The organism is Kribbella steppae (assembly GCF_004342025.1).
In the GTDB taxonomy this organism is placed as follows: domain Bacteria; phylum Actinomycetota; class Actinomycetes; order Propionibacteriales; family Kribbellaceae; genus Kribbella; species Kribbella steppae.
The window spans coordinates 1-55,421 of the sequence record NZ_SLWN01000016.1 but is presented as its reverse complement, the minus strand read 5'-3'; the positions used below and the strand labels follow the sequence as shown (position 1 = coordinate 55,421).

The window sequence follows — 55,421 nt, the reverse complement described above, 5'->3', positions numbered from 1 at the left end:
GCACGTCGTCGAAGTGGGGTTCGTACCTGGACTCCACCCTCGACCGGCTCGGCGACGGCGCGGTCTTCGGCGGCCTGGTGCTCTACTACGCCAACTCGAACGCCGGCGACTCCACCCTGATGGCCGCGGTCACGCTGTGGGCGCTGGTGATGGGTGCGACCACGTCGTACGCCCGGGCGAAGGCTGAGAGCCTCGGTCTGCAGGCGAGCGGCGGCCTGGCCGAGCGTGCGGACCGGCTGGTCGCGGTACTCGTGATCGGCTTCTTCTCCGACGTGCTCAACCTGCCGATCCTGCTCCAGATCGTGCTCTGGGCGCTCGCGATCGCGAGCACCATCACCGTGATCCAGCGCTCGCTCTCGGTCCGCAAGCAGGTGCTTGCCGACCCGGCGAACGCCGGCCTGGACACGCCGCCCGCGCCCACGGAGCCTCCGGCCGAACCGGACACGAAGAACACAACTGAGTGATGGACGGCCTTCGCCAGCGGGTGGTCGATCTGGCGTTCGCGCTGGCCTGGACCCTGGTACGACGCCTGCCGGAACGGACCGTCACCTGGCTGTTCCAGCGGGCCGCGGATCAGGTCGTACGACGGAACGGCCGGGGCGTACGGCGGTTGCGCGGCAACCTGGCCGTGGTCCGTCCGGATGCGGACCTCGACGCGCTGACCCACGCCGGAATGCGGTCGTACCTGCGCTACTGGCAGGAGGCGTTCCGGCTGCCCGAGTGGACCGACGAGGAGATCGTCGGCCGGGTCCGCACGGTCAACGAGAAGCTGCTCCGCGATGCGTACGCGGCCGGTCGCGGTGTGATCTGCGCGCTCCCGCATCTGGCGAACTACGACCACGCGGGAGCTTGGGCCGGCCGGACGGGGATGCCCGTGTCGACCGTGGCGGAGCGGCTGCAGCCCGAGTCGTTGTTCGACCGCTTCATTGCCTACCGCAAGAAGCTCGGCATGGAAGTGCTTCCGCTCACCGGCAGCGACCGGGACGTCACCCGCGTACTGCTGGAACGGCTGCGAGCCGGTGGCTTCGTCTGCCTCGTGGCCGACCGGGATCTGTCCGAGCGTGGCGTTCCGGTGACGTTCTTCGGCCGCCCGTCGCGGATGCCGGCGGGACCGGCTGCGCTGAGTCTGAGGACCGGTGCGCCGCTGATCCCCGCAACCCTGCACTACGACGGGCCGCACCTGGTGATCACGTTCCACGACGCGATCGACACCGACGGTGGGGCCGCCGCGATGACGCAGCGCTGCGCCGACGCGTTCGCGCAGGGGATCGCCGCTCACCCTGAGGACTGGCACATGCTGCAGAGAATTTTCGTGGACGAGTAAGAATCGTTCCGTGAGGATCGGTGTGGTGTGCCCGTACTCGCTGGGCACGCCCGGCGGGGTGCAGAACCACGTCCGCGACCTCGCCGAGGCCTTGCTGGCCCTAGGCCACGAGGTCTCCGTCCTCGCCCCCGTCGACGACACCGACGCGGTCCCGCCGTACGTCGTTTCGTCCGGCCGTGCTGTCGGTGTCCCGTACAACGGGTCCGTCGCCCGCGTCACCTTCGGCCCGCGCACGGCCGCCCGGGTGAAGAGCTGGCTGGCCGAGGGCCACTTCGACGTCGTCCACGTGCACGAACCGACCACCCCGAGCGCGTCGATCATCGCGCTCTGGTCCGCCGACGGGCCGTTCGTCGCGACCTTCCACACCTGGCAGGTCCGGTCCCGTGCGATGAGCGCCGCGGCCGGGCTGCTCCGCCCGGCATTGGAGAAGATCGACGCCCGGATCGCCGTCTCGGAGAACGCGCGCTCGATGATGGTCCAGCACATCGGCGGCGAGGCAGTGGTGATCCCGAACGGCCTCTACACCGACCGTTTCCAGGGCACGCCGCGTCCGGAGTGGCAGGGTGACGACGGCACGATCAGCTTCCTCGGCCGGATGGACGAACCCCGCAAGGGTCTCGGCGTCCTGCTGAAGGCAGTTCCCGCCTTGGTTGCCGAACGCCCGCAGCTGCGGGTGCTTGTGGCCGGCACCGGTCAGGCGGATGAGGCACGACGGTCGTTGCCGGCGAGCTGTCGCGGCAACGTGCTCTTCCTCGGTGCCGTCGATGACCAGGCCCGGGCCGACATGCTCGCGGGTTCGGACCTGTACGTCGCCCCGCATCTCGGCGGTGAGAGCTTCGGCATCGTCCTGCTCGAGGCGATGGCCGCGGGTGCGCCGGTGCTGGCGAGTGACTTGGCCGCGTTCCGGCAGGTGCTCGACGGTGGCCGGCTGGGGGAGTTGTTCGAGCCAGGCGATTCCAACGAGCTCACCGCGCGCGCTCTCCGCCTCCTCAGTACGCCCGACGAACGTCTCAAGCTCCGCCTGGCCGGACTGAGCGCCGTACGGCGGTATGACTGGTCGGTGCTGCTGCCTGAACTGCTGTCCGTCTACGAGCTCGTTGCCCGGCGGTAGGCGTCGAGCAGCGCGTTGCGGGCGTCGCCGGGGAGTGAGTCGGCGGGCAGGTCGGTCAGGGCCTGTGTCGTCTGGCGCATCTGGTCGAGGTAGCGCTCGCAGCCGTCGCACAACGCCAGGTGGTCGATGAAGTCCTGCTCCGCCTGGGCGTCCAGGTCGCCCTCGAGGTACGACGTGACCCGCTCGACGAACTCACGGCAGTCAATGTCGCTCATGACACCTCACCTTCCCGCATGTAGTACTCCTCCAGTTTGCCGCGTAAGAACGCCCGCGCCCGGTGCAGCAGCACCCGTTGGTTCGCTGCCGAGATCCCGAGCAGCTCGCACACTTCGTCGTACGGGCGTCCCTCGACATCCCGCAGTACGACGACCAGCCGCTGGCGCTCGGGCAGCTCATCCAACGCCTCGGCCAGCCGCTCGCGGACCTCCCCGCTCAGCAGTCCCTGCTCCGGCGACGGCCAGGCCGGCGGGAAGTCCCACCAGTGGCCGGGGAACGGGACGCCGGCCGGGCGAAAGCGGCTTGGGTCGACGGTCGGGCCGGAGTCGTCCACGCTGCTCATCGGCACCACCTTGTGCTCGCGGGTGCCGCGCCGCTTGGCCGTGTTGGTGAGGATCCGGTAGACCCAGGTCTTCAACGACGACCGGCCCTCGAACCGTTCGATGCCCTCGATCACCGCGAGCCAGGTCTCCTGCACGACCTCCGCGGCCGACTCCTCGGTCGACACGAACGACCGCGCCACCCGCAGCATCCCGCCCGACCAGCCGTCCAGCAGCAGCGCGAACGCATCCTCGTCCCCGCTCCGCAACCGCTCGGCCAGTACGTCGTCCGCCGGCAACCCAACCACCGACTCAGCGTAGTGGAGCACGGTGCCGAACCCAGACGAGAGCAGCACCGGCCAGCGCGACCGCGCCGGTCAGCATCCACCCGGACACGTAGACGCCGAACTGTTTGCTCACGGCACCGAACACCAGCGCGAACGGTGTGAACACCAGCCACGACACCGCACCGATCCCGGACGCCACACCGGTGCGGATCGTCGACGGTACGGCGTCATGCATCAGCTGGCTGACGTGGATCCCGATCACCACGAGCAGGAAGGTGAGCGCGACCATCGCGACCGTCAACGCCGCGAGGTCCCGGCTGCTCGTCAGCGTCAGACAGGAGGCGAGCATGACCAGTACGACGATCGCCACCGGGACGGGCCGATCGAGGCGAAGCCGGCCGGCCAGCAACCCGCCGACACCGAGCGTCGCGACCAGCAGCGCCCAGAACGGTCCGTAGAACACGGCCGACGCCTCGAGCGTGAGCAGCCACAGCGGCCCGAACTCGAACATCGCCTGCAGGATCATCGCCGCCATGATCGACGCCGCCGCGATCGGGACGAGCCGTCCGCGATGGGTGATCGCTCGGTAGGTGACGGTGAGGTGCTCCCGCAACGAGGTCCGCTCACTGACCTGGTGCAGCCGAGGCTCACAGAACCGCCTCAACGCGATCAGGTAGAACACCACGAACGGCACGGTCAGGAAGTACGTCGCCCGGGTCGACAAGACCGAGGCGAGCCATCCGCCGGCCAATGCACTCAGCACCAGCGCCACGCTCTCGACGAACCGGACCCGGCCGATCTGCCGCTCGTACGCTTCGCCGTCCCCGGTCTCCTCGAGCACGACGTCGTACACGACTGCCTCGATCGTCCCGGACCACATTGCGAAGTACAGCCCAAAGAGCAGCGCGGCAACGATGTACGTCGGGACGTTCCAGCTCACCGCGCCGACGATCACGCTCAGCACCAGCGCGACACCCGCCAGCATCAGCACACCACGCCGCGACCACCGGTCCGCGAGGATTCCCGAGGCCACCTCGGCGAGTGGGATGAGTGCGGCGTACGCGGCGACCATCACGCCGATCGTCGCCGCGTCGAACCCGATCTCGCTCATGAACAACTTCTCGACCGGCACCCACAAGGCAAACCCTTGGAGAAAGGTCCCGACCCACAACGGCGCCAGCCGCCGCCTCAGCCCGTTCGCGGGGACGACGCACTGCTCGACAGGTGCTGTGGCGACAGCGTTCGACATGACTACCTCTGCAGGGCTCGGGGTTATCCGGTCAGCCCTGCAGTGTCATGAGGCGCGGAAGCGTTACACGAGCTTGGCGGCGCTCGCCTTGATCTCTTCCATGTCACCGGGAGTCGGGTGCCAGGGGAGCTGCAGCGGGTCGTCCTGGTAGCGGGGGATCACATGCAGATGGGTGTGGAACACGCTCTGCCACGCTGTGGCACCGATGCAGCTGAGCAGGTTGGCGCCATCCGCGTCCAGGCGCTCGATGACGCGGCTGACCAGAGACTGGGCGAGCAGGGTCGCCGCGGTCAGGTCCTCGGCGTCGGCCTCGCGGAGGTCGGTCGAGTGGACGCGCGGCACCACCAGCAGGTGGCCGGCGGTCGCCGGGTTGATGTCCATGAACGCGATCGCCCGGTCGGTCGACGCGACCTGCGTCGACGGAATGGTCCCGGCCACGATCGCGCAGAAAAGACAGTTCTCGGTCATCGGCCCAGGCTAGTGCCTCGGTCGCAGTACACTTCGCGGGCCGGACCCCGCCGCTTGAGGAGCCCCATGCCGGACGAACTGTTGCGCCCGACCATCGGCGCCGGTGTGGACATGAAGGTGCGTCCGTGGCGGCTGATGTCGCAGACGTACGTCGCCTTCTTCGGCGGTGTGATCGCCTCGACGGTGATCGCGTTTCTCAACGCCCGCCGGCTCGGCGTGGACGCGGCCAAGCGCCGCCTGGTCCTGCTCACCGGCGCGGCAGGCCTGGTCGGTGTGATCGCGGTCTTCGCTCTGCTGAACGCGGAAGCCGACGTCACCTCCGGGTTCCGGGTCGCGGTCCGGGTCGTCGCCGTTTTGTGCTGCCTCGTGCAGCTGCGGATCCAGCGGCCGATGGATCGCGCCTTCCAGCTCCGCGGCACCGACTATGGATCGCTCTGGGGCCCGGGCCTCGCGGTGACGATCGGCGGCGCGGTCGCGGAAGCATTCATCCTGGTCATCGTTGCGAGGGCACTGTGAACGAACCAACCGAGGCCCGCCTGCAGATGGCCGGCCACTGGCTGCGGATCGGCCACCCCGAACGCACCCTCGACGAACTCCGGGGCCTCTGGGGTGACGCCGCGGTCGACTACCGCGCGTACCTGTTCCGCGGCGCCGCTCTACACGCACTCGACCGCAACGCCGAGGCCGTCGACGTACTGAAGGACGGCCTGGCTCAGCACGGGCCGTTCCTCCCGATGCTGCACGTGCTCGGCTCCTCGCTGCGCGCCGAGGGTCGCCTGCCCGAGGCCGAGGCCGCGTTCCTGCAAGGCCTCAGCCTCGACCCGAACGACCCGGACCTGCTGATCGGGTACGCGCACGTCTGCCTCACCGCCGGACAGGCCGAGAAGGCGAGCGCCCTGGTCGAGCGTGCCGCCTCGTACGCACCCGAGAGCGCCGCGGTCTCGGCCGCCCGCGCCCAGGTCGCGTTCGCGCTCGGCAAGGACCGAGACATGCACCGCCACAGCACCGAGGCCCTCTCACATGACCCCGAGGACCCGGGTGCCCGAGCCCTGCACGGTACGTCGTCGATGCTCACCGGCGACTCGCGATCCGGGTACACGTCGTTCGCCTCCGCGGCCGCCTCGCAACCCGGCGACGCGGACCTGCGTGCGGCCGCCCGCGAGGCGAAGCTGATCAACCACCCGCTGATGCGCCCGCTCCGCCCGTTCCAGCGGTTCAACCCGCTGGTCGTTTGGATCGCCGCGGTCGCAGTCATCTACGGACTCCGAATCGCCGGCCTCGCACCGCTGGCGTTCATCTTCGCGATCGGCTGGTTCGGCTTCTGCATCTACTCCTGGGTCGCCCCGCCGCTGCTCCGACGCTGGATCAACCGGAGGTGGGGAGGAGCATGAGTAACGACCGGATCGCCGCGTTGCGGAAGGCGGTCGAGGCCAACCCGGACGACGTACTGCTCCGGCTTGTCCTGGCTGAGTCCCTCGTGGGCGCTGAGGACATCGAGTCGGCTCTCGATCAGTACGTCGTACTGCTCGATCAGCGGGGGTTGCCGGACGATCAGTTCGTGTCGGTCGGTGAGTTGGCGGCTGCCAACGGGCGGCTCGCGTTGCTGCGGAACCTGCTCGAGGCAGCCCGACAGCAAGGGGTCGTCGAGGGGACCGGGCGGCTGCAGCAGTTGGTCGACGAGATGATCGCCGAGCGTAGCGGGGTCAAGATCAAGGTCGGACCCGAGGCCGAGACGCCCTACGAGGTGGATACGCCGAAGGAGACGACCACCTTCGACCAGGTCGGCGGGATGGACGACATCAAGCGGGTCATCCACCGGATGGTGATCCTGCCGCTGAGCCGGCCCGAGCTGTACGAGAAGTACGGCCGGAAATCGGGCGGCGGCGTGATGCTCTACGGGCCGCCGGGCTGTGGGAAGACGCTGCTGGCCCGGGCGACCGCGGGGGAGTGCGGATTGCCGTTCGTCAACGTCCGGATCGAGGACGTGATGGATCCGTACCTGGGCGTCTCCGAGCGCAACCTGCACGCCGCCTTCGAGCGCGCCCGGGCGAACGCGCCGTGTGTGCTGTTCCTGGACGAGCTCGACGCGCTGGCCTTCGCGCGGCACAAGCACGGCGGATCCGAGGCGCGCAGGCTGGTCGACGTACTGCTGCAGGAACTGGACGCGATCGGCTCCGAGAACGGCGGCCTGCTCGTCCTCGCGGCGACCAACGCGCCCTGGGATGTGGACGAGGCGATGCTCCGGCCGGGCCGGTTCGACCGGGTCGTCTTCGTCCCGCCGCCGGACGAGCCCGCGCGGTCCGACATCCTGAACGTGCTGGTCAAGGACGTCCCGGCCGACGGGCTGGACCTGAAGGCGCTGGCCGGGCAGACGCCGATGTTCAGCGGCGCGGATCTGCGCGCGCTGATCGAGCGCGGCATCGACCGGGTGATCGACGAGGCCCTCAGCAGCGGTGGCGAACCGCCGCTGTCCATGCGTCACCTCACCGAGGTGCTGCCGACGGTCAAGCCGTCGACGCTCGACTGGCTGCACCGCGTCCGGTCGTACATCGAGTTCGCCAACCAGAGCGAGCGGTACGACGACGTCGCGGCGTACCTCCGTACCCGCGACGTCCGTCGCCGCCTCAGCTGACTACCCAGACTTCACCTTCGCCGCGGCCGAGTCGGGCATCGGTTCGTAGCGGGAGAACGAGCGCGTGAACGACGCGGCGCCGTGCGAGAGCGACCGCAGGTCGATGGCGTAGCGGGTGATCTCCACCTGCGGCACCTCGGCCTTCACCAGCGTGCGGTCTTCGCCGACCTTGTCCGTGCCGAGCAGCCGCCCGCGCCGGCCTGACAGGTCGCTCATCACCGGTCCGACCAGCTCGTCCGGCACCATCACCGAGACGAGGTCGACCGGCTCCAGGAGGCTCACCTTCGTCGCGGAGGCGGCCTCGCGTAGCGCCAGCCCGCCGGCCATCTGGAACGCCATGTCCGACGAGTCGACGCTGTGCGCCTTCCCGTCGAGCAGCGTGACCCGGATGTTGACCATCGGATAGCCGGCCGCGACACCCTTCTCCATCTGGGCCCGCACGCCCTTCTCCACACTCGGGATGAACTGCCGCGGCACCGCCCCGCCGACCACCTTGTCGACGAACTCGAAGTCGGAGCCCCCCGGCAGAGGCTCCACCTCGATGTCGCAGACGGCGTACTGGCCGTGGCCGCCGGACTGCTTCACATGCCGCCCGTGCCCCTTGGCCTTCCCGCCGAACGTCTCCCGCAGTGGCACCCGCAACTCCACGGTGTCGACGGTCACGCCGTACCGGTTCGCCAAGGCATCGAGTACGACGTCCGAGTGCGCCTCACCCATGCACCACAGCACGATCTGATGCGTCTCCGGGTTCTGCTCGATCCGCAAGGTCGGATCCTCGGCCGCCAGCCGCTGCAACCCGACACTCAGCTTGTCCTCGTCCGTCTTGGCATGTGCCTGGACGGCGATCGGCAGCAACGGCTCGGGCATCGTCCACGGCTTCAGCAGCAACGGCTCCGCCTTGTCGGACAGCGTGTCACCGGTCTCAGCCCGGGTCAGCCGCCCGATCGCGCACAGGTCGCCCGCGACCACCGCGGACGCCGGTCGCTGCACCTTGCCGAGTGGGAACGACAGCGTGCCGATCCGCTCGTCCTCGTCGTGGTCGGCGTGCGAGCTCTCACCGAAGAACGACGTGAAATGGCCCGACACGTGAACCGTCGTGTCGGGCCTGATGGTGCCGGAGAACACCCGGACCAGGCTGACCCTGCCGACGTACGGGTCCGACGTCGTCTTCACCACCTCGGCGAGCAGCGCTCCGCTCGGGTCGCAAGCCATCCCCGTGCGCGGTACGCCGTGCGGCGTGAACACCTCCGGCAGGGTGTGCTCGGGTGGTGACGGGAAGCCACTGGTCGCGACTTCGAGCAACTCCTGGGTGCCGACGCCGGTCCCGCTGCAGACCGCGATGACCGGGAAGAACGAGCCGCGGGCGACCGCGCGCTCGAGGTCCTCGATCAGCACCTTCTGGTCGATCTCCTCGCCGGCGAGGTAGCGGTCCATCAGCGACTCGTCCTCGGACTCCTCGATGATGCCCTCGATCAGCGAGCCGCGAAGCTCCTCGATCTGGTCCGCGTACGACGCGTCCGGCGCCGAGGTGGACCGTTTGCCGGCTGTGTACTCGTAGTACGACTGGGAGAGCAGCCCGATCAGCCCGTCACCAGCGGGCAGGTAGAGCGGCAGCACCTTGTCGCCGAACGCCGCCTGGGCGGCGGCGAGTGCGTTCTGATAGTTCGCCCGGGCATGGTCGAGTTTGGTGATCACGACGGCCCGCGGCAGGCCGACCTGGTCGCACTCGTGCCACAGCGCCTTGGTCGGCTCGTCGACACCCTCGTTCGCCGAGATGACGAACAGGGCGCAGTCGGCGGCCCGGAGTCCGGCTCGCAGTTCGCCGACGAAATCGGCGTACCCGGGGGTGTCGATCAGGTTGAGTTTGACACCGTCGTGCGGCAACGAGGCCAGTGAGAGCCCGACCGACCGCTGCTGGCGGATCTCGGCGTCGTCGAAGTCGCAGACCGTGGTGCCGTCCAGCACGGTGCCGGGTCTGGTCAGGACGCCGGAGGCCACCAGCAGGGCCTCGACGAGGGTGGTCTTGCCGGCTCCGGACGGGCCGACGAGCACCACGTTGCGAATGGCGGCCGGGCTGTCCACAGCGGGGGCGGCTCCGGTGCCCTGGGAAGTGTTCGTCTTGTCTGCCATGACGTTCCTCCTGGTCCACCCACGATTCCTCCAACGGCCACTCAGCACAAGAGCCATCGCATCGCGTTTTCCGCTGACACGTCAGCGTGGTCCCACCACCGACCCCGGCGGTCGGTACTGTCACCGCATGCGAAGGGCCCTCGTCACGGCGATCACCATCCTCATCACCGCACTGGCCTTGGCCGGTTTCGCGACACCCGCCTCAGCCGCTCCGGGTGACGAGGTGAAGAGCTTCCAGATCGACTACACCGTCACCCCGGACGGCGTACTCCAGGTGAAGGAGACGATCGCCTACAGCTTCGGCAGCACCGGCCGGCACGGTATCTACCGCGACCTGGTCATCCGCGAACCGTGGCTGGACGACGATTCGAAGGACCAGGAGTACCAGGTCTCGAACATCGCGGTGGACAGCCCGACCGGGGCAGCCGACGAGTTCAGCACCGAGACCACCAAGTCGAACCACGACCGCTACCAGACGCTGCGGATCAAGATCGGCTCCGAGGACGAAACGATCTCCGGGTACGACGCGACGTACGTGATCACGTACGACGTCCGCGGCGCGCTCCGGCACTTCGACGACCACAGCGAGCTGTACTGGGACGCGACCGGTTCCAGTTGGGAGGCCGTCCTCAACCAGGTCACGGTCAACGTCACCGTGCCCGATGGGGTGACGCAGGTCGAGTGCTTCACCGGTACGGCGGGATCGACGCAGGACTGCCCGCAGAAGACGGTGAGCGGCGGCAAGGGCATCTTCAGCGCGAGCGACCTGCCTCGAGGCGAACAGTTGACCATCGTCGCCGGGATCAAGGCCGGCGTGGTCAGCAACGACACTCCGATCCTGGTCGACCCGCCGAGCTGGTTGAAGCGGGAGGGCATTACCGTCCCGACGCTCATCACCTCCCTCGCGGCGACGGTGATCGCGATCGCGGGCGCGCTGCTCTACGCGAAGAAGGGCAGCCCGGATCAGCGGTTCGCCGGTATGCCGCCGGGGACGTTCCCGCCGGACGGGATGGTCGCGCAGCCGGTCAAGGACGAGCTGTCCGAGGACCAGATCCCGGTCGCGTTCGCGCCACCTCGCATACCGGTCGCCGAGGGTGGCCTGCTGATCGACGCGAAGGCGAACACCACGGAGACCGCCGCGACGCTGATCGACCTGGCGGTGCGGGGCGGCGTACGGATCGAGAACACCGGGAACTCGCAGAACGCCGTACTGGTGAATCCGGCGGCCGCGACGGCTCCGCATGAGCAGATGTTGCTGTCTGGGCTGTTCCCGTCGCTGCAGCCGGGGTCGTCGGTCGCGCTGCGCCGTGGTGCGGTCGGTGATCACACGATGCGGCGGGCGCACGACGGGATGATCGCGGCGCTGCGGGACCAGGTGAAACAGCGCGGGTGGTATCTGCGGATGCCGCGGCGGGGTGGCGGCGCGGTCTTCAAGAACGGCTTCGGCTGCGCCTGCATGGGGATGATCGGGATCTGGGTGTTCGGCGCCGGGCTGATGGGGACCATCGTCGGCGCGGCGACCGGGGGACTGGGCCGGGCGGTGGTGATCGGGCTGCCGGTGCTCGCGGTGATCGTTGCCATCGGCATCTGGATCGCCAAGCGGGCGCGCGGGCAGCGGAACCCGGCCGGCCGGGCGGTGACCGACCAGTTGATCGGGTTCCGGAAGTACCTGGCCACTGCGGAGGCGGAGCAGCTGCGCTTCGAGGAGGGCGAGGACATCTTCAGCAAGTACCTGCCCTGGGCGATCGCGTTCGGCCTGGCCGACCGCTGGCAGCGGGTCTGCGCCCAACTGGTGGCAGCTGGGCGGATCACCCCGGACCCGTACTGGTACGTCGGCCCGTCCTACTACAGCTCCGGCTGGACCGCTGGAGCCATCAGCAGCACTGTCGCCAGCACCTTCGACCCACCACCCACGCCATCCAGCAGCTCTGGAGGCGGCAGCTCCTCCGGATTCAGCGGCGGTTCCTCCGGCGGCGGAGGCGGTGGCGGTGGCGGCGGTTCCTGGTAAACCTCAGACCTTGCCACCGGCGATGGGGGGAGCCGTCGGGTCGTTGGCTCCGCCGTCGCCGGCGCCTTCGCGGGCGAGGAAGTCCTCGAGGTGGAACAGGTTGTCACCGGCGCGCTTCGCGACGTTGACCAGCGTGTTCATCGCGGCGACCTCCTCGACCTGCTCCTTGAGGAACCACTGCATGAACTGCTCGCCGATGTAGTCGCTCTCGTCCCTGGCGGTCCGGGCCAGCGTCTCGATCTGCTTGGTGACGGTGATCTCCTGCTGCAGTGCCAGCTCCAGCGGCTCCAGCGCGGACTTGAAGTCGAACACGACCTCGCCGGCGCCCGGGACGTGCGGCCGGACGTCCTTGTCCAGCAGGTACTGCACCATCATCATCGCGTGGTTGCGCTCTTCCAGGGCCTGCTTGTAGAAGTGCGAGGCCAGCTGCGGAAGATCCTGGTCGTCGTACCAGACAGCCACTGCCACATACTGCTGTGACGCCGTGAATTCGTTACGGATCTGTTCTTGCAGAAGTTTCTCGTACGTGCTCATTCCGCCAATCTAGTGGCCGCGGGTGGATTTCTCACCGTTGGCGAGGCTCGCCTAACCCGCTCGGTTCGGTCCCAGTTCGACCACCTCGTCACCGGCGCCGGGCAGGCTGATCCGGACGGTGGTGCCGTCGACCGCGATATTGATGCCTTCGGCAAGCGCTTCGGGCCGGAGCGCGTCCCGGGTCAGCAGTACGGCGCTCACCAGCACGAGCGGATCGCCGCCGTGCGGAGCCGTCAGGTACGGCGTCGCCGAGTGCGTACCGTAGGCGTTCGCACCCAGTCCACGGTGTACTCCGGCTTCGTCGTACCCGTGCAAACCGACCACCGCCGACAGCAGCCCGTCGTCGTTCCGCGCCGACACCCACCGATCCCCGGCAGTTGCCTCAGGCAAAGACTCGCCGGCGACCGCGAACCCACCGCTACGCACCATCGCACCCGCCGGTCCCTCGACCAGCGCGCACCGGATCTCCCAGCCACCGTGCACGACCGAGGTCGTGTCGATCCGCCACGGGCCGTCCGATCCCAGCCACGCCTTGTGCCACGACGACGCCGTACGCCCGCTGACCGAGATCCGCCGGATCCGCCCGCGCGAGCTCGACCGCCCGTCCGCGTCGACCAGCGAGATCAGGTTGTCGATCCGCGGCGCGTGGTCGGACAGCTCCGGACCCGCGTGGTTCGCGTACGCCAACCGGTTGTAGTGCGGATCGCCCTCCGGCTCCACACCCTCAGGCTCGGCCACCGGCGCGTGGTCGGCACCGTGGTTCACCAGCTGCACGACCTGGTCGTGCCGGCTCGCGTGCACGATCCACCCCGGCGCCGGCATCGCCCGTACCTGGTCTGCATCGTCCAGAGGCACCGAACCCTCCGGCTCGGTCCACACCGGATGCTCCGGCGGCAGCACCAGCCCGATGAACCCCTTCGACGCCCAGTACGGCGAGCCAGGTCCGGAGTACTGCTGTGTGGTCGGCAGGAAGGTGTCGTACCACCCCAACGTCAGCAGCCCGCGCTCATCCGGCACACCGTGCTGCACGAAGTGCCGGGCGATCCCGGAGCACAGCCGCCGCGTCTGCCCGGGCGCCAGGGGAGTGGCGTCCAGCAACGCGCCCATCCAGTACGGCGTAGCCGCAGCCATCCGATAGGTCAGTGACCGACCCTGGTACAGCGGTGCACCGTCGTTGCCGACCAGATGCACGGCGTCCTCCAGGAACAGCTGGAGCCTCTCGCGGTACAGCTTCAGCCGGTCCTCGTACGCCGCACCGGGCGTGGCAGCCGCCATCCGCGTCCACAACCCCGGGTAGAGGTGCATGGCCCAGCCGATGTAGTTGTCGAAGTTCTGCCCGTCGCCGTCCGAGTACCAGCCGTCACCGACGTACCAGTCCTCGATCCGGTCCAGCCCGCCGTCGATGTCCTCCTGCGAGTACGGCGCTCCGACCGACGCGAGGAACTGTTCGCTCACGACCTGGAACAGCCGCCAGTTGTTGTCGTGCGTGGTCGACCCGTTGAACCCGCCGAGCCACTCCGCCACGTGCTCCTGCGCCCGGGTGTCGAGGCGGTCCCAGATCCACTCGCGCGTCTCGTGCAGCGCGACCGCGATCGCGGCGGCCTCGACCATCTGCTGCGAGCGCGGGGTGAGCCGCAGCCACGCCTCCGGGTGGTCCGGGTTCGCGCCGTTCGCCACACCACGGGCGTACCGCTCGATCAGCTGCTCACAGCCCTTGCCCTGTACGCCGGCGATGCGGAAGGCGGCCAGCATGAACGACCGCGCGAAGCCCTCGAGGGCGTCGGACGCCGTACCGGATCGGCTCGGCCGGCCGGGCAGCGCGATCAGCGACGCACCGGGCGAGAAGTACGGCACGAGCGAGTCGAGCAGGTGGTCGGCCAGAGCCTCCCAATGCGCCCGGCTCCACCCGGTCTGACGGGACAGAACACGATCGGTATCAGGCAGAACGAGGCGGGTCATGGGGCCTCCCGGTATGGACTGAGGAATGAAGGGAGCGAAGCGACTGGAGTGACGAGGGAAGACCGGGAGCCAAGGCCCCATGACCCCGCCGGCACCGGAGGCCCGGCCATGAGTGCGGTCATGCAAGTCTCCCGAGATCGGCGGGGCTGATGGCGTGTTGCAGGGGCTGGCCGGTGGTGAGGCGCTCCAGCTCACTGACGGCGAGTTCGCCGAGGCGGGCGATCTCGTTGCCGACGGCACCGGCGACGTGCGGGGTGACGAAGACGTTCGGCAGGTCGAGCAGCGGCGAGTCCGGCGGCAACGGCTCCGGATCGGTCACATCGAGGACGGCGTCGATCCGCCCGGACACGCATTCACGCTCGAGCGCGGCCGCGTCGATGATCTTGCCGCGGGCGGTGTTGATCAGCACCGAGCCGTCCCGCAGCAACCCCAGCAGGCGCGCGTCCACGAGGCCAGTGGTCTCCGGAAGCAGTGGCGCGTGCACGCTGAGGATGTCGCTGCGGCCGAAGAGTTCGTCGTTGCCGACCAGTTCGGCTCCGAGGTCGGCCGCCTCGGACTGAGTCAGATAGGGGTCGCTGATCAGTACGTGCAGGTCGAAGGTGCGCAGGCGCTCGGCGACCATCCGGCCGATCCGCGATGCGCCCAGCAGGCCGACCGTCGTACCGTAGCTGCCCGGCATCCCGTGCGGATCCGTCTTCCTCCGGTCGATCCGGTACTGCGCCGCCAGCCGGAACGCCCGCTTTCCGGCCAGGACGACGGCCGCGACGGTGAACTCGGCCACCGGCAGCGCGTTGGCGTGCGCGGCCGAGGACACCTGGACGCCCCGGTCGAACGCCTCCGGCGCGACGATCGCCTTCACCGAACCCGCCGCGTGCAGGATCGCCTGCAGCTTCGGCGCCGCCTCCAGCACCTCCGGACTGATCCGCGGGCACCCCCACCCGGTCAGCAGTACGTCGACGTCGGGCAGCGCGGCCAGGACCTCCCGGTCGTCGAGGAACGTCGTGCCAGGACCGACCGGGAGAACGGTCGCGGTCGCCTCCAACCGGGCCATCACCCGGGGGACGAGGACGCGAGCCCGGCTGGCGTCGTTCATAGCCAGCATGACGGTCAGGGCGGAGTCTGGTTCGCTGCTCACACCAGCCAACCTAGCAAGCGCTTTCCAATGCTGTCTTCCCCGGTGCCGAATTGTGAAAAGAACCTTAAAGATTCCGGTGCCGGAATTTGTGGGCGGAGGGCAAGCGTTAACAGGGGAGAGGGCAGGATCAAGGGGCCTTCCCGCCCTGTTGGCCACGATGAAGGAGACGACGATGCTGCGACCGGACGACCTCTACGAGATCGTCGACGAGTCGGTGGCGACCGGCACGGCGGCGACGCCGAAGGTGCTGGTGCATTCGCTGGACGGATTCATGGACGCGGGTCAGGCGGGCCGGGTCACGGCCGACCACCTGCTCGAGGTGCTGGACAGCCGGCTGCTCGCGCGGTTCGACGTCGACCTCCTGCACGACTACCGGGCCAGGCGGCCTGAGGTCACGTTCGCCGAGGACCGGTTCATCGACTACACCCCGCCGCGGCTGAACCTGCACCTGCTGAAGGACGACGCGGGCGTCGAGTTCCTGCTGCTCGAAGGCGTCGAGCCGGACAACCACTGGAATCGGTTCGCCGGCGCGGTCCGGCAGCTGATCGATCGGTACAACGTGACGCTCACGGTCGGCGTCCACGGCATCCCGATGGGCGTCCCGCACACCCGCCCGCTCGGACTGACCGCACACGCGACCCGGCCCGAGCTGGTCACCCGGTCGAACATCTGGGACGGCGAGATGCGGCTGCCCGCGAGCGCCGGCACGATGCTGCAGGTGCGGCTGGGCGAGGCCGGCAAGGACGCGATGGGCTTCGCGGTCCACGTCCCGCACTACCTGGCCGAGAACCGCTTCCCTGGCGCCGCGCTAGCGCTGGTCCACGCGATCTCGGCGGCAACCGGCCTGCTCCTCCCTAGCAAGGCCCTGCTCGACGAGGCTGCCGTCACCGGCCGCATGGTCGACGAGCAGGTCGAGGCATCGGAGGACGCGAGCGCGGTCGTGAACGCCCTCGAGACGCAGTACGACGCAGCCGCCGGCTCACTGAGCCGTGGCAGTCTCCTGGCCGGCTCCACCCCGTCAGCCGACGAGCTGGGCGCCGAGGTCGAGCAGTTCCTCGCCGAACTCAACCGCGAAGACGACAAGTAGCCCCGCGCGCGGCGCAGGGCTTGGGGCTTGAACAGGATCTGGGGGCCTGGGACACGTTATTACCTGTCCCAGGCCCCCGGATCTTGTTCAGGGGTTGTCAGGCTGCGACTTTTGCCCGGCCGGAGGAGCGGTTGAAGATGCTGTCCAGGCTGACCCGGCCGGCGCCGACGACCGCCAGCGTCAGCGACAGCAGTCCGAGTACGCCGACCAGCTCCCAACCGCCGTCCGCGACGAAGACGCCGTTGGACAGGTGGACGAACGCCAGCGCGCCGACCATGTCCAGCGCCAGCAGTACGCCGACCGCCGGCGTCAGCAGACCGAGGATCAGCGCGATCCCACCCAGCAGTTCGATGCCGGTCGCGTAGTAGGCGGACAGCGTCGGCGCGGGCACGCCCATCTTGTCGAACATGGCGGCCGTACCGTCCAGGCCGTTGGTGCGGAACTTCTGCCAGCCGTGCGCGATGAAGACGATGCCCAGCCCGATCCTCGAGAGCAGCAGGACGAGGTCGCGGGCGGCGGCATTGCGGGTCAGGCTCACAGATTTCTCCTCAACAGGTTTGGTGATTGAGCGTTCAACCATAGCCTACCGACGGCCACCGAAACCTCACCGAAAGAGTCCGCGTGACCGGAACCACAGCCGGTACGACGTCCGCCGGTGCCGATCGCACCTCGTCGTACCTCCTGGACCTGTCAGGATGAGGCATGCCCGAGTCGCTGGAGGACCTGGTCGAGTTGCTCGACCTCGAGAAGATCGACGTCGACCTGTTCCGCGGACGGCAGCCGCAGACCTCGATGCAACGCGTGTTCGGTGGTCAGGTGCTCGGGCAGGCGCTGGCCGCGGCGAGCCGGACGGTCGAGCCCGAGCGGACCGTGCACTCGCTGCACGGGTACTTCCTGCGTGGCGGGGACACGTCGGTGCCGATCATCTACCGACCGGAGCCGACCCGCGACGGTGGTTCGTTCAGCAGTCGCCGGGTGGTCGCGTCGCAGAACGGCAAGCCGATCTTCTACATGTCGGCCTCCTTCCAGCGTCCAGAGCAAGGTCTGGACCATCAGGACCCGATGCCGGGCGACCTGGTTTCCCCGGACGAGGCGCCGACGCTGGCCTCTGTCTTCGAGGCGCGCTCGGGCCGCAAGGCGGCCGACTGGGACAAGGAGTGGGCGGCGCTCGACGTACGCCTGGCCGGTGTCACCGGCCGCCAGTTCTGGATCAGGGCCGCAGGCAAGCTTCCCGACGATCCCGCCTTGCACGCTTGCGTTCTGGCCTATGCGAGCGACCTGACGTTGCTAGGGGCAAGCTTGCTCCCGCACGGCATCGTCATCGGCGACCGCCGCATCCAGCCCGCCTCCCTCGACCACGCCCTCTGGTTCCACCGCCCCTTCCGCGCCGACGAGTGGCTCCTCTACGACCAGGCCTCCCCGTCGGCCTCCGGCGCCCGCGGCTTCGCCACCGGCCGCCTCTTCACCGAGGACGGCCACCTCATCGCCTCCGTAGCCCAAGAAGGCCTCATCCGCCCGGTCGGCCTGGACCTCGACTAAGTGGGCGGCTTCCTGGCAGCTCACCAGTTCGGCGCGCTTCCGGGAGCACCCAGCGAGTCGAGCTAGCGGGCTTGGACCGCGAGGGCGATGGCGTCGGCGACGCGGTCGGCTTCGGGGATCGGGAGGCCGGTGGCGATGCGGATCGCGGGCGGGGCGGCCTTGGTCCAGCTGGCGCTCGCACCGGCCACGGCGATTCCGTGCGAGGCCAGCACCAGTAGGGCCTCGTGTTCGCTGCGGACCGGGACCCAGATCGCGAGACCGTCCACACCGGTTGTCGTCATGCCTCGGGAGGCGAGGAGATCGGCGAGGTGCTCTCGACGTTTCTGGTACGTCGTCCGCGCGGCGGCGACCGTGGCTTGCGACTTCTCATCCTGAAGGAGCCAGGCCAGGGCGTTCTGGAGAAGGCGACTGGTCCAGCCTGAGCCGAACTGGCGGTAGACGCGCACTCGTTCGATCGGTTCGGCAGCGCCGGCCATGACGCCGAGGCGGAGGTCGGGGGAGTGCGACTTGGAGTAGCTACGGACGAGGACGCTCTGATCCGGCAGTAACTCCGCGACACCGTGGTAGTCGAAGGCGCTCAGCTCACCGAGCCCGTCGTCCTCGACCACGAGTGTGTCCGTGCCGGCGAGCAGCGCCGCCAACTCGTCACGCCGCTCAGGTGTCACCGAGGCGCCGAGATATGAGCTGCTCCTCGGCTCGTAGACGAACGCGACCGGATCGAGCCGGAGTGCGTCCCGCAAGGACGATGGGATCGGGCCTTCCGCATCGGTTGCGACGGGTACGGCGCGAGCGCCGACGTTGTCGAGGATGTCGAGCAGTCGTGGGGTGGCCGGGTCCTCGATGGCCACGTGTTCGCCCGGGACGACCGTCGTACGCATGAGCAGCAGGAGGCCTTCGTAGCCGCCGTTCACGCACATCCAGTTGTCGGTCTTGAAGGGCCAGGTGTGCTCGGCGGCGGCGCGCAGCGGTCCGCTGATCGACACGACGTCGTACGAGTGCACGTCAGGGTCGCGGAGGGCGTGGATGAAGGCGGGGGACATGCTCGGGAGCAGTGCCGGGTCCGGGACGGCGCGGGACAGGTTGAGGGTCTGGTTCGGCCAGAGGCGGGAGATGTTCTCGTAGCGAGCCGGGCGGGGGACCGCGAGGCCGCCGAGCACCCAGGTGCCCTGTCGGCCGCCGCCGGCCACGACGCGTTGCTTGCGCAGGGTCGCCCAGGCGGCGGACACAGTCGCCGGGCTCACGTCCAGCCGCGGCGCGAGAGCCCGGACGGTCGGGAGCCTCGTCTGGGGAGCGAGTTCACCGTGCCGGACCAGGCGGGCGATCGCGGCCGCTATACCGGCCGCGCTGGCCTCGGTGATCTGCTCGGCCAGCCACGCCGACGAGACCGCCGGGCCGTCCTGGGGCGGGACGTCTTCGGCCATGCGGATCCTCCCTCTCGCACCCGGTTCCTCCGACTGCGCGATGCCCGCGGTCGAAAGGCCCGGTTTGCCTGGTTTTTGATCAGTAACATTCGAGATCATTGTTCGAGCAATCGCGCTGAACATAGGCTACCGAACATTCCCCCTCGCGACAGCGGCGTCGCGGACCACCCCGGACCCCACGAGAGTGTCCCGGCAGCGAAGGAATGACACCGCGTGAAGCTTGAGCTCGGCGTTCGCCATTGGGACCACGTGATCCCGCTGGCCCTCGGCGACGTACCCGGTCCGGCCGTGACCCGGTTGGAGACGACGCCAGATCTCTGGTCGTCACCGGAGTACGACGGCGGCGAGACGTCGTTCAGCCGGTACGTCCGGGCCAGAGCGGCCGGCGACGATCGCGTGGTCGCGTTGCCGGTATTCCTGATGCGCGGCTTCCGGCATCGCTGCATCATCGTGCGGCGCGACTCGACCGCCGAGACCGCGGCCGATCTCAAAGGCGCCCGGATCGGCCTGACCGGCTGGCCGGACAGCGGCAACACCTGGACCCGCGCGATCCTCGCCGAGGCAGGCGTCGGCATCCACGACGCGGACTGGCAGGTCGGCCCGCTCACCAGCGCCCACCCCGTCGTCGACCGCATCGGCGGCGTTGCCGTTGGCAACAATATCCGCCACACCAAGGACGGCGCCCGCTTGGTGGACCTGCTGCAGGACAAAGAGTTGGACGCCGTGATGAGCCCGTTCATGCCACCCGGCTTCCACGACGAGGACTCGCCGTTCCGCCCCCTCTTCCGCGACACCCGCGCCGAGGAGCGCGAGTACTACCGCCGCCACGGCTTCATCCCCGGCATCCATCTGCTGGCCTTGCGCAAGGAAGTTCTCGACGCCCGGCCCGAGATCGCCCAGCAACTCACCGACTTGTTCGAGCAGGCCAAGCAGCTCAGCTTCCAGCGCAGGAACAAGCTGATGGACGTCACGCCCTGGCACAACGAGGAGGTTGGCATCACCACGAAGGTCTTCGGATCCGACTGGATGCCGTACGGCGTCTCACCCGACCGCCGGATGGTCGCCGCCTTCCAGGACGAACTCGTCGCCCAGGAACTGCTCGCGCATCCCGTCCCGGATGGGGACCTCTTCCCGTACCAGATCGACCCTTTGGAGAAGACCGCATGAGCACGCTGAACGTCGCGGCCGCGCAGTTCGTCGCGAGCATCGACTGGCAGGAGAACCTCGAGACGGCCGCCGGCCTGATCAAGCAGGCCGAAGCCGACGGCACAGATCTCCTGGTGCTCCCCGAAGGCGTGCTCGCCCGCTTCATCGAGGAACGCGAACGCATCCGCGAACACGCCCAGCCCCTCGACGGCCCGTTCGTCGAAGGACTCCGCGCAGCGACCGAAGGTCTCAGCGTCACCGTCGTCGTCGGCATCCACGAGAAGTCCGGCAACGACAAGCCGTACAACACCCTGGTCGTCATCAAGAACGGCGAGATCACCGGCCTCTACCGCAAACTCCACCTGTACGACGCGTTCAGCCAACTGGAGTCCGACAACGTGACGCCGGCTGACGTCGTACCCGAGCTGATCGACGTCAACGGATTCAAGGTCGGTCTGATGACCTGTTACGACGTCCGTTTCCCGGAGTTGGCCCGTCTGCTTACCCTGCAAGGAGCCGACGTACTCGTGCTCCCGGCCGCGTGGGTGAAGGGACCGCTCAAGGAACACCACTGGCAGACCCTGGTTACCGCCCGTGCACTGGAGAACACCGTGTACGTCGTCGCCAGCGGTGAATGCGGTCAACGCAACATCGGGCAGAGTCTGATCGTGGACCCGCTCGGTGTCCCGCTCGCCCAGGCGGGAGAGGAACCGGCCACCATCTCGGCCGTCGTCTCCGCGCAGCGTCTGACCGACGCCCGCCACCGCCTGCCGGTCCTGATCAACCGGCGCTTCACCGTCAGCCCCACCCCCCGACCAGTTGAAGCTGTCCCCACCAGCTGAAGCGTAGGAGTAGTCGTGTCCGTCCCCCGCACAACCGCCGTCGCCCTGCTGGCCACGAGCCTGCTCGGCGTCACCGCCTGCACCGCCGACCCGGTACCCACGTCCGGCAGCGACGCGAAGGCCCCGGCCGCCGCGATCCCGCAGCAGCAGGTCGACAAGGCCCTGCAGGACAAGCTGCCGGCCAAGGTCAAGACGGCCGGCAAGATCGTTGCCGTCAACAACGGCTCGTTCCCGCCGTACGTGATCGTCGGCACCGACAAGGGTGCGCCGGTCGAGGGCGCCACCGCCGACCTGTCCCAGGCGGTCGGCCAGCTGCTCGGCATCCAGATCGAGCACACCACCGTGGACGGCCTCGCCAGCGTGCTGTCCGGTATGCAGGCCGGCCGGTACGACCTGGACATGGGTCCGACCGGTGACTTCGTCGAGCGGCAGAAGCAGGCGACGTTCATCGACTACGTCCAGGAGTACGTCGTCTTCGCCGTCCACAAGGGGAACCCGAAGGGTATCGACGGTCTCGACACCGCCTGCGGAAAGCGGGTCGCGGTCCAGGCGGCCGGGTCCGCGGAGAAGGTGATCAAGGCGCAGTCGACCAAGTGTGTCGCCGCCGGGAAGCCGGCGGTCGACGTCCAGTCGTACAAGGACCAGCCGTCGTCGATCCTCGCGGTCCAGTCCGACCGGGCCGACGCGGTCTTCTCCTCGCAGGCACCGCTGACCTACTTCGTCGCGCAGTCCGGTGGCAAGCTGGAGTTGGCGGGTGTTGGCAAGGGCAACGGTTTCGAGGACCTGTTCCAGGGCGCACTGGTGCCGGTCGGTTCGCCGCTGGCCGACGTACTGCTCGCCGCGATCGAGAAACTGCATGCCAACGGCACCTATGACGCGATCATGACCAAGTGGGGGCTGGAGCAGAACAAACTGCCCACACCGGGCCTCAACCTCGGGAAGAGCTGATCATGGTGACAACCGTGCAGGACGCTCCGCCGGCCGGCGTCGACCTCGACGTCCGCAACGCCGCGCGGCGCAAACATCCGTGGCGCTGGCTGTCGGCGTTCGTCGTCCTGGTGTTCGCCGCGCAACTGGTGAAGATGCTGGTCACCAACGAGAACTTCGGCTGGGACGTGGTCTGGAGCTGGCTGCGGGCCGAGTCGATCGTGCGCGGCCTCGGCGTCACACTGATGCTGACCGTGGTCGCGATGGTGATCGGCGTCGTCCTCGGCGTACTGCTCGCGGTCTGCCGGATCTCGGCCAACCCTCTGCTGCGCGGCGCGGCCGGTGTCTACATCTGGTTCTTCCGCGGTACGCCGACGCTGGTCCAGCTGATCTTCTTCTACAACCTGTCCGCGCTGCTGCCGCAACTGAACCTCGGCATCCCGTTCGGACCGGTCTTCGCCAGCTTCGACACGAACACCCTGATCACGCCGTTGCTGGCGGCGATCCTCGGCCTCGGCCTGAACGAGGGTGCGTACATGGCCGAGATCGTCCGTGGCGGCCTGCTGTCGGTCGACCCCGGTCAGAAGGAGGCCGGCCAGGCGCTCGGCATGACGAACACGCGGATCATGAAGCGGATCATCCTGCCGCAGGCGATGCGCTTCATCGTGCCGCCGACCGGCAACCAGGTGATCAGCATGGTGAAGGCGACCGCGCTGGTCAGCGTGATCGCGCTGTCCGACCTGCTCTACACCGCGCAGTCGATCTACAACCGGACGTTCGAGACGATCCCGATGCTGATCGTGGTCTGCCTGTGGTACCTCGCGGTCACCTCGGTCCTGTACGTCGTCCAGTCCTTCATCGAACGGCACTACAACCGCGGCGCCCGGCACCAGGCACCCAGCTTCTGGGACTTCCTCCGGATCCGGCCCAAGGCCCAGCAGGGGAGTGCAGCATGACCACAGCGGTATTGCAGGCTCGCGGCGTACGGAAGAGCTTCGGCCACACCGAAGTCCTGTCCGGCATCGACCTCGACGTCGCGTCGGGCGAGACAGTCGTCGTACTCGGGCCGTCGGGCTCGGGCAAGTCGACCTTCCTGCGCTGCGTCAACCTGCTCGAGTCACTCGACGCCGGCCGGATCACGGTCGACGGCCGAGACGTCGGGTACGACGTACGCAACGGCAGGCTGCACGAGTTGTCGGCGAACGAGATCGCCCGGCGGCGTCGGGACATCGGGATGGTGTTCCAGCAGTTCAACCTGTTCCCGCACATGACGGCGCTGGAGAACATCATCGAAGCGCCGATGGCCGTCCTCGGGGAAGGTCGTCGAGAGGCGACCGCGCGGGCGGTCCAGCTGCTCGACGAGGTCGGACTGGCCGGCCGGGAGAAGTCGTACCCGCGGCAGCTGTCCGGTGGTCAGCAGCAGCGGGTCGCGATCGCCCGGGCGCTGGCGATGCGGCCGAAGCTGATGCTGTTCGACGAGCCGACGTCGGCGCTCGACCCGGAGCTGGTCGGCGAGGTGCTGGTGACGATGAAGAAGCTCGCGACGGCCGGGTTGACGATGGTCGTGGTCACCCACGAGATCAGCTTCGCGCGGGAGGCCGCGGACCGGGTGGTGTTCATGGACGACGGACAAGTGGTCGAGCAGGGGACACCGGAGCAGGTGATCGACAATCCACAGCACGAAAGAACTCGGGCCTTCCTCTCCCGGTTCCTCTGATATCGTTGGAGACATGTTGCAGCGCGCTGTAGTCACGACGACGCCGGAGTATGTCCCGGCGCGCTGACACCTGACTGTCTGACAAAGCCCCGGGGCGAATGCCCCGGGGCTTTGTCGTGCTCTGTGGTTCCTCGCCCCAACCATTCGAGGAGCCACACCATGTACGACCACCGCAAGATCGGCCGAGAGCTCGGCCTGTTCGACTCTGACCCGTTGATCGGAGCGGGTCTGCCCTACTGGTTGCCTGCGGGTGCCGCCGTTCGCCATGCCTTGGAGAGCTACATCGCCGAGGTGGAACGAAGAGCCGGCTATCAGCAGGTGTATTCACCTGTCCTCGCCAAGCGCGAGCTGTACGAGATCTCGGGCCACTGGGCGAAGTACAGCGACGACATGTACCCGCCAATGGAGATGGGCGGCGAGCAGCTCGTACTGCGACCGAGCATCTGCCCGCACCACGCGCTGATGTACCGGTCCCGCTCACACAGCTACCGCGAGCTTCCGCTGCGGCTGTCCGAGCTCGGTGGGCAGTATCGCGCCGAGCTGTCCGGAGCGATCGGCGGCCTGAGCCGGGTCCGCGCCATGCAGCTCAACGACGCGCACATCTTCTGCAGTCTCGACCAGGTCGCCGAGGAGGCCGGCAACGCGCTCGGCCTGATCAATCGGGCGTACGAAGACATGGGTATCAGCGCGTCGCGCTACGTCCTGGCGCTGCCGTCGGAGGACGCTGATTTCGATAGCCCGAGCAGCAAGTACGTCGGTGATGCCGCGAGCTGGGATCAGGCGGCCGGACTGCTCCGCGAGGTGCTCGACAACGCCGGGATGGACTACGAGGAGTCGCCCGGCGACGCCGCGTTCTACGGGCCGAAGATCGACATCCAGTTGGCGGACTCGGCCGGGCGCGAGTTCAGCCTGTCGACCGTGCAGATCGACTTCCACCAGCCGGAGCGTTTCGGCCTCGAGTACGTCGGTGCCGACGGCAACAAACACCGTCCGGTGATGGTGCATCGCGCGATCGTGGGCAGCATCGAACGTGCCGTCGCCCAGCTGATCGAGGTACACGGCGGCGCCTTCCCGGCTTGGCTTGCTCCGGTGCAACTCGTCGTACTGCCGATCTCCGATGATGAGGAGAAGCTCGCCGTCGAGGTTGCCCGGCGGGCGTCGCATCGCGGTCTGCGGGTTGAGGTCGCGCATGCCGACGAGGGCAGTCTCGGTGCTCGCATCCGCGAGAACCGGCTGGCGCCGTACCAGGCCGTCATCGGCGCGCGCGAGGCCGCCGACGGACTCATCGCCCTCCGCCAACGGGATGGACAGCGGTTCGACCCAGCGGAGATCGCGGTAGTCCTCGACGACCTCCGCGCCAGGTGCCAACCGCCCTCGCTTCAACCAGCAGGCGAGCTCAGCTGATGGGTCAGGTCGGACTGTGCGAGCGCCGTCGCAGGATCATGGTCGCGATCGGCACCACGATGATCGTCCCGATCAGGGCACCCACCAGGCCGCCCCAGTCGAAGATGTCGGTGTCACCGATGCCGAGGCCCAGCGTGAAGATCAAGTAGCCGAGCAGGGCTCCGAGCAAACCGAGTCCGATCGAAACAAGCCAGGACTTCGGCCCGCTCATGTGCCGGAAGGCATCACCGGGGACGAGCATCCGGGCCAGAACTCCGCAGACCAAACCGAGTAACAGTGCACCTATCATGACCACCCCTCCTGGCTCGGAGTGTCCTCCACTTCCTCGGCGTAGTCGAGAGAAGGTCGAGGCCGGTCAGTGTGCCTGGAGCCGGCCGACCAGGTGGGTGAGCTCGCGGCGCTCGTCGTACACGGCGAAGTCGGTGATCTTGCCGGACGTCTTGTAGCCGAACTGGACCCGGGAGGGGAGCAGCAGCGGCTTGCGGAAGTCGACGCGGACCGTGAAAGCATCTGGGAGCTTCGCAACGCGCTGCATCGAGGCGAGCGAGGCGGCCTTGGCCCACATGCCGTGCGCGATCTGGCGGGGGAACCCGAACGCCTGGGCGGTCAGTTTGAACAGGTGGATCGGGTTCCGATCGCCGGACGCGGATGCGTACCGGCGGCCGAGGTTCCCGCGCAGGTCCCACCATGCGGCCGGGTCGAGCTTGGGATCCGGGAGCAGGTCGACGTGTGCGTTCTCGTTGCCGGTGGAGCGGCTGAGCAGTGTGGTCAGGTCGGTCCAGACGACCTCGCCGTCGACGCTGACCTCGCTGATCACGTCGAAGACCGTGCCCTTCGGATGCGGGCGTTCCGCCGTACTGTGCACCCGGATGGCCGGCTCGGCGTGGATCGGGATCGGCTGCAGCTGGCTGATCGTGTTCGACAGGTGCACGATCCCCATCGGCTTGTAGGGGAACGACGGGTCGGACATCAGGTCCAGGTGCAGCGGGAACGCCAGGACGTGCGGGTACGTCACCGGTAGCGCCGGCCCGGCGGTGAAGCCGGTGACATCTCGGTACGCCGCCAAGTGGTCCTGATCGATCGCGGATCGGGGCAGCTCGAGGGTGAGGCCGTCGGCGTCCGGCTCGTAGTCCGCGCGACGCAGCGTGGCCTTCACGGTCCGGGCGTAGAGCGCGCCGAAGCCGGGGGAGTCGTCGTACCGTCGAGTCGGCATGTCACGCACCCAGCATGCTCTGGCCGCAGACGCGGACCACGTTGCCGGTCACACCGGCCGAGGCCGGGTCGGCGAACCAGGCGATCGTTTCGGCTACATCGATCGGCAGCCCGCCCTGCTGCAGCGAGTTGATCCGGCGGCCGACCTCGCGGATCGTGAACGGAACCTTCGCGGTCATCTCGGTCTCGATGAAGCCCGGTGCGACCGCGTTGATCCGGATCTGCCGCTCCGCCAGCTTCGGCGCGAGCGCCTGGACCAGACCGATCACACCGGCCTTGGAGGTCGCGTAGTTCGTCTGGCCGTTGTTCCCCGCGATCCCGGCGATACTCGCGACCCCGATGACCGAGCCGCCGTCGCGCAGCGCGCCGGACTCGAGCAGATGACTTGTGATCCGCTCGGGCGCGCGCAGGTTCACATCGAGTACGGCGTCCCAGGCGTCGGTGCGCATGTTCGCCAGCCGCTTGTCCCGGGTGATGCCGGCGTTGTGGACGACGATGTCGAGACCGCCGTACTGCTCCTGCGCGTGCGCGGCGATCCGTTGCGGCGCGTCGACCGCGGTGACGTCGAGCAGCAGTTCGCTGCCGCCGATCCTGGAGATCACCTTGCGGAGCGCGTCCGCGTTCTGCGGCACGTCGACGCCGATCACGGTCGCGCCGTCACGGGCCAGGATGTCGGCGATCGCGGCACCGATACCGCGGGCCGCACCCGTCACCAGGGCGACCTTGCCGGCCAGCGGGTGATCCGGGCCGTTGCTGACCAGCGGTCCGGTCCCGATCCTGGCGACCTGGCCGTCGACGTACGCCGACTTGGGCGACAGGAAGAAGCGGAGTGTCGAATCCAGTTGCTCGTGTGCGTCCGGAGCGACGTACACCAGATTCACCGTCGCGCCGCGCTTGACCTCCTTGCCGAGCGAGCGGGTGAAGCCCTCCAGCGCGCGCTGAGCGATCTGCTGCTCCGGTGATTGCGCGAGCTCCGGCGTCCGGCCGACCACGATCACCCGGCCGGCGGGCGCGAGCTGGCGGATGACGGGGGAGAAGAAGCGCTGCAGGCTCGTCAGCTCGGCGGTCGAGGTCGCGCCGGTCGCGTCGAAGACGAGTGCCTTCGGCCGGATCTCGCTGGAGGCGATGCCCTCGGTCGCCGTACTGAAGGATGCGCCGATATCCCGCAGCAGGGCCTGGATCGCCTTCCCGGTGTCAGTCTCGGAGATCGCGCCGAACACCACCGGCCCGTCGATCACCGGCGCGCCGTCGATCCAGCGCGGCAGGGGAGTCGGGTCGGGCAGACCCAGGTTCTTCACCAGGGTCTGGCCGAGCGGCGTCCGGGTGAAGGTCTGGTAGCGGTCCGTCATCTCAGCTCCTACTTCTCGAGGATGGCGACGACACCCTGGCCGCCCGCGGCGCAGATCGAGATCAGGCCCCGGCCGCCGCCGTTCTCGTCCAGTTGCTTGGCCAGTGCGGCGACGATCCGCCCGCCGGTCGCCGCGAACGGGTGGCCCGCGGCCAGCGAGCTGCCGTTCACGTTCAGCTTGTCGCGGTCGATCTCGCCCAGCGGCGCGTCCAGACCGAGCCGTTCCTTGCAGAAGATCGGATCCTCCCACGCCTTCAGGGTGGACAACACCTGGGATGCGAACGCCTCGTGGATCTCGTAGTAGTCGAAGTCCTGCAGCGTCAGTCCAGCCCGGGCCAGCATGCGTGGTACGGCGTACGCGGGAGCCATCAGCAGGCCCTCGGCGCCCTTCACGTAGTCGACCGCGGCGGTCTGCGAGTGGGTCAGGTAGGCGAGCGGCCGCAGTCCGCGCTCGGTCGCCCACTCGTCGGTGGCCAGCAGTACGGCGGATGCGCCGTCGGTGAGCGGGGTCGAGTTGCCCGCCGTCATCGTCGCGGTCTCGCCCTTGCCGTAGACGGTCTTGAGCTTGGCCAGCTTCTCCAGGGTGGTGTCGGGCCTCAGGTTCTGGTCCGTCTCCAGGCCCAGGTACGGCGTGATCAGGTCGTTCTGGAAGCCTCGGTCGTAGCTCTTGGCGAGGTTGATGTGGGAGCGGTACGCGAGCTCGTCCTGCGCTTCCCGGGTGATACCCCACTCCAGCGCGGTCAGGGCCGCGTGGTCACCCATCGACTTGCGGGTCCGCGGCTCGGCGTTGCGTGGGATCTCCGGTACGACGTCCTTCGGCCGTACGCGCGCCAGCACTTTGAGGCGATCCGGGTAGGTCTTGGCCCGGTTGAGGTCGAGCAGGATGTTGCGCAGCCGGTCGTTCACCGCGATCGGCGCGTCGCTGGCCGTGTCGACGCCGCCCGCGATCCCCGCGTCGATCTGGCCGAGGGCGATCTTGTTGGCGACCAGGATCGCCGCCTCGAGCCCGGTGCCGCAGGCCTGCTGGATGTCGTACGCCGGGGTCGTGGGCGCGAGCTTGGATCCGAGGACGACCTCGCGGACCATGTTCCAGTCGCGGGCGTGCTTGAGCACGGCGCCGGCGACGACCTCGCCGAGCTCCTGGCCGCCCAGGCCGGACCGGTCGACCAGGCCGTTGAGGGCGGCGGTGAGCATGTCGGAGTTGGACGCGTGCCGGTAGGTCTTGTCCTGCCGGGCGAATGGAATCCTGTTGCCGGCGACAACGGCGACCTTGCGGGTCTCGGTCACGATTTCTCTCCTGCTCTGCTGGACCGCGAGGATTTGCTGTTGGTTCTGGGTTTGCCGTTGGCCGTGGGAAGGGCTTTACGGCCGACTGCGGTTGCGAGCGTGGCGGTGATCGCGGTCGCCCGGACGGTGGCGATATCGGCATGATGCACGACCGGATGCCCCGGCTGCCCGCTCGACACGATCAACCCGACTCTTGCCATGTGCAACGACCCGAGCGTCTGGGTGTAGAGGTGGTTGGCCAGGTAGTCGGTGTCGACCTCGTCGAACACCCCCGACTGCTGACCGGCCTTGAGGATCGCCGCGATCCGCTCCAGCGCGGTGGCCATCGCCGTGCCCAGTTTCATCATCACCGGCTCGGTGATCTCGCCGAAGAGTTCCTCGCCGGTCCGGCGCAGCAGACTCATCGCGCAGTCGGCGAACGCCGGATACTCGAGGCAGAAGTCGACGAACACCTCGCTGAGTGCTCGCAGCCGGTTGAGGGGGGCCTTACGGGCGCTGTCGACGGCGGCGAGGCGCTCGTCCAGCTCGCCCAGGTAGTCGACCAGGGTGAGCGCGAACAGCTCCTCCTTGCCGGCGAAGTGCCGGTAGATCAGCGCCTTGTTGATCCCGACCCGTTTGGCGATATCGTCGATCTGGGCGTCGATCGTGCCCCGCTCGTCGAACAGCTCGCGGGTGGCCCGGATGATGTCCCGCTCCCGGTCGCGGCGACGCTCCGCCGTCGTCCGGCGGCGTCCGATCGCGAGCAGCGCGGAGCTCATGGATCGATCTTAGCCACAGTGGTACCCCCTGGTGCAAACGCCGGTTACACTCGTGGGTAACATCTGACTGCTCGCCCTTCCCCTGGTTTGCCTTGTGAGGATGTTGATGACTGATCCGAAGCCTGCCGTCTCGTCCGATGTGATGGCGCTCGCCGGTGAACTCGGCGCCGAGCGCGCGAAGCCGGGCTGGAGCCACTTCTCGCTCGCTCTGAACACCGAGCAGCAGGAGATCCGGGACTGGGCCCACACCTTCGCCGCCGACGTGATCCGCCCGGCCGCCGCCGAGTGGGACGAGCGCGAGGAGACGCCGTGGCCGGTGATCCAGGAGGCCGCCAAGATCGGCCTGTACGGCCTGGAGGCCAACGTCAACCTCTTCATCGACCCGTCCGGCCTGCTGATGCCGCTGGTCCACGAGGAGCTGTTCTGGGGTGACGCCGGCATCGGGATGTCCCTGAAGGGCACTGGCCTGGCGTCGTCCGCGATCTTCTCCAACGGCACGCCCGAACAATGGAGCCAGTGGATGGGGCGGTGCTACGGCACGCCGGACGACGTCAAGGTCGCCGCCTTCTGCTCGTCGGAGCCTGGCGCGGGTTCGGACGTGTCCGCGATCCGTACGCGGGCGACGTACGACCCGGTCACTGATGAGTGGGTGATCAACGGGCAGAAGGCGTGGGCGACGAACGGCGGGATCGCGGATATCCACGTGGTGATCGCGACCGTGGACCCGTCGCTGGGGACGAAGGGGCAGGCGGCGTTCGTCGTACCGAAGTCCGAAGTGCGCGGCCTCGAGCAGGGCGCCAAGCTGCGCAAACACGGGCTGCGGGCGTCGCACACCGCCGACGTCTTCTTCGACAACGTCCGGATCCCGGCCGGGGACGTGCTCGGCGGCAAGGAGAAGCTGGACGCGCGCCTGGCTCGCGCCCGCGAACCCCAGGCCTCGGGCCGCAACGCCTCGATGGCCACCTTCGAGATGACCCGCCACATCGTCGGCGCCCAGGCGATCGGCATCGCGCGGGCCGCCTACGAGGTCGCCCTCGACTACGCCAAGACCCGCGAACAGTTCGGCCGTCCGATCATCGACAACCAGGGCATCGCCTTCAAACTCGCCGACATGGCCCTGGAGATCGACGCCGCCCGCCTGCTGGTGTGGCGCGCCGCCAACATGTCCGCGGGCCTGATGCGCGGCGAAACCCCCGACTACCGCCACGGCGAAGGCTCCATGGCGAAGTTGAAAGCCGGCGAGGTCGCCGTCAAGGTCACCGAAGAAGCCATCCAAATCCTCGGCGGCAACGGCTACACCCGCGAATACCCAGTAGAACGCATGCACCGAGACGCCAAGATCTACACCATCTTCGAAGGCACGTCGGAGATCCAGCGCCTCGTCATAGCCCGAGCCATCTCCGGGATGCGCATCAGGTAGACAACCCGCGCCGGCACTACGCCCGCTCCTACGTCGCGTGCTCGCCGCTCCCACCCACCCTCCTGCGCGCGTGCTGCCGACCGCTGCGTTGGCTGCGACGTGATCGAAGCGTCGACGTGGTGACCTTGGCCGACTGTGGTTGGTCGTCTCCAAGACTCAGCTCTATGAGGCGGTTCTCGCCGACGTCGGCGAACAGTTGCGGGTCGCGATCGGGCACCCCGATCACGCGGCGCCGGACAGCCTGCCGGCGCCGGCGCGGGCGGTGAAGCAGAATCCGGACGGCTTCCGCCTGTTCTTCCGTCAAGGCGGGCAGGAACCGGAGTTACGCGCCCACGCGGACGAGTTACGCGCGGCCATGAAGGCCACCGCCGAGCCCTACCTGAAGGAGATGATCAGCGATCCCGCGCGGCTACGCTGGGCGACTGACCTGGTCCCGGCGATCGCTGAAGGTTCCCCCGATCGTTGAGGTGGTGGAAGTGGTCGAAAATCGGTGGTCGGCGGTCGTCACCGAGCTTGCCCTACTGAACATCGGCGTAGGAACCGAGGTTGTCGACGGTGAGGCCGCTGATTGGATCACGGGCCGTTCGTTGCCGGTCCGTCAGCTTCAAGGATCTTCTTGAGCCTGTCGAGGTCGGCCTCGAAGCCGCGGCGGATGACTTTGGCGACGACAGGCGCCGCGAAGCGGCCCAGCAGCCCAGCGGGAAGACAGTCGGTGGCACCGACGACTGTCGTGAGGCAACTGCCGCCTGCCGGCTCACAGATGCAGGCCGTATTCAACGGGATGGGGCCCTTGACGGTGCGATGGGCGATGCGCTCGCCGGGCTCGTACTCGGTCACCTCATCGATGAACTCGGCCTGGCGGCCGGGGAGTTTGAGGACCATTCGGCCGCGGCGGCCAACGCCGATCGGTGCGGCCACGTCCGCTGCGGTCGAGTCCAGCCACTCCGACTCCACCACTGACGCCATCCAGGCGGCGTCGTTCGACCGGACCTCCAGGAACGCGAACACGTCCTCAGGTCGGCGCTGGATGATGACGCTCGCCTCGATCTTCACGACGGCTCCTTCGCAATGTGGCTACGCACAGCAGTCCGGAGGCTGCTGATCAGCTGTGGGCCGACACCAGCCACGCGGCGGCGTCCATCACCACGCCGTGGGCCCCGGCGTACGGCGCGTAGGCAGCCCGGAGACCGGTCAAGGCGGCAGCAGTCGCGTCCTCATCGGCGCCGACCAGCAACTGTTGAGTCTGAGGCAAGGACATGACGAACCCGGCAGCGTCATCGACGTCGCGGCCGATACGCACTGGTCTGGTGACGGACTCCAGCGTGACTCCGTGGAACCCGCCCGCGGTGAGTAGCCGCGTGAGCCGGTCACCGTCGGCGAACGCGAACGGGCCGGGGGCGCCCGGAGGACCGAGATCCGGGGCTCGACCCATCTTCGCGACGACCGCGCCGAGCGCCGCCGCGACCCACTCGCTCTTGCGCGGATCCTGCCAACACACGAAGACCAGCCTTCCGCCGGGCTCGAGCGCGCGAGCGAGGTTGGCGAACGCAGCCTCTGGATTCTCGAAGAACATCGTCCCGAACCGGCTGATCACCACCTGGAACGAGCCAGCGTCGAACGGGTGCACCTGCGCGTCCGCCTGCAGTAGCTCCACGTTGCCAAGGCCGGCATCGGCGACACGCCGGTGGGCTGGCTGGAGCATTGCCGCGGAGATGTCCACGCCGACGACCCGTCCGGAAGGCCCTACCCGCTGTGCCGCCTCGATCGTCGACGTGCCGTATCCGCACCCGACGTCGAGTACCGACTGGCCAGCCTGGAACCTCGCCGCGTCGAGCGCTGCTCTCCCGAAGGGAGCGAACAGCGCCTCGTTCGTGTCGCCGTACTCGTCATACTGCCGCGGGCCGTCAGCGGCCCAGTACTCACGTTGCGCCCGGTTGAGATTGTCGTTGGGCAGCAGCCTTTCGCTCGCGTGTGTCATCGTCGCTCCATTTCGACTGCGCGGGGCCGGTCATCAGCCTGCAGCTCGACCCTAGGAACCGACGGGGAGAACCCGCTTCGGGAGAACACCTCAACCCGATGGCCGGGGGATGGGGTGTTCTATCCACTACAGAAGCTGGTGCTCGTACGCGTAGGCCGTGGCCGCCGCGCGTGAGGAGACGCCGAGCTTGGCGAAGATGTTGGTCACATGCCGGTCGACCGTCTTCTCCGCCAGGACCAGATCGGCGGCGATCGCGTGATTGGTCTTCCCGGTCGCAACCAGCCGCAGCACCTGCAACTCCCGCGCGGTCAGCCCATGCATCGCCGTGTGGGTTTGCCGCTGGACAACGTTTTCGACCCGGGTCAGGTCTGGCGCGGCGCCTAGTTCCGCGAACACCCTGCGGGCCGCATCCAGCTCCAGCGCCGCGGACTCTTCGTCCCCGAGTGCCCGACAGCCGAGCCCGATGAGCACGCGCGCTCGTGCGGCTTCGTACGGCACCTCGAGCTCCTGCCATGTCTCCCAGGCGCGGCGCAAGATGCCTAGGGCGCTCCGGGCGTCGCCGTCGGCGAGCAGGACACTCCCCAGCGCCTGGCCGGCCGCGGCGTGCAGGGCTGGCGTGTCGTAGTCGCCGGCGATGTCGATGAGCTCACCGGCGACCTCTCGTGCCGACGAGATGTCGCCGACGGCGAGCATGATCTCGACATACGCGGGAAGAAGCTTCGCCCGCCGGAGCCGGTCGGACGTCTCTGCGACGACCCTGCGGATTGCGCCCTCGGCCGCCTTGGTCTTGCCCTCACCCAGCCGGAGCAGAGCAAGGCCAGGCTGCGGTTCGTGCCCCCATTGGGTGGCGCCTCGGTACGCGTCTTCTGCCGCCGCGAAGTCTCCCTGGGTTCGGCAGACCTCTGCCAGTCGGTACAGGGCCGCTCCGGTGGTGTGCTTGTCCGCGGCGTGAGCGAGCCGCTCACACGCCCGTTTCGTCTCCTCGAGCGCCTCCTGCCAGGCCCCGTGCAGTTGCATGATCTCGGCGCGGTGGACGAGACACTGGCCGGTGAACGTCACCATGTCAGGTTGCTTCGTCCACCATGCCGCGAGCGCGGTGGTCCACTCGTGGGCGCGCCGGAGATCGGAGATCTCCTGGCAGGCGTCGATCATCGAGCAGTAGATGTTGCCGGCCACGGGAGGCCAAACCTCGCCGGCAACCACCGCCACCATGGCCTCGTCGAGCAGGGTCACACCTTCACGGACTCGTCCCTCCTTGACCAGGGCACGACCCTGGAAGTGCAAAGCGAGCGTCAGAACGTCCGCGTCGCCGGTGCGCGCGCCAATCTGAGCTGCCCGCCCGGCGGCGGCCTCGGCGCTCGCGTAGTCACCCGCCGCGGAAGCCTGGACGGCGCCCGGAAGCAATAGCAGGCCGTGCTCGGGGCATTCCTGCTGCTCGTGGTCCAAGAGCCGATTGGCCCGCGCGAGCCAGCCACCTGCCGGTGCGAGGTCCCCTTCGAGCAGCAGAGTGAACGCAACCCAGAACACACATCGTGCAGCCAGCCGGGGATCACCGGCTGCGACATGCGCATGGGAGGCGCGCTGCAGCGCCTGACGACACTCGTCCACGTGGCCGAGGAGATACGCTGCGGCTGCCAGTACCTCGAGATCCTCCGCCGCCAAGGGATTCGACTGGTCGGCCAGCGAAAGCGACGTGTAGGCGTCGCGCCACGCGAGCCGTTGACCAGCCGCCCGGCCCCGGATGAGCCCTTCGTCGCCACCCACCATGCCGCTCGCCTCCCTCCCGGCGCGCCGGCTCCGCTCAGACGTGTCACGAATCAGGCGTGCCTATCCATCGAGTATCAATGCAATGCGGTCGCCAGCGGGTCGCGTGCTTACGATTCTTCCGTGACCGGGTCGTGGCTCCAGGCCGGCGGCCGCGGGCGTGGCCCGGGGCGGGCTGTCGTCCGCTGGTTGGAGCGACTGGCGGAAATCGGCGCTCGGTCGGAGGACACCCACGACGAGCGGCTCCGACAGGGCACGCTCATCTTCTCGTCGCTGCTGATCACGGCGATGTCCACGATCTGGGTGACCACTTACATCGCGTACGGCGACCCGGTCTCGGCGGCGATCCCAGGCTTCTACCAGGTGATCACCGTCATCGGACTGGCCGTCCTGGCCCGGACGCGGCGTTTCGCCACGTTCCGCACCACGCAACTGGTGGCATTCCTGGTGCTGCCAGCTTTGCTGCAGGTCTCGCTCGGCGGATTCGTGGCCTCGAGCGCGATGATCCTCTGGGCGGTGTTCACACCACTGGCGGCGCTCGCGTTGCTCGGCATCCGGCGCTCCGTCCCGTGGCTGGTGGCGTCCTTCGTCGAGTTGGCCGCGCTCGCCCTGGTCGATTCCCGACTCGCACAGTCCCCGTCGGCGCTGCCACCCGGCTTCGTGGTCACGTTCCTGGTGCTGAACATCGCGGGCGTCATGGTGAGCGCGTACGTGATGCTCAGCTACTTCGTGGAGCAGCGGGAGCGAGCCCATCGGGACCTCCGGGCCGAGCGGGAGCGTTCGGAGCGGCTCCTGCTCAACGTGCTGCCGGAGCCGATCGCCGAGCGCCTCAAGACAGAGCCAGGGGTGATCGCGGAACACTACGACGCGGTAAGCGTGCTCTTTGCCGACATCGTCGGCTTCACGGCGCGATCGGCGGTGATGGCGGCGACGGACGTCGTGAAGCTGCTGGACCAGGTGTTCTCCGCGTTCGACCGGATCGCCGATGCCGAGGGGGTCGAGAAGATCAAGACGATCGGGGACGCGTACATGCTGGTCGGCGGCCTACCGACGCCGCGGCCCGACCACCTCGCAGCAGTCGCCCGTACTGCGCTCGACCTGCGCGACGAGGTCGCCCGGATCGCAGCGCTTCCCGGGCAGGACTGGCTCGCGGTCCGGATCGGGATCGACTCGGGACCTGTGGTGGCCGGCGTGATCGGTCGGCGCAAGTTCATCTACGACCTCTGGGGCGACACCGTGAACACCGCGAGCCGGATGGAGTCCCTCGGCCAATCCGGCGAGATCCAGGTCACGGGACGGGTGGCCGCCGCCCTCGGCCCGGAGTTCGCCGTACGTCCACGCGGCACCATCGAGGTCAAGGGAAAGGGCCCGATGCAGACCTTCTTCCTCGACAGGCTCGAGCCTCCGCTGACGGCACGACAGTCCCCGTAGAACGCACTGCACCCGAGGTTCAAACGGGGCTCGGCTCGAGGCCTACGTCACCGAGCCGGTGGGCGGGTTCACCGACGACAGCATCGATGGGCTCGTCGCCGTCGCGATTGAGTTCGTCCACGCCATCAAGCCACCGGTCGTTCCACGGACCTAGGTTTACCCGGGAGGGGCAGAGCGGGGAGCGCGGCGAGTGCTTCGAGCTCGTCGCCCATGGCGGAGTTGAGGTCGAGCAGCAGGTCGGGGATGTCCGCATCGGTCCAGCGATGGCCGGCGATCACCTCCGTCACGTTGAACAGCGCGAGGGACAGCGCGTCGCGGGTCGCCTGGTACCCGGCGAGGGCGTCGCGCTCGTCCATTCCGTCGCGGATCACGTCGACGATCGCGCGGGCGAGCAGTTCGGCGTCGCGCATCGCGTCGGTGAGACCGTGCGCGGTGATGGGATCCTTGAAGTAGCCGGCGTCTCCGACCAGCGCCCAGCCGCGACCCCAGGAGCGACGGACGTACCCTACGTGGCCGGTGAACGTACGCAGGGCGGGCGGGGGCGTCGCCACGGTCAGCCGCTCGGCGAGGTCGCCGGAGGACTGCGCGACGATCAGCCTGAGTGGTTCCAGACCACCGCGGCCGATCCGCTGAGGCGAGGCGTTGGCGAAGACGCACGCCTGGCCGTCGTTGGTCGGGATCACGCCGGATGCGGCGTTCGGGCGGAAGTTCCACTCGTAGCCATCGGTCTCCAGCCCGGTCCAGTAGCCGTACGTCGTGGCGCCGACCGATCGGCCGAGGCGCTCGTACGGCGCGCTGACCGCCTCCGCGATCGTGGAGCGGATGCCGTCGGCGCCGACGACGAGGCGAGCGTTGGCGCGCAGGATCTGCCCGTTGCTGGTCCGGGCGGTGATACCGGTGACGCGGCCGCGGGTATCGCGGTCCACGCCGGTCACGGCGACACCGAACCGCACGTCGACGCCGGCGTGGCCGGCCGCGTCGACGAGAATCGGGTCGAGCACGGAGCGTCTCGGCGCGTAGAGGGCATCGACTCCATAGGACGACTTGATAGTGATCGGGACAACGTCCTCGGCGTAGCGGAACGTGGTCCGACGTACCGGCGGCGTGCCGGCACCGATGACCCGGTCGAGCAGTCCCCACCGGGAAAGTTGCAGCACGCCGCCGCGCATGAGTGCGTGCGTGGACATGGTGTCGGTGCCGTACCGGCCGCGGTCGACGAGCAGGACGCGCAGGCCATAACGCGCGAGTAGGTAGCCGGTCGCTGCACCCGCGGCGCGAGCACCGACGACGACGGCGTCGTACGTGGGCATGTGTTCTCCAGGAAGGTCAGTGCCGTCCGGCGATGTGGTCGGCGACGTACTCGGCATCTCGGCCGACGCCGCCGATGAAGTTCGAGTTGCGGCGGTGCTGGAAGCGCTGGCCGAGCACGTACAGCCCCGGTACCGGGGTCCGGCCGCGACGCTGACGAATCTCTCCGTGGCGATCGAGCACTGGTAGCCGCAGCCACGGGTAGAGCCGGCGGTGCCCGGTCGCCCACACGACAGTGCGGATGCCTGCGGCCCGCAGATCGAGCACGGGTACGCCGTCCGCCGCGACGAACCCCGTGGTGGGCTCGGGTTCGAGCACGCGGTGGTGTAACTCGGTGGCGTCTATGTGGCGGTCGATCGTGCCGAGCAGCCGCCGCATTCGCTGGTCCGCAGTCGCGGCCGTCGCGGGCAGGTCCGGTGCCAGCCGGACCCGGTGGCCATCGGCCGCGATCAGCCGGCCGGTCAGCCGTACGCCGTCCGCATGCAAGGCGGCGAGGTCGAGTGGGCGCGGTTCGGGGCCGCCGACCAGCTGCGCAGAGGGCTCATTGCGTGCCTGCACGGGATCCGGCATCTCGTCGATCGTCTTGTCGAGCATGCCGATGCGATGCAGCCACCAGTAGATGTCGTGTCCTCGGTATCTGCGCGGTATCCGGGTGTGGCTGCCGACGGCCAGCGTCACCTCACGCCCGGAGGCGCGGAGTTCGTCGGCGAGCTGCACGCCGGTCGCCGAGGCCCCGACGACAAGCACACCACCGTCCTGTAGCGAGCCCGGATTGCGGTAGTCGGCCGGCACGACCTGGTGGATGTCCGTGGCGAGCGCCCGTGCGACCGGCGGGACGGCCGGACGATCGCTCCAGCCGGTTGCGATGACGACGTTGCGGGCTCGCCACGCCGTGCGATCGGCGACGACCTCGAAGTGCTTGTCGCGTTTGCGCACCGAGAGTACGACGGTGTTCTCCTCGACGGGTGCGCCGAACGAGACGGCGTACGAGGTCAAGTGGTCGATGAGAACGGTGACGGACGAGAAGCCGTCCGGATCCGCCCCGTGGTAGACCTCGCCGGGCAGAGTGTTCATCCAGTTCGGCGTGAGCAGGTGCAGCGAGTCCCAGGTCCCGCTCCGCCAGCGGTGCCCGATCCGGCCGCGTTCGAGAACGACGTGGTCGCGTCCGCGGTCGGAGAGGCATCGGCTGGCGGCCACGCCTGCCTGGCCGGCGCCGATGATGACTGTGTCGGTGCTGCGCACGAAGGCTCCAAGCGATGAGTGCTGACCGCTCCGGCTGGCCGCGCGGACAGGTCGGTCCGGTGAGAACGCGCAGTCAGCCGGCGTCGACGTCGATGTAGACGGGCGCCCCGTTGGTGATGATGTCGAGTACGGCGGAACGCCGGCGCGACTGCTCAACGACCTTGCGCAGCTTCTCCGAGTCGTCACCCCTGAGCACGAAGCTGACCTTGATCTGCTGGTAGCCGTTGCGGACGTCGGGGTCGAGGCCGAGGAGGCCGTTGAGGTCGATGTCACCTGAAACGGTCGAGTGGACCTCGGTGAGCGTGACGCCGCGGGCTGCGGCGATGTTGGCCAGGCCTGCGGTCAGGCAGGCGGCCAGGGCGTGCAGGACGTACTCAACCGGGGTTGGGCCGTTGTCGCGGCCCACCAGCACGGCCGGATGGTCGGCGTCGAAGCGGAAGGTGTGTTCGTGGGTGCGCTCCGCGCCGACGCCGTGGAATCCGTGGATGGTGCTGCGGCTGTGGGTTCCGCTGATCCACTCGTTGTCCGCGCGGAACTGAAACTTCGCTGCCTCGGGTGCGGCCTTGACCGCGTCGAGGGTGGCGAAGAGGGTGGCGGTGTCGACGCCGTTGCGGGTCGACTCGTTCGCCGTGGTGGTCATGCGAGTTCTCCTTCGGTGTGTCTCCCACGCCGCGGATGGCGGCGACCTGGGAAGCGTGCACCGCGCCCATGTGACGCCGGCTGTGACGAACTGAGGCGATCGGACCGGCCGACAGGCGGATACTGTGAACGTGCCGGGAACACTCGCGATCCACCTGCTCGGCGAGCCGCATGTGAGCAGCGGCGAGGAACCGCGCCCTGCTCCCCGCGGTCGCAAGGGGTGGGCGCTTCTCGCCTATCTGCTCACGACCGCCTCGGCGCCCAGTCGCGAGTGGCTCGCCGAGTTGCTCTTCTCGGATGCCGACGACCCGTTCAACGCGCTGAGCTGGAACCTCAGCCAGCTGCGTCGACTGTTGGGCCCAAAGGCGACCATCAGCGGTGGCCCGGTAGAACTTCGGCTTCCCCCTGGCAGCTTCGTCGACGTACGCGCCCTGACGACGGGCACGTGGGTGCAGGCGCTCGGCGTTCCTGGGCTGGGCCGCGAACTCCTCGAAGGTATGACGTTCCCGTCCAGCCCGGCGTTCGAGGCATGGCTGCTGGCCGAGCGGCGGCGACTCTCGGCGGCCGCAGAGAACGCGCTTCGTGAGGCGGCGCGGGCCAAACTCGCCGCCGGCGACGCAGAGCGGGCCGTGGAGCTTGCCATTCGAGTTGTCGCCGCCAGCCCTTTCGACGAGGACGCCCAAGAGTTGCTGATCCGCGCGTACGCCGCCGCGGGTGACCGGGCGGCAGCGCGACGGCAACGGGATTCGTGCATCGCGTTGTTCCGCCGCGAGCTCGGTACGGATCCCGGACAGGCGGTCCTCGACGCCGCCGACCCGAGCCCCCTGCCCGACGCACGCGAGCAACCGCCGACGATCGCGAGCGTGACCGCGGGCCTGGAGACCGGACTCGCCGCGATGGACGCCGGCGCGGTCGATGCCGCCGTGGCCGCCCTGCGCCGGGCAGTCGCGGAGGCGCACCAGATCGACGACCCAGCCATTCAAACAAAGGCGCTCGTCGCCCTCGGCTCGGCGCTCGTGCACGGCGTCCGCGGCCGCGACGGCGAAGGCGCCGGCGTTCTCTTGGAGGCCATCGAGGTCGCCCACCGCATCGACGACGACACACTGGCCGCTCAGGCCCATCGGGAGCTCGGGTACGTCGAACTCCTTCGCGGCCGATATGACCGGGCTCAGCGTTGGCTCCACGGAGCGGTCTCGCTCGCCGGCAACGACCCGGCCGAACTGGCGTGGGCTCACGCCATCCAAGGAGTGGCGTTGACCGACGTCGGCCGGCACGCCGACGCCCTATACGAGCTTGGCGAGGCGTTGCGCGTGGCCCAGGCTGCAGACGTCGGCTCGGTCGAGACCTGGGCGCTGACCTTCATCGGCCGCATCCGCCTGCTGCGCCGAGAGCTCGTGCTCGCACGCAAGGCGCTCGAAGCGGCACTGGCCCGAGCGCGCCAGTTGCGTTGGACGGCCTTCATCCCGCTGCCCGAGTCACTGCTGGCCGACGTCGACCTGGCCGAGGGATACATAGACGCCGCAGCCTCGGCATACGACCACGCCTACGCTCTGTCGCTCCAGCTCGGTGACCCGTGCTGGGAAGGACTCGCCGCACGCGGGAAAGGCCTCGTCGCCAACCGCCGCGGAGACACGGAGTCGGCGATGCGCTGGGTCACCGAGGCGCGCATGCGCTGTATCCGGCTGCCGGACGCCTGGCTCTGGGTCGAAGGCTACTGTCTCGACGCCCTGTGTGAGCTCGCGATTGAACGCCACCGAGGCGACGCGACGCAGTGGGCCGCCGATCTCGAGGTCCTCGCGACGCGAACCGGGATGCGTGAGCTCGTGGCCCGCGCCTACCTGCATCGCAGCCGCAGCGGCGATCGAGCAGCGGCCGAAGCAGCCGCCGTCCTCGCAGCCGAGGTGGACAACCCCGCAGTCCTCCGGACCGACTGACCTCACCGGCCGAGCCCACCCATCACCCGGCGAACGCCGTGAAACGAGCGCGATGGACGGCATTGAATGCGGCTCAGGCACTAAGTGACGGCCTCCAGGCCCTGAAGCCCGGTCGCGACTCAGGGGTCATTAACGTTGCTGTAGGCAAATGCCTGCTCCGTCACAGCTATGTGAGACGACGACAGACAACGATCACTCGCGAGCCTTGATGGAACGCATAACCGCACTCAGAGGCCACATTCGGCCCTCCGCGAGCCAGCGGCGACACGGCCGGAACAGATCTACACCATCTTCGAAGACACCTCCGAAATCCAGCGCCTGGTGATAGCGAGAGCCATCTCCGGGATGCGCATCAGGTCGTAACCCACGCCGGCGCTACGCGCGCTCCTCCGTCGCGTGCTCGCCACCGGCTCCCACCCGCCCTTCTGCGCGCGGGCTATCGCTCGATCGACCGCGGTGTGATCGAAGCGTCGACGTGGCCGTCGACGAGCTCGCGATCGCCTATCCGGCGACGCCGCCAGATCTTCTGTTACTGCGGGTCCGGCGTCATCTCGCCTACGTCGGTCAGCTGCTTGACGACCGCAAGACACTCGCAGAACACCGCCGCCTGGTCGTCATAGGGAGTTGGCTTTCCCTCCTAGCCGCGACGTGCTCCATCGACCTCGCAAACCGCCCGGCGGCAGCGGCCAGATTGCGTACGGCGACGCAACTGGCAGAGCACGGTGAACCGGGTCAACCCCATGCCCTCACCTCCGGCCGCCTCGTCCCCTCCAACTTCTGGCGCGCCAAAGAAGTCATCAAAGCCGTCGACGCCTGCGGCCTCCCCGAAGCCACAGAACTCCGCGGCGCCTACGAATCCCTCAAGTCCTGACCACACACTTGCCGGAGAACCTTCGATCGGGATACACGAGCCACTGCCGGCACGGCGTGCAATGTCTGCAGCTACCCGTCTCAGCTCTCCGAGCCATTGGTCGGATCTGCCAGCGGTGAAGGTTGTGGCGCAGTGCGCACAGACGTGCGTTCGCGCAGTTGGATCAGTGCCAAATGGGGTCGGAAGGTTGTCCATGATGGCTCAACGGCAGGCCCCGCGAGGTGCCGGAATATCCGATTCGCTCGGCTGAAACGCCTTGGGTGCAAGATGTGACGGCGTTGGGGCGTTGTTGGCGGTTGCCTTGAATTCAGGGGTTGGCTGGTGGGGTGGCGGAGGTTGGCGGCCGGCGATGTCTCGGTCTCTTCTGCTGCGCGTCGGTCGAGTCGGCGAGCTCCGGGAGCTGGTGTCGACTGCGGAGGTGGTGGTTCAGGTGAGGTCGTGGTGGGTGATGGAGCGGAGTCCGATGGCGGTGGCGAGTAGTGCGTAGCTCGCGAGTGCTACGCCGCCTTGCCAGGGGGTCAGGAAGGTTTGGTTGGTGAGGGTCGTGTGGGTCAGGGCGTTGGCTGCCGGGCCGGGGAGGTAGATGGTCCAATCTTGGAGGGCGGGGATGCGGGTGAGTATGGGCTCGGCGACGAACAGGTAGATGAGGAGGCCGGCGACGACGGCGATCTGGTCGCGTAGGCAGGCTCCGAGGCCGACGCCGAGGAGTGCGAAGAGGGTGACGGCGAGGACGACCCCGGCGAGTGTGGCGGGGATGCCGTTGCCGGTGAGCGTGAGGTTGATGCCGCGGGCATCGAGCCATGGTCGGCTGATGATGTAAACCGTGGCGATGCAGGCGATCGCGTACGCCGCACCGGTCACGCCGTACGTGATGAGTTTGGCGAGCAGAACACGGCGTCGAGCCGGCGCGAGCAGGAAGGTGGTGGCCGCGGTTCGGTGGCGGTACTCGCCGGTGATACCGATCGCTGCGAGGACCGCGACCAGTGGTTGTGCTCCGCCGGCGCTGGTGGCGAACAGCAGTTGCTGTCCCGCGGCGGTGGCCAGGGGCGGTGCGAGGGTGTCAGGGCTGTTGTTGAACGCGATATTGAGACTGGCGAAGAGCGCGGTGAGCGCCATGGTGGCCAGCAGGATCGCGAGCCAGAGCCGGGTGGCGAACAGCTTGGCGACCTCGGATTGGATCAGGGGCGTCATGAGCGCTCCGCTGAGGTGAGGGCGAAGAAGAGGTTCTCGAGGCTCCCGGTTCGTTCCGCGAGCCAGGCAAGTTCGATGCCGGCCTCGAATGCGGTGCGGCCGACGGCGGCCGCGTCGAGTCCGGTGACGAGGAGCCGGTCCGGTGTGAGGGTTTCGATGGTGACACCGTCTCGGTGGGCGAGTGTGAGGCGCAGCGCGTCGGCTTGCGGCGTCCGGACATCGATGACTGATGCCTGTTGGGTCGGGCCCTGGTAGAGCAGCTGGCCGTGGTTGATGATGACCACGTTGTCGGCGAGGTGCTGCATCTCGGTGAGTACGTGGCTGGACACGAGGATGGTCCGTCCTTCGTCGGCGAGCTGGCGGAGGAGGGTGCGCATCCAGACGATGCCTTCGGGATCGAGTCCGTTGGCAGGTTCGTCCAGGATCAGGACCTGTGGATCGCCGAGCAAAGCGACTGCAAGCGCGAGTCGTTGCCGCATGCCGAGCGAGTACCCGCCAATCCGTCGGTGTGCGGCGTTGGTGAGGCCGACCATGTCGAGTACGTCGTCGGCGCGTTGAATCGGGACGCGGCTGGTGTGGCAGTAGATGCGTAGATGGGTTCGGCCTGCTCGTCCTGGGTGGAAGCCTTCTGCGTCGAGCGCCGCCCCCGCCACGGCGGCCGGGATGGGTAGTTCGTGGTAGCTCTGTCCGTCGATCGTGGTGGTTCCGCAGTCCGGCCGGACCAGCCCGAGGATCATTCGCAGTGTGGTGGACTTGCCGGCGCCGTTGGGGCCGAGGAACCCGGTGACGGTTCCGGGCGCTGCGTCGAAGGTCAGGTTGTCCACGGCCCGTACCGCAGCGAACGACTTGGACAGGCCGCGGACCGTGATGCCTTCGGTTTCGGTCATGTTGCCTCCGGGCGGATGGCTCTGCCGAGGATGTGCGGTGCAGCGGGGCTCGGCTGATCGGGTGGAAACTCGAAGCGATCGAGTTCCTGGATCACGAACCCCGCGGCGGTGATAGCTGTTGAGGTGTCGCGGTGGACGTGGCAGCCGCCCATGAGCAGTGGCCACAACGTGGCGTCGGCGATCCGTTGAACGGTGCCAAGCCGTCGGCCGGGCTCAGCGGCGACGTGTTCGTAGAACCGAAGTTCACCGCGTGGTCTCAGCACGCGAAAGGCCTCTGCCAGTGCAGCTTGCTGGTCGGCCACCGAGCAGAGCACGAGCGAGGCCACCACTACGTCCGCGGACTCGTCGGTGGCTGGAAGGCGCTCCGCGGTGCCGTCCACAACGTTGATCGAGGTGATGGCGCGCTCCGCGCGGCTCTGGGCCTGCGACCTGAGGTATGGCTCGGGTTCGACTGCGAGGACGTGGGCCACGGCGGCCGGGTACAAGGCGAAGTTGCCGCCGTCGCCGGCGCCGATTTCGATCACGCGGCCGGTTGCGTCGGCAAGGAGGCGGCGTCGGTGCTCGACGGCGCCCTGTCGATCCATCAGCGGACGAATCCGGGAGTACATCCGGGCGAAGATGGGATGTGCACTCATGGCGACCACGATGCGGTGTTAACATGAAAGTGTCAACATGGGAGTAAACAGTTGCGAGGTGGTTCGATGCCGGAGCGCGGCAGATTGCTGAAGCGGCCGGAGCGTCGGCAGGCGTTGATCGCGGCGGCGGCGCGGGCGTTCGCGCGAGGCGGCTTCGCGGCGACCGGTCTGGACGAGGTGGCTGCCGAGGCCGGCGTCAGCCGGGTGTTGATCTACCGGCACTTCGAGTCGAAGGCGGAGCTGTACGAGGCAGTGCTCGCCGATGTCAGTGATCGGCTCCGGGTGGCCACCGGACATCCAGATCACCTGACGCCTGGCAGTCTCGGAGCGCTCGTCGCAGCTGCTCAGCGGGACCCGGACGGCTTCCGGCTGTTCTTCCGCCAGTCGGGTAGGGAGCCGGAGTTCCGCAGGCATGCCGACGAGCTCAGAGCGGCCATGAAGGCGACCGCGGAGCCGTACCTGCGTGATGCGATCTCCGATCCGCAGCGTCTCCAGTGGGCGACGGAGCTGATCCCGACGATCGCGGTCGAGGGCGTGATGGCGTGGCTCGATGCCGGGCAACCGGAACCGGACGCCGCAGTTGCCAGGATCACCCAGGTCATTGCCGCGGCCGTCACTGCGATCAGTGCGTAGCCAGGGGTTGATCACCGCACCGGCGGCGGCTGGCTCATGATGGCGGGGTCGGCTGGCCGGGTCGGGATCTTGGGGTGGTTGACCGGCAGGTGGGCTGCCTGCCAGGCCTGGAACCCACCGACAACGTCGGTACTGCGGAGCAGGCCGAGTTGCCGCAGAGAGCAAGCTGCGAGGCTCGAGGAGTACCCGCCTTCGCAGATGACGATCCACTGGATGTCGTGCGAAACGGCCTCGCGAATTCTCGCAGTGCTGGCGGGGTCGAGTCGCCATTCCAGGTGGTTTCGTTCGATGACGATCGCTCCTGGGATTTCGCCGCCTGCTCGTCGTTGATACTCGGGCCGGGTGTCGACGATCATCGCCACGTTTCGCCGTACGGCGTCGTACGCCTCCTCGGGACTGAGGCGCGGCAGCTCCGCCTGGATTCTGGCTACCCAGTCGTCGATGGGCATCAGTCGCCGCCTCTCCGCGCGGCTGACGTGAGCTGGTCGACGGCCGTATAGATGTCGTCGGGAGTGGTCGACCGACCGAGGGACAGTCGGATTGCCGCAAGGGCGCGACTCCGGTCGAAGCCCATGGCCGACAGGACGGATGACGGATCGGGGTCGCCGCTGTGGCAGGCGGAGCCTGTCGACGCGGCAAGGTCCGGTGCGTTGCGGAGCACTTGGGCACCGATCGTGCCTTCGATGCTGATGTTGAGGGTGTTCGGCAAGCGCAGCTCGGACGGGCCGTTGAGCAGCACCCGCCCAGGTAGGGCTTCCGTGAGGTTGTCGTGGAGGGTGTCGCGGAGCTTCCGGATTCGGTTCTGGTCCTCGAGATGTTCGACGGCGAGCCGGGTTGCGGCGCCGAGTCCGACGGCTAGGGCGACGTTCTCTGTGCCGGCTCGCAGGCCGTGCTCCTGACCGCCGCCGTACACCAGCGGCTCCAGCGGTACGCCGGCACGCACGTAGAGTGCCCCGACGCCCTTCGGTGCATACATCTTGTGCCCGACAACAGTTGCGAGGTCGATGCCGAGGGCATCGATATCGAACGGCAGTCTGCCGAGCAGTTGGGCGGCATCGCAATGGAAGAGCGCATCGTGGTCATGGGCGATGCCGGCGAGGTCGGCGATCGGTTGCAGCGCTCCGGTCTCGTTGTTGGCGGCCATGACAGAGACGAGAACGGTCCGCGGTGTGATCGCCGCCTCCAGGTCGCCGGGGTCCACCAGCCCGTGAGTGTCGACGGGTAGGTAGGTGACGTCCACGCCGTGCAGTCGCTCGAGGGCGCGGCATGCTTGCAACACCGCCGGATGTTCGGTGACTTGAGTGATCACGTGCGGCCGGTCCGTACCGGTCGAGAGGACGACGCCGCGGATCGCCAGGTTGTCTGCCTCCGAACCTGAGCCTGTGAACACGATCTGCCCGTCAGTCGCGCCGATCAGCGCGGCGACGTCGCGACGTGCCTGGTCGAGGGCTGCTTGGGGCGCGGCGCCGTACCGATGCTCGCTGGACGGATTGCCGAAGGCCTCGCCGAGATAGGGGAGCACCGCAGCGGTCACGGCGGGATCGATCGGTGTCGTCGCGTTGTGGTCCAGGTAGATCACGGCGCCCCCTCGTGGAGCTTGCTGGTACGACGCGACGCCGCAGGATGCGTCTCATACATTCGGACCGCCACCACGAGACCCGACAAGGCGGTGATGACTGCTACGACCCAGACCGCCGTCCGCAGTCCCCAGATGTCCGCGACCAGGCCGGCCAGGATCGCGCCGACCGCGAACCCGCCGTCGCGCCACAGTCGGTAGACGCCGACGGCCCGCGCGCGCCAGGCGGGATGGGCGACGTCTCCGATGCTGGCGAGCAGTGTCGGATAGACCATCGCAGTACCGACGCCCAGCAGTACTGCGGCCGCCGCCCACAGCGAGAACCTGTCGGCCGTGGCGATCGCTCCGAGGGCCAGGGCTTGGACGAGCATGCCCGCGGTGATCAGGCCCTTGCGTCCCCAGCGATCCGACAGCGGGCCGGTGACAAGTTGCCCAAGGCCCCAAACGGCCGGGTAGAGCGCAGCAAGGATCCCGATCCGTGCGACCGACAGCCCCGTGGTGGCGAACAGGATCGGGAACAGCCCCCACGCGAGTCCGTCGTTGAGGTTGTTCACCATCCCAGCCTGGCTGGCCGACGACAGCGCCGGCTCGCGCAGGCTTGTCTGACTGAACACCTGTCGATTCGTCAACTCGCTCCGGACGTGATGTCCAGCGGCCTCCAGTTGTGCGTGTCCTCGGGTCTCGCGTACGACGAACGCCGACAAGCCGAGCCCGAGCGCGGCGTACGACAATCCGAGCAGGAACGGGGCCGGACGCAGGCCGTAGCGCGCGGCGAGATACCCCGTGGCCAGGGCCGTCACCGCGACGGCGACGTACCCGGCGGCCTCGTTCAGACCCATCGCCAGGCCTCGCCGGTGTGGGCCGGCCAGGTCGATCTTCATGATCACTGTGGTCGACCAGGTCAGGCCTTGGTTGACGCCCAGGAGCACATTGGTGGCGACGACCCAGCCCCACGACGGTGCCCAGATGAGGAGCAGCGGTACCGGCACGGCGATCAGCCAGCCGGCCACCAGGACGGGCTTGCGGCCGAAGCGGTCCGACCAGGTGCCGGCGAAGTAGTTCGTTGCTGCCTTGGTCAGGCCGAAGGCGAGCACATAGGTGAGCAGGAAGGTGTATCCGGTCAGGTGGAAGGTATGCTCGGCGAGCAGCGGCAGAACCGTTCGCTCTTGGCCGAGCATGCCGCCGACAAGCGCGTTGACCGCGACCAGCAGGCTGAACTGGGCGAGATTGGCACGGATCCCGAGCCGCATCAGCCGGCCTCGAGACGGTGTCCAGTTGCGACCGCCCAGTCCTCCGCGCCACCCGTGAGTACGGCGAGATCCTGATGCCCGGCGCGCTCGAGCAGACTCGCGGCGCTCATCGCGCGCTCGCCGTGGCCGCACATGACCACCAAGGGTTCACGTCGTACCTCGTCGGCTCGGTCGGCGAGCGAACCGAGTTCGATGTGCTGGGCATGGGGGAGGTGGCCGGCGTGAAATTCGGAGTCCTGCCGGACGTCGAGGATGGCGCCGCCGACGTCGCCCGGCCCGATCAGTCGGGTGCGGACGGTCTGACCGCCCCATGCATCCATGCCGCCGTTCAATTCTCCGACGAGGTTGTAGCCGATCTTGGCCGCTTGCCAGGCGATCTCCTCGGCGTCCTGGTCAGGGCGCCGCACGACGATCAAGGGGCGATCGTCCGCTGCCAGCCAGCCCAGCCATGACGCGAACGCCGGCCGCAACGGGATCGACAACGCGCCCGGGATGTGTCCGGCTGCGAAGTCGTCCGTCGGTCGGACGTCGACCAGTTCGACATCCATGCTCCGGAGCGCGGAGGCATCGACGGGTCGCAGGGACGGGGCGTAGTCGAAGACGGCCGGGCCGCGGCGGTTGATCTCAGGCAATCTGAGGAAGTACGGCGGGAAGCTGCCGAGCGACCCGAGCAGGTCCTTCACAAATGCGTCCTCGCTGGCGACCTGGAGTAGCGGATTCGTTGCCCTTTCCCGGCCGATGGTGCTGACCCGGTCCGCACCGGGCGGTGCCGAGCAGAACGAGCCGGCGCCGTGAGTCGGCCAGACCGCAACGTCGTCGGGCAGGTTCATCAGGCGCCGCAGAGATGCGTATTGCGCGCGGGCGAGCGTCTCGGTTCGATCAGGGGAGACGAGATCGGTGCGCGCGGCCGCGCCGACGATCAGCGATCCACCGGTGAAGACGCCGACTGGATGCGCGCCGTCGAGGAGGAGGTATGACAGGTGCTCGTGCGTGTGGCCCGGCGTACCAAGTGCTCGTAGGCGCAACCCGCCGAGGTCGACCTCGTCGCCGTCGCGCAGACCGCGGTGGCCGAACTCGCGATGACCTGCCGCGGAGGCGAGGATCTCGGAGCCCTGGCTCGCGGCGAGTCGTCGCGCACCGGAGAGGAAGTCGGCGTGCAGATGAGTGTCCGCGGCAAACGCGACGGTCAGTCCACGCCGCTCAACTGCCGCGGTCGAGGCCCGTAGGTCGACACTGACGTCCACCACCAGCGCTCGGCCATCGTCCAGGTCGACCAGGTAGGCCGAGTTGCCCAGGCCCTCGTCCACCAGTGGAACTACCGTCATCGGTTCCTTTCCCTGACGGCGAGCACCGAGACGCTCTTGACGCCGTAGGCCTGTTCGCCCAGTTCGAAGTGGAAGTCGTCCCCTGTGCTCTCGGCGTGGCGGTACGTCCGTTGCGCCTTCTCGGTCAGCGCTCTCGTGGCCAACGTGGTTTCCATCGTCCCCTCCACCCTGTTCAAGAGACTACTTGAATAAGACCCCGGAATCTGAGGTATTGTCAAGAAAAGGCTTGAATAGGCAGGTCAGGAGGCTGAGGAATGCGCGATCACGCGGCGAAGGCGGCACTGTTCGACGCTCTGACGGAGGGTGCGAAGGCACTGGCGAACGGTCGCCGGGCGGAGCTGATCGACGTACTGGCCCAGGGGGAGCGGTCGGTTGAGGAGCTCGCCACCGAGATCGACCAGTCGGTCGCGAACACCTCGCATCATCTGCAGCGCTTGCTCCGGTCCGGCCTGGTGCAGACCCGCCGGTCGGGAACCCACATCTACTACGCGCTTGCGAGCCCCGCGGTTGCGGTGCTGTGGCGGGCGATGCGTGCGGCCGCCGAGGAGCATGTCTCCGGCCTGGATCGGCTCGCGGAGGATTACCTGGGCGACCGCGGCTCGCTCGAGAGCATGACGCGCGACGAGCTCGTGAGGCGTCTCCGCGCCGGGGACGTCGTCGTACTCGACGTCCGGCCGGCGGCGGAGTACGTCGCAGGTCACCTGCCCGGCGCGATCTCGCTGCCAATCGACCAACTGCAGGACCGGTTGGGCGAGGTGGCCAGCGGTGCTCAGGTCGTGGCGTACTGCCGCGGGCCGTACTGCGTGTATGCCGACGACGCAGTCAGACTGCTCGCCCACGAGGGCCGCGCGGCGTACCGGCTGGAGGACGGGTACCCGGAATGGGCAACGGCCGGCCTGCCGGTCGAGCATTAGAACGATTGGTGCCGACGGAGGAAGCCCAGATGACAGCGGCAGCAAAGCCCAGCCCAATCCCCGATTCGTACCGCCGGGTGACGCCCACCCTCACCGTTGCGGGCGCCGTAAAGGCGCTGGAGTTCTACAGCTCGGTGTTCGGCGCGACCGAGCGGATGCGCTTCCCCGGCCCGGGAGGGACGATCGCCCACGCAGAGATCCAGATCGGCGACTCGGTCGTCATTGTTGAGGACGAGGACCCCCAGCGTGGCACCAATGCGCCGCCCCCTGACGGGCTGCCGGGCTCTCCCGCTTCGCTGTTCATCTACGTCGAGGACGTGGATGCGGTCATCGCGCTCGCGGTGAAGCTCGGCGCGACGCTGCAACGTCCGGCAGAGGACCAGTTCTACGGCGACCGGGACGGGCACATCGTGGACCCGTTCGGACACGGATGGACCGTCGCGTCGCACATCGAGGACGTGACACCCGAGGAGCTGATGCGCCGGATGGCCGAGCTGTTCGGCGCGGCCGGGTCTTAGCCCTGCTGGGAACGATGGTGGCCGGTGATCCAGGCGTCGCCGGAGCTCAACAAGTTGCTTTGGGCAATGGCCTGCTCCGTCACAGCTCCGTGAGAAGCTGGCAAGGCACCTCAGAAGTCCAGCGTCTCGTCATCGCCGAGCCATCTCCGGGATGCGCATCAGGTGAGGTTTCCGCAGGTCAGCGGCAGATTTCAGGGCCGTCGAATAGCGGCGTGCGACCGGGGTTTTCAGCGAGGCAGGAACCTCTGAGGCTTGGCTGACTACTCGGCGGTCGGGGGCAACGATTGCGCAGCAGTTCGACGTGGTCTGGGGGAAGGCATCCGGGCTGCTGGCGAAGCGCCTGGATGGCGCGCGGAGATCCGGACCCGCAATGCAGCAGGGCGGACGGCAAATTCCAGTGGGGCAACGAGCTCGAGTGCTTCGCCATCGGTGCCGGCATGCACAGTCGTTGGGGCTTGGACCTCGAGGTGAGGAGCGCTCCAGGCTCGCCCCGGAGGGTGTTGCCTCTCGTCTGGTGTGTCGAGCAGCAGGATCCCCAGTTGACCGCTGGCGAGCGTCGGTCGAGTGCCAAGACCAGGACCGTTCAACGCATACGGATTGTTGGAGACCAGCAGCACAGCAAGGCGTGCATGCTCTCGTCCGGTGTCGTCGATGAAGCGCAGCGCTGGCATTGGCCCACTAGGACCGAGCACCCTGCGCGCCGTCTCCGCCAGGGTGCGGACCTTCGTGTCGCGATAGCTGGCCTGCTGGACGGCCTCTCCGTAGATGCCGAGGGAGACGTTGTTCAGGAAGATCCGACCGTTCACTTCGCCCACGTCGATCAGCCGCTCCACCCCATCAGTGAACGCGTCAAGAGCCCCGGGCACGTCCTGCCGGTCCACTCCGAGGTCCAGGGCAAAATGGTTCCGTGTCCCGACTGGGATACAGACGAAGGGCAGCCCATGCGCAGCAGCGACTGCTGCTACGTCCGCGAGCGACCCGTCGCCGCCCGCCATTCCGAGCGCATCTGCGCCATCGGCCACGACGTCCAGGACGCGCGTCCTCAGGTCGTCGCCGGGGCCGAGGATCACTGTTTCGATTCCGCGCTCGCGTGCCCGCTCGACGATCTGGTTGCGGGTCGCCGCGCCGTTACCTGACCTGGGGTTGACGAGCAGCACAGGCTGTCGAGGAGGGTCGACCGGGCGCCAACCATGACTCGTCAGCGTCGAGAGCCGCGGCGCGGGATGCCGTGGACGGTTCATGTCGCTGCTCCTCTCATAGCAGCGCTCGCCGCGTGGATCTCCTTGGTGAGATCGAGGATCTCGTTGGACAGGCGGAGCAGCCTCTCGTTCTGTTGCTCCTCCTCCTTGACTGTCCGCCAGGCCTCGTCCGCGATCACTTGGCGCTTCTCGTCGGCGCGGTTCTGGCTGATCATGACAAATGTGGACAGGAAGATGGCCTCCAGCGACACGATCATCGTCAGCAGTCCGAACGGATAGTCCTCGACGCCAAGGCCGATCCACAGGCTGAACCAGATGGCGTGGAGGTAGACGAACTTCATCGAGCCTGCGAACAGTGTGATCTGGTCGGCAACCCGGTTCTCCCGGCGCGTGCTGCGCTCGCGGAGATGCCGCAGCAGCGCCGGGCTGACCGGTACCGCATGGGTAGCTCTCATGTCTGCTCCTTTGTTCCGTGCTTGGCGCGAGCCGGCGCGAGGCGTTGGAACTCCGCGACCTCAGGCAGCGGGACCGGGGTCTTCAGATCGTTAGTCATTGCAAACCTTCCTTTGAAAGATGCCGCCGCGGGCAGGTCGTCAACCATTCCTGCCCGCGGCGGCGCGAGTGCTGCAAGGAGAACCGGGGCTTCGTGGCCACCAGTCCGATCAGGGCACTACGCGTTGGCTGCGTCCTTGGCGAGCTTGTCGGCGTAGGCGCGGGCGTGGATGGCGTCGAGGATGGCCAGCTGCGCGTTCTCGACCGCCCAGTCGGCGAAGTCGAGGGCTTCGGCCGCGTCAGCTTCTGCCCAGTTCGCGTCTTTCGCGGCGACCTTGGCGTCCACCTGGTGGGTCCGCTTGTCCATGTTCGCCTTGACGTCGCTCATCTTGGCCGCGGCGTCAGCCTTCACCTGCGCCCACTTCGCCCGAGCGCCCTCGGCGGTCTGCGAGACCTCCTGCCGTGCGTTCTGAACTGACTGGTCCAGGTGGGACTGGGCCTGATCGATCCGTTCCTTGAGTTGTGCATCGGACTCGGTCGCGGCCGTCTGCACCGCCGACCTGGCCGTCACAACCCGCTTCTGCAGGTCGTCCAGCCGCGTGGAGAAGTTCGTGTGCTGCGTCATGAGCTACCACCTTTGGATTCCGGCCCGGTGAGGGCACTTGTAATGTATCTGCAGTAGTGACGATATCGTCAGTACTGCGGACAGGTCAATCCGCTAGGGCGAAGATGTGACGAAATCCTCAGTTAGCTTGGTCGTCCGCGGTGGCGGGGTCCACCCGGCGCCCTGTGCTATGCGGGGGCCGGCGGAAGGGCAACATGATCGTGGACATCGCGCTCGACCGCTGCGCAGCGGGCTGGCGAGCGTCAGCTTCTCGACGTGGCTCACTCGCCTCTCGGGGAGGTCAGGAGGCGCGAGTCGAGCGGGCCTAGCTCGTCTCTCGCCTCTCGGGGAGGTCAGGAGGCGCGAGTCGAGCGGGCCTAGCTCGTCGGCGGAGGTGAGGAGCCCGAGGTGGCTATGGAACGCCGACGGACTGGTCGTCGCCTCTCTCGGGGAGCTCGTGCACGCCCGCGCCGGCGACAAGGGTGGGGACGCGAACCTCGGCGTATGGGTACGCGAAGCTGAAGCGTGGGACTGGCTTCAGTCGACCCTCACCGTCGAGGAGCCCCGTGCTCTTGCCCGAACAAGTGAGCTGGCGAGCTCGTTCGCGCAATACGACGGCGCCGCAATCCCTGCTGAAGAAGGAGCTCGCGGAGCCGTGGCTGACAGTGGCCCAGCCTGAGCAGGAGTCCCTCAGGCTGCTGGGCCGCTGTTCCCAGCCGCGTCGAGATCCGGCAACGGCAGGGAGCAGATCCGCTGCGCCTGCCGTCGCGTCATTCCGAACATGCGGAGCAGGTCCTCGGTGACTCGGTCGGTGGTCGCCTCCATGTCCCGGCTGGGCTGGTCGTGGAGGAGCTGGCCGAGAGCGATCAGCGCACCGGCGGTCATCGTGACCGCTACGTCGAGGTCCTCGACGGTGAAGCGGCCGGCGTCCACGGCGGCCGCGATGTCCCGTCGGGCGCGTGGGGCCAGGCCGTTGTCGGCGCTGAGCAGCCGGAGCGCATTGCTGAGCAGGACCCGGCTCAGCTCGGGCTCGCGCCTGTGGAGGCGTCCGGTGAGCCGGAAGCTCGATGCGAAGACCTCGGCCGGGTCCTCGATGCCGGCGGTGACCCGGTCCAGCAGTTGCCCGTAGGCGTCCAACGCGGCTTCGACTGCCGCGTCGAACAGCTGTTCCTTGGTCTCGAAGTGGTTGTAGAAGGAGCCCATCCCGACGTCGGCGGCCTGGGTGATCTCCAGGATCGGCACGCTGGTCCGGCCTTCGGCGATGAGGGACTGCGCCGCCCGGATGAGGGCGGCTCGCGTGCGGGCCTTGCGGCGGTCCAGCCGATTGACCTGCTGAGTCGGTGCGTTGCTCAAGACCGCTCCTCTGCCTCTTCGTCTCGGGTTGTGTGGCACCCATCCTAGCGGGACCCAGTCAGGAATGACGATTTCCTCAGACGCTCTTGACTGATGATAGGCTCGTGAGTGACGATTACGTCAGCTTATCGTCTAAGGAGCAGTAATGAGCGGTCACCATGGGACTCACAACGACCTGCACAGCGAGCAGGGCGCG

57 protein-coding genes (1 of these 57 running past the window's edge) are annotated in these 55,421 nt (G+C 68.2%); 24 read left to right on the top strand and 33 right to left on the bottom strand.

Going from position 1 to position 55,421, the window contains the following annotated elements:
- The 3 genes in view from pgsA to EV652_RS35975 are tightly spaced (at most 10 nt apart) and all read left to right on the top strand, a layout consistent with a single transcriptional unit that may run on beyond the window.
- Positions 1-464, top strand: the 3' portion of a protein-coding gene (pgsA, locus tag EV652_RS35985; protein WP_242002204.1) for a phosphatidylinositol phosphate synthase. Its footprint begins 226 nt before the window's first position; 464 of the gene's 690 nt are visible here — the last part of the coding sequence; its start codon lies off the left edge, out of view; the stop codon is at positions 462-464.
- A complete protein-coding gene (locus tag EV652_RS35980) occupies positions 464-1,324 on the top strand; it encodes a phosphatidylinositol mannoside acyltransferase (RefSeq protein WP_132213955.1) in 861 nt (286 codons plus the stop codon). The genes pgsA and EV652_RS35980 overlap by 1 nt, the downstream gene beginning before the upstream one ends.
- A 10-nt stretch (positions 1,325-1,334) precedes the next feature.
- Complete coding sequence (locus EV652_RS35975; RefSeq protein WP_132213953.1) at positions 1,335-2,435, top strand: glycosyltransferase family 4 protein; 1,101 nt, start codon at positions 1,335-1,337, stop codon at positions 2,433-2,435.
- On the opposite strand, the gene EV652_RS35970 is transcribed toward EV652_RS35975, so the two are convergent.
- The 4 genes from EV652_RS35970 to EV652_RS35955 form a co-directional block, all read right to left on the bottom strand.
- On the bottom strand, positions 2,411-2,650 hold the full coding sequence (locus EV652_RS35970; protein ID WP_132213951.1) for an anti-sigma factor family protein: 240 nt from the start codon (positions 2,648-2,650) through the stop codon (positions 2,411-2,413). The genes EV652_RS35975 and EV652_RS35970 overlap by 25 nt on opposite strands.
- Positions 2,647-3,279: an RNA polymerase sigma factor gene (locus tag EV652_RS35965; protein WP_242002203.1), complete on the bottom strand. Its 633-nt coding sequence runs from the start codon at positions 3,277-3,279 to the stop codon at positions 2,647-2,649. The genes EV652_RS35970 and EV652_RS35965 overlap by 4 nt, the downstream gene beginning before the upstream one ends.
- Before the next feature lie 4 nt (positions 3,280-3,283).
- A complete protein-coding gene (locus EV652_RS35960; protein WP_132213949.1) occupies positions 3,284-4,507 on the bottom strand; it encodes an MFS transporter in 1,224 nt (407 codons plus the stop codon).
- A gap of 63 nt (positions 4,508-4,570) precedes the next feature.
- The gene (locus EV652_RS35955; RefSeq protein WP_132213947.1) at positions 4,571-4,975 is read right to left on the bottom strand and encodes an HIT family protein; all 405 of its coding nucleotides are present in this window, start codon (positions 4,973-4,975) and stop codon (positions 4,571-4,573) included.
- A 66-nt stretch (positions 4,976-5,041) separates the two neighbouring features.
- On the opposite strand from EV652_RS35955, the gene EV652_RS35950 reads away from it, so the two are divergent.
- Genes EV652_RS35950 through EV652_RS35940 form a run of 3 tightly spaced genes read left to right on the top strand, consistent with a single transcriptional unit; the run spans position 5,042 to position 7,607 of the window.
- Positions 5,042-5,491 carry a hypothetical protein gene (locus tag EV652_RS35950; protein ID WP_132213945.1) on the top strand — a complete coding sequence of 150 codons (450 nt, stop codon included), beginning with the start codon at positions 5,042-5,044 and terminating at the stop codon, positions 5,489-5,491.
- Positions 5,488-6,366 carry a tetratricopeptide repeat protein gene (locus tag EV652_RS35945; RefSeq protein ID WP_132213943.1) on the top strand — a complete coding sequence of 293 codons (879 nt, stop codon included), beginning with the start codon at positions 5,488-5,490 and terminating at the stop codon, positions 6,364-6,366. Before EV652_RS35950 ends, EV652_RS35945 begins: the two co-directional genes overlap by 4 nt.
- Positions 6,363-7,607: an AAA family ATPase gene (locus EV652_RS35940; protein ID WP_132213941.1), complete on the top strand. Its 1,245-nt coding sequence runs from the start codon at positions 6,363-6,365 to the stop codon at positions 7,605-7,607. Before EV652_RS35945 ends, EV652_RS35940 begins: the two co-directional genes overlap by 4 nt.
- Here EV652_RS35940 and EV652_RS35935 read toward each other — a convergent pair whose 3' ends face one another.
- On the bottom strand, positions 7,608-9,737 hold the full coding sequence (locus EV652_RS35935) for an elongation factor G-like protein EF-G2 (protein ID WP_132213939.1): 2,130 nt from the start codon (positions 9,735-9,737) through the stop codon (positions 7,608-7,610).
- A 127-nt stretch (positions 9,738-9,864) separates the two neighbouring features.
- Between EV652_RS35935 and EV652_RS35930 the strand changes: the two genes are divergently transcribed.
- Positions 9,865-11,745: a DUF2207 domain-containing protein gene (locus tag EV652_RS35930; RefSeq protein WP_132213937.1), complete on the top strand. Its 1,881-nt coding sequence runs from the start codon at positions 9,865-9,867 to the stop codon at positions 11,743-11,745.
- A 3-nt stretch (positions 11,746-11,748) separates the two neighbouring features.
- Here EV652_RS35930 and EV652_RS35925 read toward each other — a convergent pair whose 3' ends face one another.
- The 3 genes from EV652_RS35925 to EV652_RS35915 form a co-directional block, all read right to left on the bottom strand.
- Entirely contained in the window at positions 11,749-12,279 is a 531-nt protein-coding gene (locus EV652_RS35925) for a ferritin (RefSeq protein WP_132213936.1), read from the bottom strand.
- Between the two features lie 51 nt (positions 12,280-12,330).
- The gene (locus EV652_RS35920) at positions 12,331-14,238 is read right to left on the bottom strand and encodes a DUF2264 domain-containing protein (RefSeq protein ID WP_132213934.1); all 1,908 of its coding nucleotides are present in this window, start codon (positions 14,236-14,238) and stop codon (positions 12,331-12,333) included.
- A gap of 118 nt (positions 14,239-14,356) precedes the next feature.
- Complete coding sequence (locus EV652_RS35915; RefSeq protein ID WP_242002202.1) at positions 14,357-15,373, bottom strand: hydroxyacid dehydrogenase; 1,017 nt, start codon at positions 15,371-15,373, stop codon at positions 14,357-14,359.
- A 172-nt stretch (positions 15,374-15,545) separates the two neighbouring features.
- Here EV652_RS35915 and EV652_RS35910 point away from each other — a divergent pair, with 172 nt between their 5' ends.
- Positions 15,546-16,460, top strand: a complete 915-nt coding sequence (locus EV652_RS35910; protein ID WP_132213932.1) for a proteasome assembly chaperone family protein — start codon at positions 15,546-15,548, stop codon at positions 16,458-16,460.
- A gap of 97 nt (positions 16,461-16,557) precedes the next feature.
- On the opposite strand, the gene EV652_RS35905 is transcribed toward EV652_RS35910, so the two are convergent.
- On the bottom strand, positions 16,558-16,998 hold the full coding sequence (locus EV652_RS35905) for a DoxX family protein (protein WP_242002201.1): 441 nt from the start codon (positions 16,996-16,998) through the stop codon (positions 16,558-16,560).
- A 164-nt stretch (positions 16,999-17,162) separates the two neighbouring features.
- Between EV652_RS35905 and EV652_RS35900 the strand changes: the two genes are divergently transcribed.
- On the top strand, positions 17,163-17,999 hold the full coding sequence (locus EV652_RS35900; RefSeq protein ID WP_132213928.1) for an acyl-CoA thioesterase: 837 nt from the start codon (positions 17,163-17,165) through the stop codon (positions 17,997-17,999).
- 62 nt (positions 18,000-18,061) lie between these two features.
- Here the strand turns inward: EV652_RS35900 and EV652_RS35895 are convergent, their stop codons facing one another.
- Positions 18,062-19,420: an aminotransferase-like domain-containing protein gene (locus EV652_RS35895; protein ID WP_158441420.1), complete on the bottom strand. Its 1,359-nt coding sequence runs from the start codon at positions 19,418-19,420 to the stop codon at positions 18,062-18,064.
- A 213-nt stretch (positions 19,421-19,633) separates the two neighbouring features.
- Between EV652_RS35895 and EV652_RS35890 the strand changes: the two genes are divergently transcribed.
- The 6 genes from EV652_RS35890 to thrS all read left to right on the top strand — a co-directional run bounded on the left by EV652_RS35890 (position 19,634) and on the right by thrS (position 25,456).
- Complete coding sequence (locus tag EV652_RS35890) at positions 19,634-20,587, top strand: substrate-binding domain-containing protein (protein ID WP_132213924.1); 954 nt, start codon at positions 19,634-19,636, stop codon at positions 20,585-20,587.
- Complete coding sequence (locus tag EV652_RS35885; RefSeq protein WP_199238598.1) at positions 20,584-21,408, top strand: deaminated glutathione amidase; 825 nt, start codon at positions 20,584-20,586, stop codon at positions 21,406-21,408. The genes EV652_RS35890 and EV652_RS35885 overlap by 4 nt, the downstream gene beginning before the upstream one ends.
- Before the next feature lie 15 nt (positions 21,409-21,423).
- The gene (locus tag EV652_RS35880; RefSeq protein WP_132213922.1) at positions 21,424-22,356 is read left to right on the top strand and encodes an ABC transporter substrate-binding protein; all 933 of its coding nucleotides are present in this window, start codon (positions 21,424-21,426) and stop codon (positions 22,354-22,356) included.
- Between the two features lie 2 nt (positions 22,357-22,358).
- Positions 22,359-23,291 (top strand): amino acid ABC transporter permease, encoded by a 933-nt coding sequence (locus tag EV652_RS35875; RefSeq protein WP_132213920.1) that lies wholly within the window; start codon positions 22,359-22,361, stop codon positions 23,289-23,291.
- Positions 23,288-24,052: an amino acid ABC transporter ATP-binding protein gene (locus tag EV652_RS35870; RefSeq protein ID WP_132213918.1), complete on the top strand. Its 765-nt coding sequence runs from the start codon at positions 23,288-23,290 to the stop codon at positions 24,050-24,052. Before EV652_RS35875 ends, EV652_RS35870 begins: the two co-directional genes overlap by 4 nt.
- Positions 24,053-24,211: 159 nt before the next feature.
- Positions 24,212-25,456, top strand: a complete 1,245-nt coding sequence (thrS, locus tag EV652_RS35865; protein WP_132213916.1) for a threonine--tRNA ligase — start codon at positions 24,212-24,214, stop codon at positions 25,454-25,456.
- Between the two features lie 4 nt (positions 25,457-25,460).
- On the opposite strand, the gene EV652_RS35860 is transcribed toward thrS, so the two are convergent.
- From EV652_RS35860 to EV652_RS35840, 5 genes are all read right to left on the bottom strand, one after another.
- Positions 25,461-25,745, bottom strand: a complete 285-nt coding sequence (locus EV652_RS35860; protein WP_132213914.1) for a GlsB/YeaQ/YmgE family stress response membrane protein — start codon at positions 25,743-25,745, stop codon at positions 25,461-25,463.
- Between the two features lie 66 nt (positions 25,746-25,811).
- The gene (locus EV652_RS35855; RefSeq protein WP_132213912.1) at positions 25,812-26,669 is read right to left on the bottom strand and encodes a MaoC family dehydratase; all 858 of its coding nucleotides are present in this window, start codon (positions 26,667-26,669) and stop codon (positions 25,812-25,814) included.
- A 1-nt stretch (position 26,670) separates the two neighbouring features.
- Positions 26,671-28,017: a 3-oxoacyl-ACP reductase gene (locus EV652_RS35850; protein ID WP_132213910.1), complete on the bottom strand. Its 1,347-nt coding sequence runs from the start codon at positions 28,015-28,017 to the stop codon at positions 26,671-26,673.
- Between the two features lie 8 nt (positions 28,018-28,025).
- A complete protein-coding gene (locus tag EV652_RS35845) occupies positions 28,026-29,303 on the bottom strand; it encodes an acetyl-CoA C-acetyltransferase (protein WP_132213908.1) in 1,278 nt (425 codons plus the stop codon).
- Entirely contained in the window at positions 29,300-30,061 is a 762-nt protein-coding gene (locus EV652_RS35840) for a TetR/AcrR family transcriptional regulator (protein ID WP_242002200.1), read from the bottom strand. The genes EV652_RS35845 and EV652_RS35840 overlap by 4 nt, the downstream gene beginning before the upstream one ends.
- Positions 30,062-30,167: 106 nt before the next feature.
- Here EV652_RS35840 and EV652_RS35835 point away from each other — a divergent pair, with 106 nt between their 5' ends.
- Positions 30,168-31,481 carry an acyl-CoA dehydrogenase family protein gene (locus EV652_RS35835; RefSeq protein WP_242002199.1) on the top strand — a complete coding sequence of 438 codons (1,314 nt, stop codon included), beginning with the start codon at positions 30,168-30,170 and terminating at the stop codon, positions 31,479-31,481.
- Positions 31,482-31,620: 139 nt separating this feature from the next.
- Positions 31,621-31,947 (top strand): hypothetical protein, encoded by a 327-nt coding sequence (locus EV652_RS35830; RefSeq protein WP_132213904.1) that lies wholly within the window; start codon positions 31,621-31,623, stop codon positions 31,945-31,947.
- 107 nt (positions 31,948-32,054) lie between these two features.
- Here EV652_RS35830 and EV652_RS35825 read toward each other — a convergent pair whose 3' ends face one another.
- The 3 genes from EV652_RS35825 to EV652_RS35815 form a co-directional block, all read right to left on the bottom strand.
- Positions 32,055-32,534 (bottom strand): SRPBCC family protein, encoded by a 480-nt coding sequence (locus EV652_RS35825; protein WP_132213902.1) that lies wholly within the window; start codon positions 32,532-32,534, stop codon positions 32,055-32,057.
- Positions 32,535-32,583: 49 nt separating this feature from the next.
- Positions 32,584-33,459, bottom strand: coding sequence for a class I SAM-dependent methyltransferase (locus EV652_RS35820; RefSeq protein WP_132213900.1), 876 nt, complete (start codon positions 33,457-33,459; stop codon positions 32,584-32,586).
- A 126-nt stretch (positions 33,460-33,585) separates the two neighbouring features.
- Positions 33,586-35,226 carry a LuxR family transcriptional regulator gene (locus EV652_RS35815; RefSeq protein ID WP_132213898.1) on the bottom strand — a complete coding sequence of 547 codons (1,641 nt, stop codon included), beginning with the start codon at positions 35,224-35,226 and terminating at the stop codon, positions 33,586-33,588.
- Positions 35,227-35,346: 120 nt separating this feature from the next.
- On the opposite strand from EV652_RS35815, the gene EV652_RS35810 reads away from it, so the two are divergent.
- Complete coding sequence (locus EV652_RS35810) at positions 35,347-36,654, top strand: adenylate cyclase (protein WP_132213896.1); 1,308 nt, start codon at positions 35,347-35,349, stop codon at positions 36,652-36,654.
- A gap of 125 nt (positions 36,655-36,779) precedes the next feature.
- Here the strand turns inward: EV652_RS35810 and EV652_RS35805 are convergent, their stop codons facing one another.
- The 3 genes from EV652_RS35805 to EV652_RS35795 form a co-directional block, all read right to left on the bottom strand.
- Positions 36,780-37,964 (bottom strand): NAD(P)/FAD-dependent oxidoreductase, encoded by a 1,185-nt coding sequence (locus EV652_RS35805; RefSeq protein ID WP_132213894.1) that lies wholly within the window; start codon positions 37,962-37,964, stop codon positions 36,780-36,782.
- 16 nt (positions 37,965-37,980) lie between these two features.
- Positions 37,981-39,204: a flavin-containing monooxygenase gene (locus EV652_RS35800; RefSeq protein WP_132213892.1), complete on the bottom strand. Its 1,224-nt coding sequence runs from the start codon at positions 39,202-39,204 to the stop codon at positions 37,981-37,983.
- 73 nt (positions 39,205-39,277) lie between these two features.
- Complete coding sequence (locus EV652_RS35795) at positions 39,278-39,844, bottom strand: OsmC family protein (protein ID WP_132213890.1); 567 nt, start codon at positions 39,842-39,844, stop codon at positions 39,278-39,280.
- A gap of 130 nt (positions 39,845-39,974) precedes the next feature.
- On the opposite strand from EV652_RS35795, the gene EV652_RS35790 reads away from it, so the two are divergent.
- Positions 39,975-41,777 carry an AfsR/SARP family transcriptional regulator gene (locus tag EV652_RS35790; RefSeq protein WP_132213888.1) on the top strand — a complete coding sequence of 601 codons (1,803 nt, stop codon included), beginning with the start codon at positions 39,975-39,977 and terminating at the stop codon, positions 41,775-41,777.
- A gap of 475 nt (positions 41,778-42,252) precedes the next feature.
- A complete protein-coding gene (locus tag EV652_RS35785) occupies positions 42,253-42,648 on the top strand; it encodes a hypothetical protein (protein ID WP_199238597.1) in 396 nt (131 codons plus the stop codon).
- 426 nt (positions 42,649-43,074) lie between these two features.
- Here the strand turns inward: EV652_RS35785 and EV652_RS35780 are convergent, their stop codons facing one another.
- Genes EV652_RS35780 through EV652_RS35770 form a run of 3 tightly spaced genes read right to left on the bottom strand, consistent with a single transcriptional unit; the run spans position 43,075 to position 45,361 of the window.
- Positions 43,075-43,839: a hypothetical protein gene (locus EV652_RS35780; RefSeq protein ID WP_132213886.1), complete on the bottom strand. Its 765-nt coding sequence runs from the start codon at positions 43,837-43,839 to the stop codon at positions 43,075-43,077.
- Complete coding sequence (locus EV652_RS35775) at positions 43,836-44,726, bottom strand: ATP-binding cassette domain-containing protein (protein WP_132213884.1); 891 nt, start codon at positions 44,724-44,726, stop codon at positions 43,836-43,838. The genes EV652_RS35780 and EV652_RS35775 overlap by 4 nt, the downstream gene beginning before the upstream one ends.
- Positions 44,723-45,361: a class I SAM-dependent methyltransferase gene (locus tag EV652_RS35770; RefSeq protein ID WP_132213882.1), complete on the bottom strand. Its 639-nt coding sequence runs from the start codon at positions 45,359-45,361 to the stop codon at positions 44,723-44,725. Before EV652_RS35770 ends, EV652_RS35775 begins: the two co-directional genes overlap by 4 nt.
- A gap of 66 nt (positions 45,362-45,427) precedes the next feature.
- On the opposite strand from EV652_RS35770, the gene EV652_RS35765 reads away from it, so the two are divergent.
- The gene (locus tag EV652_RS35765; protein WP_132213880.1) at positions 45,428-45,994 is read left to right on the top strand and encodes a TetR/AcrR family transcriptional regulator; all 567 of its coding nucleotides are present in this window, start codon (positions 45,428-45,430) and stop codon (positions 45,992-45,994) included.
- 11 nt (positions 45,995-46,005) lie between these two features.
- Here EV652_RS35765 and EV652_RS35760 read toward each other — a convergent pair whose 3' ends face one another.
- Genes EV652_RS35760 through EV652_RS44295 form a run of 5 tightly spaced genes read right to left on the bottom strand, consistent with a single transcriptional unit; the run spans position 46,006 to position 50,300 of the window.
- Positions 46,006-46,443, bottom strand: coding sequence for a rhodanese-like domain-containing protein (locus EV652_RS35760; RefSeq protein ID WP_132213878.1), 438 nt, complete (start codon positions 46,441-46,443; stop codon positions 46,006-46,008).
- Entirely contained in the window at positions 46,443-47,573 is a 1,131-nt protein-coding gene (locus tag EV652_RS35755; protein ID WP_132213876.1) for a cysteine desulfurase family protein, read from the bottom strand. Before EV652_RS35755 ends, EV652_RS35760 begins: the two co-directional genes overlap by 1 nt.
- Positions 47,570-48,820, bottom strand: coding sequence for an MFS transporter (locus tag EV652_RS35750; protein ID WP_132213874.1), 1,251 nt, complete (start codon positions 48,818-48,820; stop codon positions 47,570-47,572). The genes EV652_RS35755 and EV652_RS35750 overlap by 4 nt, the downstream gene beginning before the upstream one ends.
- Complete coding sequence (locus EV652_RS35745; RefSeq protein WP_132213872.1) at positions 48,820-50,145, bottom strand: MBL fold metallo-hydrolase; 1,326 nt, start codon at positions 50,143-50,145, stop codon at positions 48,820-48,822. The genes EV652_RS35750 and EV652_RS35745 overlap by 1 nt, the downstream gene beginning before the upstream one ends.
- Positions 50,142-50,300 (bottom strand): hypothetical protein, encoded by a 159-nt coding sequence (locus EV652_RS44295; RefSeq protein WP_158441418.1) that lies wholly within the window; start codon positions 50,298-50,300, stop codon positions 50,142-50,144. The genes EV652_RS35745 and EV652_RS44295 overlap by 4 nt, the downstream gene beginning before the upstream one ends.
- 99 nt (positions 50,301-50,399) lie before the next feature.
- Here EV652_RS44295 and EV652_RS35740 point away from each other — a divergent pair, with 99 nt between their 5' ends.
- Positions 50,400-51,059 carry an ArsR/SmtB family transcription factor gene (locus EV652_RS35740; RefSeq protein ID WP_132213870.1) on the top strand — a complete coding sequence of 220 codons (660 nt, stop codon included), beginning with the start codon at positions 50,400-50,402 and terminating at the stop codon, positions 51,057-51,059.
- A gap of 29 nt (positions 51,060-51,088) precedes the next feature.
- A complete protein-coding gene (locus EV652_RS35735; RefSeq protein ID WP_132213868.1) occupies positions 51,089-51,577 on the top strand; it encodes a VOC family protein in 489 nt (162 codons plus the stop codon).
- A gap of 260 nt (positions 51,578-51,837) precedes the next feature.
- On the opposite strand, the gene EV652_RS35730 is transcribed toward EV652_RS35735, so the two are convergent.
- The 3 genes from EV652_RS35730 to EV652_RS35720 form a co-directional block, all read right to left on the bottom strand.
- Complete coding sequence (locus EV652_RS35730; protein WP_132213866.1) at positions 51,838-52,818, bottom strand: diacylglycerol/lipid kinase family protein; 981 nt, start codon at positions 52,816-52,818, stop codon at positions 51,838-51,840.
- Positions 52,815-53,231 carry a DUF1003 domain-containing protein gene (locus tag EV652_RS35725; RefSeq protein WP_132213864.1) on the bottom strand — a complete coding sequence of 139 codons (417 nt, stop codon included), beginning with the start codon at positions 53,229-53,231 and terminating at the stop codon, positions 52,815-52,817. The genes EV652_RS35730 and EV652_RS35725 overlap by 4 nt, the downstream gene beginning before the upstream one ends.
- A gap of 215 nt (positions 53,232-53,446) precedes the next feature.
- A complete protein-coding gene (locus tag EV652_RS35720) occupies positions 53,447-53,893 on the bottom strand; it encodes a hypothetical protein (RefSeq protein WP_132213862.1) in 447 nt (148 codons plus the stop codon).
- A gap of 169 nt (positions 53,894-54,062) precedes the next feature.
- Between EV652_RS35720 and EV652_RS46420 the strand changes: the two genes are divergently transcribed.
- Positions 54,063-54,551, top strand: coding sequence for an AtuA-related protein (locus EV652_RS46420; protein ID WP_439649114.1), 489 nt, complete (start codon positions 54,063-54,065; stop codon positions 54,549-54,551).
- 11 nt (positions 54,552-54,562) lie between these two features.
- Here the strand turns inward: EV652_RS46420 and EV652_RS35710 are convergent, their stop codons facing one another.
- Complete coding sequence (locus EV652_RS35710) at positions 54,563-55,225, bottom strand: TetR/AcrR family transcriptional regulator (protein WP_132213858.1); 663 nt, start codon at positions 55,223-55,225, stop codon at positions 54,563-54,565.
- Positions 55,226-55,421: the final 196 nt, after the last annotated feature.

Coding starts and splice junctions, on each gene's coding strand:
- EV652_RS35980 (WP_132213955.1), top strand. CDS start 464: ATGGACGGCCTTCGCCAGCGGGTGGTCGATCTGGCGTTCGCGCTGGCC.
- EV652_RS35970 (WP_132213951.1), bottom strand. CDS start 2,650: ATGAGCGACATTGACTGCCGTGAGTTCGTCGAGCGGGTCACGTCGTAC.
- EV652_RS35960 (WP_132213949.1), bottom strand. CDS start 4,507: ATGTCGAACGCTGTCGCCACAGCACCTGTCGAGCAGTGCGTCGTCCCC.
- EV652_RS35955 (WP_132213947.1), bottom strand. CDS start 4,975: ATGACCGAGAACTGTCTTTTCTGCGCGATCGTGGCCGGGACCATTCCG.
- EV652_RS35950 (WP_132213945.1), top strand. CDS start 5,042: ATGCCGGACGAACTGTTGCGCCCGACCATCGGCGCCGGTGTGGACATG.
- EV652_RS35940 (WP_132213941.1), top strand. CDS start 6,363: ATGAGTAACGACCGGATCGCCGCGTTGCGGAAGGCGGTCGAGGCCAAC.
- EV652_RS35935 (WP_132213939.1), bottom strand. CDS start 9,737: ATGGCAGACAAGACGAACACTTCCCAGGGCACCGGAGCCGCCCCCGCT.
- EV652_RS35930 (WP_132213937.1), top strand. CDS start 9,865: ATGCGAAGGGCCCTCGTCACGGCGATCACCATCCTCATCACCGCACTG.
- EV652_RS35925 (WP_132213936.1), bottom strand. CDS start 12,279: ATGAGCACGTACGAGAAACTTCTGCAAGAACAGATCCGTAACGAATTC.
- EV652_RS35920 (WP_132213934.1), bottom strand. CDS start 14,238: ATGACCCGCCTCGTTCTGCCTGATACCGATCGTGTTCTGTCCCGTCAG.
- EV652_RS35910 (WP_132213932.1), top strand. CDS start 15,546: ATGCTGCGACCGGACGACCTCTACGAGATCGTCGACGAGTCGGTGGCG.
- EV652_RS35900 (WP_132213928.1), top strand. CDS start 17,163: ATGCCCGAGTCGCTGGAGGACCTGGTCGAGTTGCTCGACCTCGAGAAG.
- EV652_RS35895 (WP_158441420.1), bottom strand. CDS start 19,420: ATGGCCGAAGACGTCCCGCCCCAGGACGGCCCGGCGGTCTCGTCGGCG.
- EV652_RS35885 (WP_199238598.1), top strand. CDS start 20,584: ATGAGCACGCTGAACGTCGCGGCCGCGCAGTTCGTCGCGAGCATCGAC.
- EV652_RS35875 (WP_132213920.1), top strand. CDS start 22,359: ATGGTGACAACCGTGCAGGACGCTCCGCCGGCCGGCGTCGACCTCGAC.
- EV652_RS35870 (WP_132213918.1), top strand. CDS start 23,288: ATGACCACAGCGGTATTGCAGGCTCGCGGCGTACGGAAGAGCTTCGGC.
- thrS (WP_132213916.1), top strand. CDS start 24,212: ATGTACGACCACCGCAAGATCGGCCGAGAGCTCGGCCTGTTCGACTCT.
- EV652_RS35860 (WP_132213914.1), bottom strand. CDS start 25,745: ATGATAGGTGCACTGTTACTCGGTTTGGTCTGCGGAGTTCTGGCCCGG.
- EV652_RS35855 (WP_132213912.1), bottom strand. CDS start 26,669: ATGCCGACTCGACGGTACGACGACTCCCCCGGCTTCGGCGCGCTCTAC.
- EV652_RS35850 (WP_132213910.1), bottom strand. CDS start 28,017: ATGACGGACCGCTACCAGACCTTCACCCGGACGCCGCTCGGCCAGACC.
- EV652_RS35840 (WP_242002200.1), bottom strand. CDS start 30,061: ATGAGCTCCGCGCTGCTCGCGATCGGACGCCGCCGGACGACGGCGGAG.
- EV652_RS35835 (WP_242002199.1), top strand. CDS start 30,168: ATGACTGATCCGAAGCCTGCCGTCTCGTCCGATGTGATGGCGCTCGCC.
- EV652_RS35820 (WP_132213900.1), bottom strand. CDS start 33,459: ATGACACACGCGAGCGAAAGGCTGCTGCCCAACGACAATCTCAACCGG.
- EV652_RS35815 (WP_132213898.1), bottom strand. CDS start 35,226: ATGGTGGGTGGCGACGAAGGGCTCATCCGGGGCCGGGCGGCTGGTCAA.
- EV652_RS35805 (WP_132213894.1), bottom strand. CDS start 37,964: ATGCCCACGTACGACGCCGTCGTCGTCGGTGCTCGCGCCGCGGGTGCA.
- EV652_RS35795 (WP_132213890.1), bottom strand. CDS start 39,844: ATGACCACCACGGCGAACGAGTCGACCCGCAACGGCGTCGACACCGCC.
- EV652_RS35780 (WP_132213886.1), bottom strand. CDS start 43,839: ATGACGCCCCTGATCCAATCCGAGGTCGCCAAGCTGTTCGCCACCCGG.
- EV652_RS35775 (WP_132213884.1), bottom strand. CDS start 44,726: ATGACCGAAACCGAAGGCATCACGGTCCGCGGCCTGTCCAAGTCGTTC.
- EV652_RS35770 (WP_132213882.1), bottom strand. CDS start 45,361: ATGAGTGCACATCCCATCTTCGCCCGGATGTACTCCCGGATTCGTCCG.
- EV652_RS35765 (WP_132213880.1), top strand. CDS start 45,428: ATGCCGGAGCGCGGCAGATTGCTGAAGCGGCCGGAGCGTCGGCAGGCG.
- EV652_RS35760 (WP_132213878.1), bottom strand. CDS start 46,443: ATGCCCATCGACGACTGGGTAGCCAGAATCCAGGCGGAGCTGCCGCGC.
- EV652_RS35750 (WP_132213874.1), bottom strand. CDS start 48,820: ATGCGGCTCGGGATCCGTGCCAATCTCGCCCAGTTCAGCCTGCTGGTC.
- EV652_RS35745 (WP_132213872.1), bottom strand. CDS start 50,145: ATGACGGTAGTTCCACTGGTGGACGAGGGCCTGGGCAACTCGGCCTAC.
- EV652_RS44295 (WP_158441418.1), bottom strand. CDS start 50,300: ATGGAAACCACGTTGGCCACGAGAGCGCTGACCGAGAAGGCGCAACGG.
- EV652_RS35740 (WP_132213870.1), top strand. CDS start 50,400: ATGCGCGATCACGCGGCGAAGGCGGCACTGTTCGACGCTCTGACGGAG.
- EV652_RS35735 (WP_132213868.1), top strand. CDS start 51,089: ATGACAGCGGCAGCAAAGCCCAGCCCAATCCCCGATTCGTACCGCCGG.
- EV652_RS35730 (WP_132213866.1), bottom strand. CDS start 52,818: ATGAACCGTCCACGGCATCCCGCGCCGCGGCTCTCGACGCTGACGAGT.
- EV652_RS35725 (WP_132213864.1), bottom strand. CDS start 53,231: ATGAGAGCTACCCATGCGGTACCGGTCAGCCCGGCGCTGCTGCGGCAT.
- EV652_RS35720 (WP_132213862.1), bottom strand. CDS start 53,893: ATGACGCAGCACACGAACTTCTCCACGCGGCTGGACGACCTGCAGAAG.
- EV652_RS46420 (WP_439649114.1), top strand. CDS start 54,063: ATGCGGGGGCCGGCGGAAGGGCAACATGATCGTGGACATCGCGCTCGA.